52 protein-coding genes (1 of these 52 running past the window's edge) are annotated in these 54,596 nt (G+C 67.3%); 28 read left to right on the forward strand and 24 right to left on the reverse strand.

From position 1 onward, the window contains the following. Positions 1–526, reverse strand: the 5' portion of a protein-coding gene (locus OXS31_RS20455) for a glucose 1-dehydrogenase (RefSeq protein WP_169854515.1). The gene continues 221 nt to the left of window position 1, outside the view; only the first 526 of its 747 coding nucleotides appear in the window; its start codon is at positions 524–526; its stop codon lies beyond the left edge, outside the window. A 150-nt stretch (positions 527–676) separates the two neighbouring features. Here OXS31_RS20455 and OXS31_RS20460 point away from each other — a divergent pair, with 150 nt between their 5' ends. Continuing rightward, entirely contained in the window at positions 677–1,534 is an 858-nt protein-coding gene (locus OXS31_RS20460) for a LysR family transcriptional regulator (protein ID WP_027600971.1), read from the forward strand. A gap of 69 nt (positions 1,535–1,603) precedes the next feature. Here the strand turns inward: OXS31_RS20460 and bdcA are convergent, their stop codons facing one another. After that, positions 1,604–2,317 carry an SDR family oxidoreductase gene (gene bdcA / locus OXS31_RS20465; protein WP_077171485.1) on the reverse strand — a complete coding sequence of 238 codons (714 nt, stop codon included), beginning with the start codon at positions 2,315–2,317 and terminating at the stop codon, positions 1,604–1,606. Positions 2,318–2,389: 72 nt separating this feature from the next. Here bdcA and OXS31_RS20470 point away from each other — a divergent pair, with 72 nt between their 5' ends. After that, the gene (locus tag OXS31_RS20470) at positions 2,390–2,989 is read left to right on the forward strand and encodes a TetR/AcrR family transcriptional regulator (RefSeq protein WP_077171484.1); all 600 of its coding nucleotides are present in this window, start codon (positions 2,390–2,392) and stop codon (positions 2,987–2,989) included. A 15-nt stretch (positions 2,990–3,004) separates the two neighbouring features. Here the strand turns inward: OXS31_RS20470 and fdhE are convergent, their stop codons facing one another. The 4 genes from fdhE to fdnG are packed head-to-tail and all read right to left on the reverse strand — an operon-like array spanning position 3,005 to position 8,628. Next, positions 3,005–3,928: a formate dehydrogenase accessory protein FdhE gene (gene fdhE, locus OXS31_RS20475; RefSeq protein ID WP_267401594.1), complete on the reverse strand. Its 924-nt coding sequence runs from the start codon at positions 3,926–3,928 to the stop codon at positions 3,005–3,007. Continuing rightward, entirely contained in the window at positions 3,928–4,635 is a 708-nt protein-coding gene (locus OXS31_RS20480) for a formate dehydrogenase subunit gamma (protein ID WP_007160995.1), read from the reverse strand. The genes fdhE and OXS31_RS20480 overlap by 1 nt, the downstream gene beginning before the upstream one ends. Further along, complete coding sequence (gene fdxH / locus OXS31_RS20485) at positions 4,632–5,552, reverse strand: formate dehydrogenase subunit beta (RefSeq protein ID WP_007160996.1); 921 nt, start codon at positions 5,550–5,552, stop codon at positions 4,632–4,634. The genes OXS31_RS20480 and fdxH overlap by 4 nt, the downstream gene beginning before the upstream one ends. A 10-nt stretch (positions 5,553–5,562) precedes the next feature. Beyond that, positions 5,563–8,628 (reverse strand): formate dehydrogenase-N subunit alpha, encoded by a 3,066-nt coding sequence (gene fdnG / locus OXS31_RS20490; protein ID WP_267401679.1) that lies wholly within the window; start codon positions 8,626–8,628, stop codon positions 5,563–5,565. A gap of 264 nt (positions 8,629–8,892) precedes the next feature. Here fdnG and OXS31_RS20495 point away from each other — a divergent pair, with 264 nt between their 5' ends. Continuing rightward, a complete protein-coding gene (locus OXS31_RS20495) occupies positions 8,893–9,342 on the forward strand; it encodes a GyrI-like domain-containing protein (protein WP_027600015.1) in 450 nt (149 codons plus the stop codon). 103 nt (positions 9,343–9,445) lie between these two features. Continuing rightward, a complete protein-coding gene (locus tag OXS31_RS20500) occupies positions 9,446–10,348 on the forward strand; it encodes an NAD-dependent protein deacetylase (RefSeq protein ID WP_108582987.1) in 903 nt (300 codons plus the stop codon). Here OXS31_RS20500 and OXS31_RS20505 read toward each other — a convergent pair. Then, entirely contained in the window at positions 10,275–11,420 is a 1,146-nt protein-coding gene (locus tag OXS31_RS20505) for an acyltransferase (protein ID WP_267401609.1), read from the reverse strand. The genes OXS31_RS20500 and OXS31_RS20505 overlap by 74 nt on opposite strands. Positions 11,421–11,805: 385 nt before the next feature. Between OXS31_RS20505 and OXS31_RS20510 the strand changes: the two genes are divergently transcribed. Together OXS31_RS20510 and OXS31_RS20515 are read left to right on the forward strand one after the other, a co-directional pair. Next, entirely contained in the window at positions 11,806–12,408 is a 603-nt protein-coding gene (locus OXS31_RS20510; RefSeq protein WP_150339705.1) for a nucleotidyltransferase domain-containing protein, read from the forward strand. Then, positions 12,395–12,847 (forward strand): DNA-binding protein, encoded by a 453-nt coding sequence (locus tag OXS31_RS20515; protein ID WP_267401612.1) that lies wholly within the window; start codon positions 12,395–12,397, stop codon positions 12,845–12,847. The genes OXS31_RS20510 and OXS31_RS20515 overlap by 14 nt, the downstream gene beginning before the upstream one ends. A gap of 30 nt (positions 12,848–12,877) precedes the next feature. Here OXS31_RS20515 and OXS31_RS20520 read toward each other — a convergent pair whose 3' ends face one another. Then, on the reverse strand, positions 12,878–15,310 hold the full coding sequence (locus OXS31_RS20520) for a glucan 1,4-alpha-glucosidase (protein ID WP_267401614.1): 2,433 nt from the start codon (positions 15,308–15,310) through the stop codon (positions 12,878–12,880). Between the two features lie 101 nt (positions 15,311–15,411). Then, the gene (locus OXS31_RS20525; RefSeq protein WP_267401616.1) at positions 15,412–17,643 is read right to left on the reverse strand and encodes an FUSC family protein; all 2,232 of its coding nucleotides are present in this window, start codon (positions 17,641–17,643) and stop codon (positions 15,412–15,414) included. A 164-nt stretch (positions 17,644–17,807) separates the two neighbouring features. On the opposite strand from OXS31_RS20525, the gene OXS31_RS20530 reads away from it, so the two are divergent. Then, positions 17,808–18,740: a LysR family transcriptional regulator gene (locus OXS31_RS20530; RefSeq protein WP_042137618.1), complete on the forward strand. Its 933-nt coding sequence runs from the start codon at positions 17,808–17,810 to the stop codon at positions 18,738–18,740. Between the two features lie 139 nt (positions 18,741–18,879). Here the strand turns inward: OXS31_RS20530 and OXS31_RS20535 are convergent, their stop codons facing one another. The 5 genes from OXS31_RS20535 to OXS31_RS20555 form a co-directional block, all read right to left on the reverse strand. Beyond that, positions 18,880–19,413 carry a cytochrome b gene (locus OXS31_RS20535; protein ID WP_144948760.1) on the reverse strand — a complete coding sequence of 178 codons (534 nt, stop codon included), beginning with the start codon at positions 19,411–19,413 and terminating at the stop codon, positions 18,880–18,882. Positions 19,414–19,502: 89 nt separating this feature from the next. Next, entirely contained in the window at positions 19,503–20,771 is a 1,269-nt protein-coding gene (locus OXS31_RS20540) for an arsenic transporter (protein ID WP_267401622.1), read from the reverse strand. Positions 20,772–20,819: 48 nt separating this feature from the next. Then, positions 20,820–21,923, reverse strand: a complete 1,104-nt coding sequence (locus OXS31_RS20545; protein ID WP_267401624.1) for a metallophosphoesterase — start codon at positions 21,921–21,923, stop codon at positions 20,820–20,822. Between the two features lies 1 nt (position 21,924). Then, positions 21,925–23,229 (reverse strand): MFS transporter, encoded by a 1,305-nt coding sequence (locus tag OXS31_RS20550; RefSeq protein ID WP_267401626.1) that lies wholly within the window; start codon positions 23,227–23,229, stop codon positions 21,925–21,927. Positions 23,230–23,480: 251 nt separating this feature from the next. Further along, positions 23,481–24,434, reverse strand: coding sequence for a bestrophin family ion channel (locus OXS31_RS20555; RefSeq protein WP_144956658.1), 954 nt, complete (start codon positions 24,432–24,434; stop codon positions 23,481–23,483). A 430-nt stretch (positions 24,435–24,864) separates the two neighbouring features. Here OXS31_RS20555 and OXS31_RS20560 point away from each other — a divergent pair, with 430 nt between their 5' ends. The 3 genes from OXS31_RS20560 to OXS31_RS20570 are packed head-to-tail and all read left to right on the forward strand — an operon-like array spanning position 24,865 to position 28,318. Then, complete coding sequence (locus OXS31_RS20560; protein ID WP_267401632.1) at positions 24,865–27,720, forward strand: DUF748 domain-containing protein; 2,856 nt, start codon at positions 24,865–24,867, stop codon at positions 27,718–27,720. 17 nt (positions 27,721–27,737) lie between these two features. After that, a complete protein-coding gene (locus tag OXS31_RS20565; RefSeq protein ID WP_007161012.1) occupies positions 27,738–28,022 on the forward strand; it encodes a DUF2845 domain-containing protein in 285 nt (94 codons plus the stop codon). Beyond that, positions 28,019–28,318 carry a DUF2845 domain-containing protein gene (locus tag OXS31_RS20570; RefSeq protein WP_074585046.1) on the forward strand — a complete coding sequence of 100 codons (300 nt, stop codon included), beginning with the start codon at positions 28,019–28,021 and terminating at the stop codon, positions 28,316–28,318. The genes OXS31_RS20565 and OXS31_RS20570 overlap by 4 nt, the downstream gene beginning before the upstream one ends. A gap of 273 nt (positions 28,319–28,591) precedes the next feature. Here OXS31_RS20570 and OXS31_RS20575 read toward each other — a convergent pair whose 3' ends face one another. Further along, positions 28,592–29,374, reverse strand: coding sequence for an NAD(P)H-dependent oxidoreductase (locus OXS31_RS20575; protein WP_027600987.1), 783 nt, complete (start codon positions 29,372–29,374; stop codon positions 28,592–28,594). A gap of 86 nt (positions 29,375–29,460) precedes the next feature. Between OXS31_RS20575 and OXS31_RS20580 the strand changes: the two genes are divergently transcribed. Both OXS31_RS20580 and OXS31_RS20585 read left to right on the forward strand, forming a co-directional pair. Further along, positions 29,461–30,375, forward strand: a complete 915-nt coding sequence (locus OXS31_RS20580; RefSeq protein ID WP_027600001.1) for a LysR family transcriptional regulator — start codon at positions 29,461–29,463, stop codon at positions 30,373–30,375. A gap of 143 nt (positions 30,376–30,518) precedes the next feature. After that, on the forward strand, positions 30,519–31,220 hold the full coding sequence (locus OXS31_RS20585; RefSeq protein ID WP_027600000.1) for a glutathione S-transferase N-terminal domain-containing protein: 702 nt from the start codon (positions 30,519–30,521) through the stop codon (positions 31,218–31,220). A gap of 128 nt (positions 31,221–31,348) precedes the next feature. Here OXS31_RS20585 and OXS31_RS20590 read toward each other — a convergent pair whose 3' ends face one another. Next, positions 31,349–31,858: a nucleoside 2-deoxyribosyltransferase gene (locus tag OXS31_RS20590; RefSeq protein ID WP_042137559.1), complete on the reverse strand. Its 510-nt coding sequence runs from the start codon at positions 31,856–31,858 to the stop codon at positions 31,349–31,351. Between the two features lie 246 nt (positions 31,859–32,104). Between OXS31_RS20590 and OXS31_RS20595 the strand changes: the two genes are divergently transcribed. After that, positions 32,105–33,823, forward strand: a complete 1,719-nt coding sequence (locus tag OXS31_RS20595; RefSeq protein ID WP_267401641.1) for a GGDEF domain-containing protein — start codon at positions 32,105–32,107, stop codon at positions 33,821–33,823. Here the strand turns inward: OXS31_RS20595 and OXS31_RS20600 are convergent. The 3 genes from OXS31_RS20600 to OXS31_RS20610 all read right to left on the reverse strand — a co-directional run bounded on the left by OXS31_RS20600 (position 33,820) and on the right by OXS31_RS20610 (position 37,427). Beyond that, positions 33,820–35,265 carry a PLP-dependent aminotransferase family protein gene (locus OXS31_RS20600; protein ID WP_177411495.1) on the reverse strand — a complete coding sequence of 482 codons (1,446 nt, stop codon included), beginning with the start codon at positions 35,263–35,265 and terminating at the stop codon, positions 33,820–33,822. The two genes, OXS31_RS20595 and OXS31_RS20600, sit on opposite strands and share 4 nt — an antisense overlap. Before the next feature lie 362 nt (positions 35,266–35,627). Continuing rightward, positions 35,628–36,674 (reverse strand): metal-dependent hydrolase, encoded by a 1,047-nt coding sequence (locus OXS31_RS20605; RefSeq protein ID WP_267401643.1) that lies wholly within the window; start codon positions 36,672–36,674, stop codon positions 35,628–35,630. A 3-nt stretch (positions 36,675–36,677) separates the two neighbouring features. After that, positions 36,678–37,427, reverse strand: a complete 750-nt coding sequence (locus OXS31_RS20610) for an alpha/beta hydrolase (RefSeq protein WP_042137551.1) — start codon at positions 37,425–37,427, stop codon at positions 36,678–36,680. A 141-nt stretch (positions 37,428–37,568) separates the two neighbouring features. On the opposite strand from OXS31_RS20610, the gene OXS31_RS20615 reads away from it, so the two are divergent. From OXS31_RS20615 to OXS31_RS20635, 5 genes are all read left to right on the forward strand, one after another. After that, a complete protein-coding gene (locus OXS31_RS20615) occupies positions 37,569–38,273 on the forward strand; it encodes a glutathione S-transferase N-terminal domain-containing protein (RefSeq protein WP_027600995.1) in 705 nt (234 codons plus the stop codon). After that, entirely contained in the window at positions 38,273–38,836 is a 564-nt protein-coding gene (locus OXS31_RS20620) for a GNAT family N-acetyltransferase (protein WP_267401646.1), read from the forward strand. Before OXS31_RS20615 ends, OXS31_RS20620 begins: the two co-directional genes overlap by 1 nt. A gap of 32 nt (positions 38,837–38,868) precedes the next feature. Next, positions 38,869–39,354: a hypothetical protein gene (locus OXS31_RS20625; RefSeq protein WP_115945230.1), complete on the forward strand. Its 486-nt coding sequence runs from the start codon at positions 38,869–38,871 to the stop codon at positions 39,352–39,354. A gap of 78 nt (positions 39,355–39,432) precedes the next feature. Then, positions 39,433–40,131: a YafY family protein gene (locus OXS31_RS20630; protein WP_267401651.1), complete on the forward strand. Its 699-nt coding sequence runs from the start codon at positions 39,433–39,435 to the stop codon at positions 40,129–40,131. 65 nt (positions 40,132–40,196) lie between these two features. Next, the gene (locus OXS31_RS20635) at positions 40,197–40,568 is read left to right on the forward strand and encodes a VOC family protein (RefSeq protein WP_267401653.1); all 372 of its coding nucleotides are present in this window, start codon (positions 40,197–40,199) and stop codon (positions 40,566–40,568) included. Positions 40,569–40,684: 116 nt separating this feature from the next. On the opposite strand, the gene OXS31_RS20640 is transcribed toward OXS31_RS20635, so the two are convergent. Further along, on the reverse strand, positions 40,685–40,951 hold the full coding sequence (locus tag OXS31_RS20640) for a DksA/TraR family C4-type zinc finger protein (RefSeq protein ID WP_027599993.1): 267 nt from the start codon (positions 40,949–40,951) through the stop codon (positions 40,685–40,687). Here OXS31_RS20640 and OXS31_RS20645 point away from each other — a divergent pair. From OXS31_RS20645 to OXS31_RS20665, 5 genes are all read left to right on the forward strand, one after another. Beyond that, entirely contained in the window at positions 40,950–41,786 is an 837-nt protein-coding gene (locus tag OXS31_RS20645) for a CDP-diacylglycerol diphosphatase (protein WP_267401656.1), read from the forward strand. The two genes, OXS31_RS20640 and OXS31_RS20645, sit on opposite strands and share 2 nt — an antisense overlap. Positions 41,787–41,808: 22 nt before the next feature. Next, positions 41,809–42,021: a hypothetical protein gene (locus OXS31_RS20650; protein ID WP_007161022.1), complete on the forward strand. Its 213-nt coding sequence runs from the start codon at positions 41,809–41,811 to the stop codon at positions 42,019–42,021. A gap of 235 nt (positions 42,022–42,256) precedes the next feature. Further along, on the forward strand, positions 42,257–42,904 hold the full coding sequence (locus tag OXS31_RS20655; protein WP_027599991.1) for a TIGR04211 family SH3 domain-containing protein: 648 nt from the start codon (positions 42,257–42,259) through the stop codon (positions 42,902–42,904). Positions 42,905–43,019: 115 nt separating this feature from the next. After that, positions 43,020–43,607: an NUDIX domain-containing protein gene (locus OXS31_RS20660; protein WP_007161024.1), complete on the forward strand. Its 588-nt coding sequence runs from the start codon at positions 43,020–43,022 to the stop codon at positions 43,605–43,607. Positions 43,608–43,610: 3 nt separating this feature from the next. Further along, positions 43,611–44,483 (forward strand): oxygenase MpaB family protein, encoded by an 873-nt coding sequence (locus OXS31_RS20665; protein WP_267401661.1) that lies wholly within the window; start codon positions 43,611–43,613, stop codon positions 44,481–44,483. Between the two features lie 644 nt (positions 44,484–45,127). Here the strand turns inward: OXS31_RS20665 and dbpA are convergent. After that, on the reverse strand, positions 45,128–46,501 hold the full coding sequence (dbpA, locus tag OXS31_RS20670) for an ATP-dependent RNA helicase DbpA (RefSeq protein ID WP_007161026.1): 1,374 nt from the start codon (positions 46,499–46,501) through the stop codon (positions 45,128–45,130). A 127-nt stretch (positions 46,502–46,628) separates the two neighbouring features. Between dbpA and OXS31_RS20675 the strand changes: the two genes are divergently transcribed. Beyond that, on the forward strand, positions 46,629–47,261 hold the full coding sequence (locus OXS31_RS20675; RefSeq protein WP_027600998.1) for a glutathione S-transferase family protein: 633 nt from the start codon (positions 46,629–46,631) through the stop codon (positions 47,259–47,261). A 6-nt stretch (positions 47,262–47,267) separates the two neighbouring features. Here OXS31_RS20675 and OXS31_RS20680 read toward each other — a convergent pair whose 3' ends face one another. Continuing rightward, positions 47,268–48,368, reverse strand: a complete 1,101-nt coding sequence (locus OXS31_RS20680; protein WP_267401664.1) for a catalase family protein — start codon at positions 48,366–48,368, stop codon at positions 47,268–47,270. A gap of 177 nt (positions 48,369–48,545) precedes the next feature. On the opposite strand from OXS31_RS20680, the gene OXS31_RS20685 reads away from it, so the two are divergent. Further along, on the forward strand, positions 48,546–48,689 hold the full coding sequence (locus tag OXS31_RS20685) for a hypothetical protein (protein WP_007161029.1): 144 nt from the start codon (positions 48,546–48,548) through the stop codon (positions 48,687–48,689). A 121-nt stretch (positions 48,690–48,810) separates the two neighbouring features. Beyond that, positions 48,811–49,650, forward strand: a complete 840-nt coding sequence (locus OXS31_RS20690) for a DUF6502 family protein (protein WP_007161030.1) — start codon at positions 48,811–48,813, stop codon at positions 49,648–49,650. On the opposite strand, the gene OXS31_RS20695 is transcribed toward OXS31_RS20690, so the two are convergent. Beyond that, positions 49,647–50,093 (reverse strand): type IV pilin protein, encoded by a 447-nt coding sequence (locus OXS31_RS20695; RefSeq protein ID WP_267401671.1) that lies wholly within the window; start codon positions 50,091–50,093, stop codon positions 49,647–49,649. The two genes, OXS31_RS20690 and OXS31_RS20695, sit on opposite strands and share 4 nt — an antisense overlap. A gap of 908 nt (positions 50,094–51,001) precedes the next feature. Here OXS31_RS20695 and OXS31_RS20700 point away from each other — a divergent pair. Beyond that, on the forward strand, positions 51,002–51,685 hold the full coding sequence (locus tag OXS31_RS20700; protein ID WP_042137518.1) for a class I SAM-dependent methyltransferase: 684 nt from the start codon (positions 51,002–51,004) through the stop codon (positions 51,683–51,685). Between the two features lie 3 nt (positions 51,686–51,688). On the opposite strand, the gene OXS31_RS20705 is transcribed toward OXS31_RS20700, so the two are convergent. Then, the gene (locus tag OXS31_RS20705; RefSeq protein ID WP_267401675.1) at positions 51,689–52,669 is read right to left on the reverse strand and encodes a DUF6515 family protein; all 981 of its coding nucleotides are present in this window, start codon (positions 52,667–52,669) and stop codon (positions 51,689–51,691) included. Between the two features lie 293 nt (positions 52,670–52,962). Here OXS31_RS20705 and proP point away from each other — a divergent pair, with 293 nt between their 5' ends. Next, the gene (gene proP / locus OXS31_RS20710; RefSeq protein ID WP_267401677.1) at positions 52,963–54,414 is read left to right on the forward strand and encodes a glycine betaine/L-proline transporter ProP; all 1,452 of its coding nucleotides are present in this window, start codon (positions 52,963–52,965) and stop codon (positions 54,412–54,414) included. The last annotated feature ends 182 nt before the right edge of the window (positions 54,415–54,596 follow it).

Below are 54,596 nucleotides of genomic sequence, written 5' to 3' on the forward strand. Positions count from 1 at the left end.
CACGAGGGCCCAGCTCGCGGGCGAGCACACCCGTGATCGCATCGAGCGCACCCTTGGTGCCGCTGTAGACGGCGCTTTCCGCCGGCAGGACGCTGGTGACATTCGAGCTGACGTTGATGATGCTGCTGCCGGCGCCCAGGTAGGGGCTGGCGGCGCTTATCAGCTGCAAGGGCCCGAGCACATTGATGTCGAATTGCAGCCGATACAGGTCTGCCGTGGTGTCCTCGATCCTGGCGAATCGATAGACGCCGGCATTGTTCACCAGGATATCCAGGCGCCCGAAGTGTTCGCGGGCCGCCTCTACCAAGGCCTCCATATCGGCCCGCTGGCGGACGTCGGCGCGTAGCGCGATGGCCGTACCCCCTGCGGTCTCGATGTCCGCCAGGATGGCATCCGCCCCGTCCTTGCCGGACGCATAGCTGATGACGACCTTGGCGCCGTCCGCCGCCAGTCGCCGGGCAATACCCGCACCGATGCCTTTGGAGGCACCCGTTACAATCGCAACCCTATCTAGCAATCTGCTCATATCTGCTCACCTGCACAGCGCCAGTTCGTACATGCCTGGCTGAAGCCAACGGATCTACGTCGATGTGAGCTGTTATGGTCATCCCTACGATATTGTTTGGGGACTGCCTTTCCTGCATATTGAATGTTCATTTTTGTACGCAGGTACGCCATGGAATGGAGCGATGTACGGATCTTTCTGGCAGTCGCCCGGGGCGGTTCCTATGGCTCGGCCGCGCGAGCCTTGGGAATCAGCCACCCAACGGTAGGTCGACGGATCAAAACGCTCGAGGATGAAGCCGGACAGGCGCTGCTACGGCGCACCCGCGAGGGCCTGATCCTGACGAATTCGGGAGATGCCGTATTCGCCCTGGCCGAGTCCATGGAAGCCTCGGCCCTGGCGATGGAGCGGCGCCTGGCAGGTAATCACCAGCGCCTGGAGGGAATCCTGCGCATCTCTTCGGCGGACTGGTTCGCCGGCTATGTGCTGGCGCCGGTCCTGGCCGACCTGACCCGGCGGCACCCTGCCGTGGTACCCGAGGTCATTGCCAGTTATCGACTGCTGGATCTCTCCCGACGCGATGCGGACGTGGCCTTTCGCCTGGTGCCCTTCAGCGAACCGGATATCGTGCAGCGCCGTTTCCTGAGGATGCCCTACGGCCTCTATGGCTCCGCAGAGACGGCGCTAGCGGTGCAGGAGGATACGGCTGCGGTCGGGCTGATCCTCATGAACAGCGCGCAATCGCATTTTCCCGATGTCGCCTGGCTGCTCGAGCGGCTACCGGACTCGCCACGGGCCTTCACCAGTACCAGTCGAACCGTTCAGGCGCAGATGTGCCGGCGTGGCCTGGGGGTGGCCGTCCTGCCCCGCCCGCTCGGCGATGCGACCGCCGGACTGCAGCTCATCGAGCGCTTCGGCAGTCCTCCATCACGGGATATCTGGGTGGGCTATCACCAGGACCTGCGCCACATGGACAGGCTGCGGGCGTTGCTGGATATCGCCGAGGAGCTATTGGGACCGGCGCACTAGGCTGGCCTGCCGGATAGCCGGCCGTCGCCCCTATCGCCTGGGCCCTGGACGATAGGGGTACGCACTCGATCAGGCGCCGAAGGCGCCGTCGATGGTGTGCATGGCGCCGGTGACGAAGCCGGCCTCGGGGCCGGCCAGCCAGGCGACCATGCCGGCCACCTCGTCGGCGCTGCCGTGGCGCTTGATCGCCAGGAAGCTGTGCATCAGCTCCTTCATGGGGCCATCGGCCGGATTCATCTCGGTATCGATGGGACCCGGCTGCACCACGTTGACGGTGATGCCGCGCGGCCCGAAGTCCCGCGCCAGACCGCGGGCGAGACCCTGCAGGGCCGACTTGCTCATGGCATAGGCGGCCAGGCCGGGCAGTGGCATGCGATCGCCATTCACCGAGCCGATGACGAGGATCCGCCCACCCGCCGGCATCTGCCGCGCGGCTTCCACGGCCGCGTGATAGGGCGCCTGCACATTGATGCTGAACAGGCGATCGACGGCGTCCGGGTCCTGTTCCAGGGCATCGCCGAACAGCGCCACGCCGGAATTCACCACCAGCACGTCCAGCGGACCACAGGCGCGCACCCGGGCGATCACCGCGTCGCGGTCGGCGCTGTCGGTCAGCTCGGCGGTGCTACCGGTTTCCGCCGCCAGGGCCTGGGCGGCGTCCCTGGAACTGGCATAGGTGAAGGTCACCCGGGCGCCATCGGTGGCGAAGCGCCGCACGATGGCCGCGCCTATGCCGCGACTGCCGCCCAGCACCAAGACCTTTTTGCCTGCGAAATTGCTCATGAGTCAGCCTCCTGATTAATGTAGTGAGTGCTACAATAATCTTCTCCCGTCCGCTGTCAAAGTATTTTTGTAATGAGCACTACAAATAAAACCGCAACCCGTGGGCGGCCCCGCCGCTTCGATCCGGACGAGGCCATCGTCCAGGCCCAGCGCCTGTTCCATGAAAAGGGCTATGACGGGGTGAGCGTCGCCGACCTGACCCAGGCGCTCGGCATCAGGCCGCCGAGCTTCTATGCGGCCTTCGGCAGCAAGCTGGAGCTGTACCAGCGGGTGCTCGAACGCTACATCTCGACAGGCGCCGTGCTGCTGCACGAGATCCTGGACGGCGAACAGTCCCTGGCGGTAGCGCTCACCCGAGTGCTGGAAGAGGCAGCGCGCAGCTATGTAGCCGACCCCAGCTCGACCGGCTGCCTGGTGCTGGAGGGCACCCATTCCGACGATCCCCAGGCCCGTGCGGCAGCCGACCGACACCACCAGACGGCCCAGGCGCTTATCCGCACTCATATCGCCGGTCGCCAGCCGCAGCGTGCGCAGGAGCTGGCCGACTTCGTCATCACCACCATGGCCGGGCTCTCCGCCAGCGCGCGGCATGGGCAGAGCCTGGAGCGGTTGCTGGCCAGCGCGCGCCTGGCGGGCCTGGCGCTGACCCAGGCCCTTCATGCGGAGACGTGACGCGGCGCTGGCGCCTTATTCCCCGGCGATGAACAGCGGATTGAAGCCGCTGCGGGCATAGCGCCCTTCTTCGGCCAGCGCGAAGTCCAGCGGCAGGCTGGCGAGGTCGTCGGCCAGGGGCTCGGCGCCGAGGTTGAAGCTCTTGCTGACCAGTTTGAGGTAGCTGTCGCAGCTGTCGCAGGTCTCGGCCTGGGCGGCCAGGGGCGTCTTGCCAGCGGCGTCTTCCAGGGCCAGATAGCGCACCTGGGCGCTGGTGTTGCAGCAGCTGCACTTGCTGCGCTCCAGGTGCCACTCGGTGGCGCAGAGGCTGCAATGCAGGTAGCGCACGTTGTCGCGATCACGGTCGGCGTGGACGATGCTGGCCAGCGGCGGCGCCGCGCAGGTCGGGCACAGCACCCGGCTGGCGTCGCCATGGCGCTGGGGCGGTTGCGGCAGGCCCAGGGCCAGGCGCACCCAGGCCACCTGCAGGGCAGCGCCCACCAGCGGCAGCAGCCCCCGGACCTCTGGGGCGCCGGGCTCCTGAGCGAGCAACTGCTCGGCGAGCCGTTGACGCTCGGTCACCGGCAAGGCGGCCAGCTGTTCGAGCACTGGCCGCTGACGCGCGGCGATGCGCAGTTCCAGGTTGGCCAGCAGCGCCTGCAGATCGCCCTGCCAGTCCAGATCCCGCAGCAGAGCCTGCCCCTGCAGCGGCGGCATGCCGTGCTCCAGGGCCAGGCTGAAGGCATCCGGCGCCGGTTGCCAGCTGGGCTGGCGGTCCTGCAGGACCGCCTCCTGGGCCTGGACCAGCAGGGCCATGAAGCCGAGGAAGTCGCCCAGCTCGGGGCTGCGCTCGGCCAGTTCGCGCAGGCGGCGGGCGCGCCGGGCGAACAGCTGGCGATCGGGCAGGACCACCGGTGGCGGATTGAGGATGCCGGTGGGCGAGGTGCCGTACTGATGCATCAGGGGGTCCCCTTGTCGGGCATGCGGTGTTCATCCAGGGGGCGTTCGCCCCGCTCGCCGCCTTCGCGGCGTTCCTGCTCGACGATCTCGTCGTACCACAGCCTGTGATGGTGCTTGGCCCAGGCACGGCTGACGCGGCCCTGGGTCATGGCGCGGAAGGAGCCCTTCACCCAGATCGCCGAATAGACGTGGATGATCAGGGTGACGATGGCGACGAAGGCGACATAGGCGTGCACCAGGCTGGAAAAGCGCAGCCAGCCACGCGGCAGGATGTCGGCGAAATACGGGCGCCAGATGAAGAAGCCGCTGAGCAACAGCGCCGGCACCGACAGCAGCATCACCCAGTACACCAGCTTCTGCCCCGGGTTGTTGGCGCCGATGGGCGGCGCCAGCTCGTCGCGGTTGGCGAGGACGTCGCCGATGCGCCGCACCCAGGCGACGTCGTGGCGCTTGAACAGGTTGACCTTGAAGAAGCGCACCGCCATGACCACGAAGCCCAGGCTCATGGCCACCCCGATGAAGGGGTGCAGGATGCGCGTCATGGTCGGCCCGCCGAACAGCGCCGTGAGGTCGAAGAAGAACGGGTGGAAGAAGGCCAGGCCGCTCAGGGTCAGGCAGACGAAGGTGAAGGCGATGAACCAGTGGTTCAGCCGGCTGAAGGTGGTGTAACGCAGGATGCCGCGCTTGTTGTCCGACGGCGTGGTCATGGCCGATCCTCCTCGCGCGCGGCGTGGCGCTCTGCCTCGTCCGGGGATTCCTCGGGTTCTTCCTTGGGTCCCTTGGTCAGGTAGTGGGCGATGCCGGCGATGGCGGTGACGCCCAGCAGCGCCGACATGATCGGCTTGGTCACGCCCTTCCACAGGCTGACCATGGGGCTGATCTGCGGATCGGCCGGCAGGTGGGTATAGAGCTCCGGCTTGTCGGCATGCTGCAGCACGTACATCACATGGGTGCCGCCCACCCCGGCCGGATCGTAGAGGCCGGCGCCGGGAAAGCCACGGTCATGCAGCTGGCCGACGCGCATCTGGGCATGTTCGGTCATGTCCTCCTTGGTACCGAACATGATCGCTCCGGTCGGGCAGGACTTGACGCAGGCCGGCTCCAGGCCGTGGTAGACGCGGTCGGAGCAGAGGGTGCACTTGTAGGCCTTCTGGTCCTTCTTGGAGATGCGCGGCACGTCGAAGGGGCAGCCCGAGACGCAATAGCCGCAGCCGATACAGTGCTCGGAATTGAAGTCGACGATGCCGTTGGCGTACTGCACGATGGCCCCCGGCGCCGGGCAGGCCTTGAGGCAGCCCGGCTCGGCGCAGTGCATGCAGTTGTCCTTGCGGATCAGCCACTCCAGGTTGCCCTTCTCGTTGACGTATTCGTCGAATCTCATCACCTGGAAGGTCTCCGGGGTGAGGTCCGGCGGATTGTTGTAGGTACCGTTGCAATGCCCGACCTCGTCGCGCAGGTCGTTCCATTCCGAACAGGCCACCTGGCAGGCCTTGCAGCCGATGCAGCGCGACACGTCGATCAGCTTGGCCACCGCCTCCACCCCGCCGATGCGGGTGTGGGGCGACTCCTCGGAGGTGGCCGAGCGTGCGACGATGTTCTGGAAGTTGACTTGATCGCCTCTCATAGAACCTCCCTCAGACCTTTTCCACGTTCACCAGGAACGACTTGAATTCCGGTGTCTGGGTATTGGCGTCGCCCACGTAGGGGGTCAGGGTGTTGGTGAGGAATCCGGGGCGGGTGACGCCCTTGAAGCCCCAATGGATGGGGATGCCGATGTGGTGCACGGTGCGCCCCTCCACCTGCAGCCCGTGCATGCGCTTGGTCACCACCGCCACCGCCTTGATGTAGCCGCGCTTGGAGCTGACCTTGACCCAGTCGCCGGCCTTGATGCCGAGCTCGGTCGCCAGGTCCTCGCTGATCTCGACGAACTTCTCCGGCTGGGCGATGGCGTTGAGCCGCGCATGGGTGGTCCAGAAGTGGAAGTGCTCGGTCAGGCGGTAGGTGGTGGCCGCATAGGGGAATTCCTCGCGGGTACCCAGCCGCGCCCGATCGCCCGGGAAGATCCGCGCCGCCGGGTTGTTCCTGGCGCGCGGGTTGTCCGGGTGCAGCGGGTTGTGGTCCAGCGGCGACTCGAAGGGCTCGTAGTGCTCCGGGAAGGGCCCCTCGGCCAGCAGGCTGCCGCCAAAGAAATGCGCGACGCCCTCCTGGTTGAGGATGAAGGGCCCGGCCTTGGCCGAGGGTGGCGAGGTCCAGGGGAAGTCGGGGATGTCGGCGCCGGCCCAGCGTTCGCCGTTCCACCAGATCAGCCGCTTCTCCGGCGCCCAGGAGGTGCCATCCGGCCGGGCGCCGGCGCGGTTGTAGAGGATGCGGCGATTGAGCGGCCAGGACCAGGCCCAGCCCAGGGTCATGCCGATGTTGTAGGGATCGGCGTTGTCGCGCCGATCCATATTGTTGCCCTGGCGGTTGTAGGAGCCCGAATAGATCCAGCAGCCGCAGGTGGTGCTGCCGTCGTCGGCGAGGAAGCCGAAGTCGTCGAGCAGTTCGCCGCGCTTGTGGGAAATGGTCCCGTTCGGCCCGGGCAGGTCGGCCAGGGCGCGACCGTTGTATTCCTGGGCGATGTCCTCGGGATTGGGCTCCTCCGGATTGCTGTAGGGCCAGGTGAGATTGAGGATGGGATCGGGAAAGGCGCCGCCCTCGTCGCGATACATCTGCTGCAGGCGATGGAACAGCCCGGCGAGGATGGCCACGTCCGGTCGCGACTCGCCCGGCGGCGGCGCGGCGCGCCAGTGCCACTGCAGCCAGCGCGAGCTGTTGACGATGGCGCCGTTCTCCTCGGCGAAGCAGGTGGTGGGCAGGCGGAACACCTCGGTCTGGATCTGGCTCGGGTCCACGTCGTTGAGTTCGCCGTGGTTCTGCCAGAACTCGGCGGTCTCGATGGCCAGCGGATCCATCACCACCAGGTACTTGAGCTTGCTCAGCGCCTGGCTGACCTTGTTCTTGTCCGGGAAGGAGGCCAGCGGATTGAAGCCCTGGCAGAAATAGCCGGTGATCTCGCCGTGGTGCATGCGCTCGAAGGTGTGCAGGACGTCGTAGAGCGGCTCGCTGAGCTTGGGCAGCCAGTCGTAGCACCAGTCGTTGTCCTTGGTCGCCGCCTCGGAAAACCAGGCCTTCATCAGGCTGACGTGGAAGCGCTCGTAGTACTTCCAGTAGGAGACCTCGCCCTCGCGCAGGGGCTGCTTGGCCCGCCGCTTGATGTAGTCGCGGTATTCCTGTTCCTCGTGGGAGGCCAGGTAGAGATAGCCCGGCAGCTGGTTGGAGAGCAGGCCCAGGTCGGTCAGCCCCTGGATGTTGGAGTGGCCGCGCAGGGCGTTGACCCCACCGCCGAGCATGCCGATGTTGCCCAGCAGCAGCTGCACCATGGAGGCGGTACGGATGATCTGGGCGCCGACGGAGTGCTGGGTCCAGCCCAGGGCGTAGAGGATGCTCATGGTGCGCTCAGGGCGCGCCGTCTCGGCGATCATGTCCCAGGTGGTCTGGATCTGCTCACGCGGCATGCCGCAGACGCGCTCCACCAGCTCGATGGTGTAGCGGCTGTAGTGCGCCTTCATCAGCTGGTAGACGCAGCGCGGGTGCTGCAGGGTCGGGTCCTCCTTCACCATGCCGCGCTCGTCGAATTCGTAGCTCCAGCTGGATTTCTCGTAGGCGCGACGCTTGTCTTCGCCGAAGCCGGAGAAGAGGCCGTCGTGGAAGCCGAAGTCTTCCTTCACGATGAGGGCGACGTCGGTGTAGGCCCTTACGTACTCATGCTGGATCTGGTCCGTGGTGAGCAGGAAGTTGATCAGCCCGCCCAGGTAGACGATGTCGGTCCCGGTGCGGATATAGGCGTGGTAGTCCGCCACCGCCGAGGTCCGGGTGAAGCGCGGATCGATGGTGATCAGCTTGGCGTTGTTCTTTTCCTTGGCCTCCACCATCCAGCGAAAGCCCACCGGGTGCGCCTCGGCCGAGTTGCCGCCCATGGACAGGATGAGATTGGCATTGCGGATATCGACCCAGTGATTGGTCATGGCACCGCGGCCGAACGAAGGGGCAAGACCTGCCACCGTCGGTCCGTGTCACACGCGCGCCTGGTTGTCGATCGCCAGCATGCCGAGGCTGCGGATCACCTTCTGGGTGAGGTACGCGGTCTCGTTGGAACAGGCCGAGGCCGCCAGGAAGCCGGTGGTGATCCAGTGATTGACCAGATGGCCATCGGCGTCATAGGTGACGAAGTTCTTGTCCCTGTCCTCCTTCATGTAGCGGGCGATGCGGTCCAGCGCCTCGTTCCAGCTGATGCGCTTCCACTCGTTGCTGCCCGGCTCGCGCACCTCGGGGTGGGAGAGGCGCGATTCGCTCTTGATGAAGTCCAGCACCCCGGCGCCCTTGGGGCAGAGGGAACCGCGACTGACTGGATGATCCGGATCGCCTTCGACGTGGTAGATGTCGCTGACGGTGTTGATGCCGCCATCGCCGCGGCTGTAGAGCAGCATGCCGCAACCCACCGAGCAGTAGGTGCAGGTGTTGCGCGTCACCTTGGCGGCAGCGAGCTTGTAGTAGCGGATGGACGCCAGTGCCGGTTCCGGGGCGAAGCCGAGCATGGCCATGCTCGAGGTGGCGACCCCCGCCGTACTGAGTTTGAGGAAGTTGCGGCGCGATACCTTGATCGACATTTCTTGGGTAACTCCAGGCACATCACGGTAGGACTTCGTCCTGAGCCGGGCCTGGCAGTTCGAGCGAAGCGTCGTCTTTTTTCGTCGAAAAATCATTCAAAATCAGTGTTTTAGCGAAGCGGCAAGAGGACCTGGCAGGGTCTGCGGCAGGGCCTGGCGGCGGCTGCGACCTTTCGTCCGATGGCCGCCCCGGCTGACCGCCGCGCGCCGCTGGAGTAAGGTGACGGCCTTCATCGCATCTTCGAGAGAGTCTGTCCCATGTCGCTGGAAATCGTCGACCATCCCGCCCTGGAAGTGACCGGTCTGCTGTTCGAGCCTGGCCAGGGCGAAGACATCGCCGCCCTCTGGCGGCGCTTCGCCGACCGCGCCGGGGAGATCACCGGGCGCGAAGGCGACGCCGAATGGTATGGCCTGAGCTGGCGCCAGGCCGGCACCATGCACTACCTGGCCGCGGTGGCCACCACCCCAGGCGCCCCCCTGCCCGCCGGCATGGTGCGCCAGGAACTGCCGGAAGGCCGCTACGCCCGCTACGTGCACCTGGGCACCGCGCCCAGCGTGGCCAAGAGCCTCGGCCGGCTGTTCGCCGAACTGCTGCCGGCGCGCGGCCTGCAACCCCGTCCCGGCGCCTGCTTCGAGCACTACACCGAAGCCTTCACCGGAGTGGATGCCCAGGATTCGCAGATCTATATCTACGTGCCGGTTTTCTGAAGGCCACTCGCCGCAGCGCGGACAGGACGTTCGTCAGCTGCGGCTTGCCTCCCGGCATAACCCTTTCCAAGCTGGGGATATCGCCCGCAACCCCAGGTGCACGATGTCCCTGCCCGAGCTCCAGTCCTTTATCGCCCGGCACGAGCGGATCTTTCTGCTCACCGGTGCCGGTTGCAGCACCGATTCCGGCATTCCCGACTACCGCGACCGCGACGGCGCCTGGAAGCGCCCGCAACCGGTCACCCTGCAGGCCTTCGTTGGCGACGAATTGTTGCGCCGCCGCTACTGGGCACGCAGCCTGATCGGCTGGCCGCGCTTCTGCCAGGCGCGGCCCAACGCCACCCACCAGGCCCTGGCGGCCCTGGAGCGGCGCGGCCAGGTGGAGATGCTGCTGACCCAGAACGTCGATCGGCTGCACCAGGCCGCCGGCAGCGAGGCGGTGATCGACCTGCACGGGCGCCTCGACCAGATCCGCTGCCTGGGTTGCGAGCTGCGCCTGCCGCGCCAGGAATTCCAGCAGTGGCTGGGCGAACTCAATGGCGACTGGCTGCAGCTGGACGCGGCTACCGCGCCGGATGGCGATGCCGATCTGGAAGGCGTGGACTTCATGAGTTTTCGCGTGCCCGACTGCCCGCGCTGCGGCGCCCTGCTCAAGCCGGACGTGGTGTTCTTTGGCGAACACGTGCCCGGTGCGCGGGTGGAGCGTGCCTTCGCCCACCTGGGCCGCGCCGATGCGCTGCTGGTGGTGGGCTCGTCGCTGATGGTCTATTCCGGCTTTCGCTTCGCCCAGGCCGCGGCTCGCGCCGGCCTGCCCATCGCCGCCCTGGGCTATGGCCGCACCCGCGCGGACGACCTGCTCGCGCTCAAGGTGGAAGCCTCCTGCGCCCAGGCACTGGCCTTTCTGCTGGAGTATCCCGGGGCGGCGCCGGCGCTTACGCCGGCACTTGCCGAGGCCGTGGCGCCCGGCCCAGGTGCATCAGCGGACGCTCGATCCAGCGGTAGCTGAGCATCGACAGCAGGCAGGCGAGCACCAGCACCGGTGGCAGCAGGGCCATGAAGCCGACCGTACCCAGGACCTCGACCGACCCCAGGTTGAGCAGGGTGAAGAGGCCGTAGAGCAGCAGGCCATGGGTGAGATAGAGGCTGTAGCTGATCTCGCCCAGCACCTTGAGGCCGCGACTGCGCAGGAGGCCGAAGAGGTCGTTGCCGGCGGCCATGGCGGCGAAGGGCAAGGCCAGCGCCAGCATCTGCTTGAGGTTGTAGTCCGGCTGGGTCATGGCATAGGCCACCAGCGCCAGCGACAGCGCGGCCACCAGGGGCGTGCGCAAACGTGCCAGCAACGCCGGCCGATGGACCTTGACGAACACCGGCAGGAATCCCAGCAGGAACAGTAGGCCGAAGCGCGCGCCCAGCACGTGGTAGTGATAGCCGGCGGCGACCAGGCCGCCCACCAGCAGCACCGAGACCAGCAACGGCAGGCCGAAGCCACGACGATTGAACAGCGCGGCGATGAGCGGAAGGGCCAGGTAGAACAGCGCCTCGTAGCGCAGCGTCCAGTGGGCGCCGGCGGTCATCCAGCCGCTCTCCTCCAGGCCGTTGAGACTGAAGCCGGAAAACAGCTCCCAGCTGAGCAGCTCGAGCATGAAGCGCTGGCCGTCGGCGATGACGAAGTGGGTGCGGATCAGGGTGAAGAGCACCACCACGGCCACCACGCAGAGATACAGCGGCATCACCCGCAGCACCCGCGAACGGAGCAGCTCGCCCCAGTCCGGCGTGCGGCGATAGACCTTTCCGAAGAACAGGTAGCCGGTGATCATGAAGAACAGCGAGACCGGTACCACGCCCATGTTGTAGAGCAGGTCGCTGTCGGGTTCGCGCCACTGGCCCTCGGCCTTGAGGTGATAGGTCAGCACGAAATGCAGGCAGACCACGGCGGTGGCGAGGATGCCGCGCAGGGCATCCAGCGGCGAGGAGCGCGCCAGGGTCTCCTCGGTGAGCAGCGGGCTGCGGCGCAGGGCGAAGGCCAGCAGCACTAGGGTGCCCAGGTAGAGGGCGATGGGGAGAGCGACGTCAGTCATATCCGTGACCTTCTTGACAGGAACCGGCAAAGACCCGCCCCCAGACCACCGGAGCGGTCGCCGGAGCGAGCGAGAGAAAAGCGCGACAGCCGGGCACGCTACCGCGCGGTACGCGACCGTGGGCAGGAGGGCCGGAGCGAAGAGGGAAAGCAGGGAGCGGAAGGATCCGCCCGTCTCAGGAAAGCCCGAGAACGCCCATCAGACAAGTCTTGTTACAGGCGTTCCCTGAGCGATCAAAGGTAAAACAGGCTCTGGCACTGGCTATAGCAGAGATCTACCGCTTGTCGGTTAGGCATCCAACTGATCGTTTGAGGCATGGTAGTACTGGATTATTGCTGCCTTTTGGGCTTCAATTGCAGCCTAAAAGGCAGCAATAAGGTGTTCGATGTCACTCGCGTCCGTCCTTTTTCCCGACTATCGCCGCAAGGTCTTGGCGCTGCTGCTGCTCCATCCGGATAGTAGCTATCACCAGCGTGAAATCGCGCGATTGACCGAGACCCAGTCCGGTACCCTCAGCCGCGAACTCGTCAAGTTGGTCTCGGCGGGTCTGGCCGTGAAAACGCGCGTGGGTAATCAGCAGCACTACCGTGCCAATCGGGACTGCCCGATCTTCGAAGAGCTGGCGAGCATTCTGCGCAAGACCAGTGGCCTTACCGACATCCTGGCCGAGGCATTGGGCCCTGTTGCAGACCGGATAGAAGCAGCTTTCGTCTTCGGCTCGATGGCCAGCGGCAAGGCGAACGGTGGAAGCGATATAGACCTCATGATCCTGGGCACCGTGACCTTCGGTGAAGTAGTGGCGGCCCTTTACCCCTGCCAGGAAAGGCTTGGCCGCGAGATCAATCCCAAGGTATACCGGCAAGAGGAATGGCAGAAGCTGTTGGCGGAAGGGGGAGCCTTCGTTACGGATCTGCTAGAAAAGCCCAAGCTGTTCGTCATAGGCGACGCTGGCGAACTGTCACAAGGATGGACAGATGACCCTGGATAATTTGATTGGCAAAAGTCTCGAAGCGATTACGCCGGATTCGGCAGGTATCCGGCGCCTGCTGGAGGCAGCGCAGCGTAGCCTGGAGGACGCCCGCCTGCCGACGCTGAGCAGTGAAAGCCGCTTCGACCTGGCCTACAAGGCGATCATGCAGGGCGCCAATGCAGCGCTTCAGGCCAATGGCTATCGCACCCTGACCAGTCGCCCTGGCCATCATCAGACCATGATCCAGTCCTTGCCCCGGACCATAGGTCTCGCTACGCCAACGATACTGGTACTGGACACCCTGCGCAAGCAACGCAATGTCATCGACTACTCGGGCGACTTGGTCAGCGACTCGATGGCCGAAGAGGCATTACGGCAGGCTGAAACCCTGCTCCAGCAGATCGTACTATGGCTGGAGCAACAACGACCCGACCTGCTGCCGCGTCGCGAGCCCTGACGGCGCTCGCGACGCGGCAGCATTCCTTACTCAGGGCGCCAGTGCCCGCGCCACCACCGGGTAGTGATCCCACACCTGGCCGTCCGCCATGGAGCGCAGTAGCTTGACGTATTCGGCGTGGGACCAGGCCAGCGGCGTCGCCGAATCGGTGCCCTGCCCCTTGGTGTAGCCGTGGCGCCGGTTGTCGCCCACGCCGTCCCAGACCTGCTCGGGCAGCATCAGGCCGGCGTTGGCGAACAGCTCCAGGCCACGGACGTAGGTGTCGCGCAGCTTGCCGAGCGCCGCCGCATCCGGCTTGCCCTGCAGGACCAGGCGCGCCAGCTCGTAGTGCCCGCGCTCACCGGTGAAGATCGGCCAGACCCGGCCGCGCAGTCCGGAGTTGGGCACCGGCTGCTCGGTGGCCGGGAAGTTGATGCCGGAGCTTTCGCTCTCGCCATAGCCGTCGTTGCCGTAGCGGCGCCAGCCGGGGAAGGTGCCCTGCACTCCCGGGTACTGGAAGCTGTACTTGACCCGCAGATTCTCCGGCAGGCCCTCGTCGTCCAGCACCGCCAGGCTCTTCTGCACCAGGGGATCGCCGGCCGGTCGCACGCCGTAGCGCACCAGTTCGAGGAAACCGGCGTCCAGCACCTGGTCTTCCGGCAAGCCCGGGCGGCTGTTGTTGTCCACCAGCTTGCCCTTGTCGTTGGGATCCTCGTTCTGGGTGATGCGCAGGTAGTAGTGGCCGGCGCCCAGGCTGCCCTGGGTGGTGGCCATGGTCTTTTCCACCTGGCTCGAATAGCGCCGCGCGGTGTCGCGGTAGCGGCTGGCATTGGCCTCGTCGCCGGCGTGGCGCGCCAGTTCGCTCGCCGTGGCGAGACCGGCGATCACCGCCGCGGTGGTGGACGGCGAATAGCCCCACTGCTCTTCCCAGCGCTCCTGCTGGGTCTGCGGCGGCTTGACCTGCCAGGTGTTCCAGCCCAGGTTGACCTGGCTGTCGCGGGCGAGGAAATCCGCCGCGGGCCGGAGCATGTCGCGATACCAGCGATCGATCTCGGCATCGCCCAGCAGGCCGCCTTGCCAGAGGCGGTAGCCAAGCATGATCGGCATGGCGGTCTGGTCCAGTTGCACGCCCACCCATTCGATGGTGCCGTCGACGTGGGTCTTCTGCAGGAACCAGCCGGTGGCCCCCGGCGCGCGGACCTCGTCGCCCTGCTTCTGCTGGTGGATGAAGGCCGAGCTGTCGGCCGGCTTGTGGGCGGTGTTGGCGTCCACCTGCACCTGCTTGAGGTAGCTGAAGGCGACCTTGGGCGTCTGCCGATCGCCCAGCGCCAGCAGCGCCATGGCGCACTGGTAGAAGTCCCGCGGCCAGACCGCCTTGTAGCCGGTGGTGCCCTTGGCCGCCGGCACCGTTTCGCCCCAGGGATTGGACAGCGAGGCGATCAGGGCGCCGGCGTGGGTCTTGTCTTCCTGGGCCTTGAGCACCAGGGCGCTGGCGTTGACCAGCTTGCCGCCGTCGCCGGCCTGGGCCTGCAGGCGCGGCAGTTGATCGAGGCTGGCCAGGTAGTCCTGCCAGCCGATGGCGTCGCCCTCGCCGTTGTAGTGGGCCAGCACCTTTTGGTAGCCGCGGGCCAGGGTGGCATCGGCCGCCGCCTCGGCCTGGCGCGGATTGGCGCCAAAGCCCACCACCACGTCCAGGGTGGTCTCGGCGCCCTTGAGCGGCAGCTTGGCCAGCATGGCGACGTTGCCGGCCTGGTCACCGGTGCTGCTGTAGAGCTGGGTCAGCTTGCCGTTGCGGCGCAGGTCGTCGAGGCCGTCGGAGCTGCCGACGAAACCCACGGTGGGCGTCTGCAGGGGCTGGCTGGCCTTGACCACCAGGGCGTGCTCGCCTTCGCTGGCGTAGAGCACCGCGCCCTTCACCGCCGCGCGATCATGGCTGCCGCTGTTGGCCAGCGCCGGATCGACATAGAGATAGGGCTGGATGCGCGGATCCTGGCTGCGAAAGATGACGCGCATGACCAGGGTGTCCTGGTCCGGGTCAGTGAAAACGTGCTTCTCGATCTCGTAGCGGCCCTGGCGGTCGCGATTGACGATTCGGTAGGCCAGGGAAGTCGGCCGGCCGGCGCTATCGGTGGCCAGGTATTCGATGCGGCTGTCGGTGTCGTCGCGCTCCAGGTGGGTGAAGTCGGGGCCGCGGATCACCAGTTGCATCTCGCGCAGCTGCGCCTCGTGGATGAGGCCCTGCATGGTCTCGGTGACCACGCCCTGGGCCAGGGAGAACCAGACCCGCGAGACGCGTCCGGTACTGGCCTGGTCATTGTAGGCGCCATCGCGATAGGCCTCGTAGCTGGTGCCGATGCCGGTCTTGCCGGAATAGGACCAGAAGGGTGCGGCGCCGGGGGCGCCCGGGGCTTCCAGGGCAGACGCCAGGGGCGTCAGGAGAAAACTGGCGGAACAGAGCAGCGGACGGACGAAGCGGACGGGCATGGGCAGGCGGGCCTTGTTCTGGTTGTGCCGAAAGTCGCATGGCAGAGGGCCTGCTGGCCCTCCCCGTCCGTAAGCCTAGTCGGATTTTGGCCGGCTGCTGGCTAGCCTTCGTCGCGCGCCGGTGGCCGGGCCTGCGGCAGGTACCCGGCCAGAGGCGAATCCGGCGCCAGCAGCGAGGTGCGGATGACGTGCAGGTAGCTGGCGATGCGCCGCAGCGGCGACCGGTCGAAGTCGCCGGGATTGGGCTCCAGGTGGCGCTGGGCCTGGTGCGCCAGCAGGATGGCCTGGTCCACGGCGCCCAGGGCGCGGGCCAGGTTGGCGGCATCGGGCTGGCGAGCCAGCCGCACCAGTGCCCGACCCAGGGCGCGGATCGCCAGGCGCCAGGCGCGCTGTTCGCGATACCAGGGCAAGGGCGGCAGCGCGGCCTGTTCCAGGCGCAACTCGATGATGGCGTGGCCCAGTTCCAGGCTGAGAAAGGTCCAGCGCAGCAGCTGCCGCTGCACCAGCGGCTGGCCCACGGTGAGCACCTGCACCTGGTTGAGCAGATCGCGCAGGCCGGAATCGAAGCGGCCACTCAGGCCGGCCAGGGGCGCGCCTATGGCGTGGACCAGGCGCTCGCGCAGGGCAGCCTCCAGCCGCCGCCAGACCCAGGGCTGGCTGGGCGGCAGCAGCACGCTGACGGCCACCACCGCCACGCCGCAGGCCACGAGGTAGGCCAGGTAGGTGTTGCAGAAGAGGTCGGCGTCGTAGCGCGGCAGATTGCCCGGCAGGGCCGCCGAGCAGAACCAGACCATCAACCCGGTGCCATAGCCGGCCAGGCGTGGCCGGGTGATCAGCCAGGCGCCGGCGGCGAATACCGGCGCCAGCACCAGCAGCAACAGCGCGAAGCCGTCGATCCAGGGCAGCACCTGGAAGTGCAGCAGCCCGCCGGCCAGGGCCCCGACCAGGGTGCCACCGGCCAGTTGCAGGCAATAGCGGCGCGGATCGGCCGAGGTGGAGGCCAGCGCCGAGATCAGCGCCGCCGCCAGGGTGCAGGCCGCGCCGCTCGGCCAGGCGGTCTCGATCCAGAACAGCCCTACGCCCAGCACCACCAGGGCGCTGCGCACCCCGGCCATCCAGGCCACCGCGCGACTGGCCAGCGGCGTGAAGGTCTCGCGCGTCTTGGGCGCGGTGCTGATCGGCAGGTCCAGCTCCAGCTGGGTATTCAGCAGCAGGTGCAGGTCCTCGGCGAAGCGATAGAGCAATTCGGCGGCGGTATCGTAGTCGAGCCGGTCGACCTCGGCCGCAGGCGCCGTGCGAGCCAGTTGCTGACGACCGGCGCGGATCGCCGCCATCAAGGTTTCGCGCTCCGCGGCCAGGCGCTCGTTGAGCCGGCGCAGATCCCGCTCTTCCGGTAGTCGGCCCAGGCTCGGCGCCAGGGCGACGGCGATCAGTTCCAGGGCGGGCGCCAGGGCCTGACGCACCGCCGGCGGCCGCTCGGTCAGGCGCGCCAGCAACTGGTAAAGGGCATGAAAGCGGGTGTTGAGCAGCATGAGCCGATTGCCCAGGGCCGCCAGGCGCCCGCTGCGCCGCCGCAGATAGGGCTCTTCGAAGACGCTGGCGCTGCGCAGGCTCTCGAAGCCCACGGAATCGGCGGCGAAGCGAGCGCTGAGCGCGGCGAAGCGTTCGGCCTCGAGGCGGCCGAGCAGGCCGTCATGGGCCATGGCGAGGAAGTCACGCAGGCGCTGCGCCAGGGTGCGGCGCAGCACGCCGCGGGTGGTCTGCGGCAGGATCGCCACGCCCACCACCCCGGCGCAGCAGATGCCCAGGGCGATCTCCAACAGACGCCATACCGCCTGCAAGAAGGCGCCCTGGGGCTCGGCCACCGCCGGCAGCCCGACCAGGCAGGCGGTATAGCCGGCCAGCAGAAAGGCATAGCTGCGAAAGTCGCGATAGCGCGCCGCCCCGCGGGTGCAATAGCCGATCCACAGCACCAGGGCGCCGAGCAGCAGGACCCGCTCCTGGGCGAACAGGGCGATGGCGGCCACGGTGAAGCTCAGGCCGGCCAGGCTGCCGAGGATGCGATAGAAACTCTTGGCCAGCACCTGGCCGCTCTGCGGCTGCAGGACGATGAAGACGGTGACCAGCACGGTGCTCGGTTGCGGCAGTTCCAGGCGATAGGCCAGCCATAGGGCCAGGGCCGCGGCCAGCAGCGCCTTGGCGATGAAGGCCCAGGTCTGGCCATCGGTACGCGCCCATTCGCGGCCGGCGCGGCGCCAGGCATTCAGACTGGGCCAGCGTTGGCGCGGAACGGAGCGGGAGGGCCGCAGGGGCAACGGCGAAGCGAGGGGCATGCTGGGCAACGACGGGATCGACGGGAGGGGGCGAGACGCGGCGCCTCGGCGGCCATTCTAGGAAGCCGGGTCCACCCCGATTAAGCCGGGTGCGACAGCAAAGAGCGTTAACCAACGGGCGGGTAATGGCCCACAATGGCCCTTTCCACCGCCCTGCCCCGTCCATGGATCATCTCTTCAATCTGCGCGCCTTCGCCTGTGTGGCCCAGACCGGCAGCTTCACCGCCGCCGCGCGCCAGCTGGAACTCACCACCGCCTATGTGTCGCGGGCGGTCAGCCAGCTGGAGCAGCACCTGCAGACCCGGCTGCTGCACCGCACCACCCGCCAGTTGCGCCTGACCGAGGCCGGCGAACGCTACCTGGTGCGCTGCCAGCGCATCCTCGCCGACCTCGACGAAGCCGACGCCGAGGCTCGTCACGCCCTGGCCGTACCGCGCGGCCGGCTGCGCATCCACACCATGACCGGCCTCGGCCAGCACTACCTGATCCAGAGTCTGGCCAGCTATGGCGAGCGCTATCCCGAGGTCGACCTGGATCTGCAACTGACCAACACCTTCACCGACATCCTCAAGGAAGGCTACGACCTGTCGCTGATCCTCGCCGACGGCCTGCCGGACTCGGCCTTCCATTCGGCGCGCCTGGGCAGCACCCACAGCGTGCTCTGCGCGGCGCCTGCCTACCTGGAACGCCAGGGCCGACCGACCACCCCGGCGGAGCTGACCGGGCACCGCTGCTTGCGGCTGGTCAATCGCGCCATGGCGCCGGATCGCTGGTTGCTGGAAGGGCCCGAGGGCCTGGCCGAGGTGGCGGTGGATCGACCGCCCTTCCAGGTCAACACCGCCGACGCCCTGGCCGAGGCCGTGGCCAGCGGCCTGGGTATCGGTGCCCTGCCGCTGTACGCCGCGGTCGAGGGTCTGACCAGTGGCCGCCTGCAACGGGTGCTGCCCGGGCACCGGCTCTATGCCCTGGACATCCATGCGCTCTATCCCTCGCGGCGCTTTCTCGACGCCAAGATCCGCACCCTGGTGGACCACCTGCGCGAGACCCTGCCGGCGCTGCTGGAGCGTGACCGGCAGCGGGTGGAAGGCGGCGCCTAGGTTCTGTACGAAAAGTCGCCGAACGAAGGTCAGGCGAGGCGAAAAACGCTAAGGAAGCGGAATTTACGTGTGGTAAATGAGCATTCCGAAGCGGTTTTCAACGACGCATCACCGAGTGCAGGCAGTTTTCGTACAGAACCTAGAGGCGTTGCTCGGGCAGCATCCGCTCCAGCGTCCCGTCCCGGCGGATCGCCACGTGCCAGACCACCGCCGCCACGTGCAGCAGCACCAGGCCATAGACGGCGAACTGACCGGCCACATGGATGCGATTGGCGAGGATGCCGAGGGCTTCATGGCGGGGAAAACCCGGCAGGGAAAACAACCCGAACACCGGCACCGGCTGCCCCTGGCCGGCCATCAGGTAGCCGGTCACCGGCATCAGCAGCAGCACGGCATAGAGCAGGCCGTGATTGAGACCGGCGAGCAGCCGCAGCAGGCGCCCGTCGCGGGGATTGGCCGGCGGCGCCGGATGCCGCCAGCGCCAGGTCAGGCGGATCAGCACCAGCAGGAACACCGAGATCCCGGTGGATTCGTGCAGCAGGTACCAGAGCGTACGCACCGGACCGGGCGGAAAGTTTTCCGCCACCCAGACGAAGGGCAAGAGCAGGCACAGCAGGGCGACGGTCAGCCAGTGCAGCGCCTGGGCGAAGCCGGTGTAGCGGGCGATGGCCATGGGCGATGCTCCGTAGCGGACGAACCCCGATATTGCCCCAGGCGCAGCGGCAGCGCCGCTACGCCTGGAGACCGTCCGTCAGAGCTGGCTCAAAGATGGATAAGCGCAGCCAGCGCCAGCAGCAGCGCCGGGATCATCACCACGGCGCCCAGCTTGAGGAATTGCCAGAAGCTCACCGACAGCCCTTCGCGGCGCAGCGCGGCCAGCCATAGCAGGGTCGCCAGGGAACCGGTGATGGACAGGTTGGGGCCGAGGTCGATGCCGATCAGCACGGCACCGGCGATCTTTTCCGAGACATGGGCGGCCTGCACCGCCGCCCCGGCCAGTAGCCCGGCCGGCAGGTTGTTGACCAGGTTGCTGCCAAAGGCCACCAGCAACCCGGCGCCCCAGGCGGCGCGCTCCGGGGTCGCCTGGGCAGCGGCCTGCAGCTGATTGGCCAGCGCCTGCAGCACCCCGGTGGTCTCCAGGGCCTCCACCAGCACGAACAGTCCGGCCACCAGCGGCAGCACGCCCCAGGAGATGTGCTTGAGCAACTCCAGGCCGCCGCCGCGCTTGCAGGCCACCACCACCAGGAAGGTGGCGAAGCCGGCCAGGAAGGTCGGCAGACCCAGCTCCAGATCCAGCGCCGAGGCGCCGAGCAGCACCAGGATGGTCAGGATCAGGCCGCAGCCGGCGATGCGTCCGGTGGTGGGCAGCGCGTCCATTGCGCCCCCCTCGGACAGCCGCTCGGCGCGCAGGACCTTGGCCTGGGTCGCCCAGAGGGTAAGGAAGGTCGCGGCGATGGCCAGGATCGACGGCACCGTGAACAGCGCCAGCCAGCGGCTCAGCTCGGGCATGTGCTCGGCGAAGACCACCAGGTTGGCCGGGTTGGAGATCGGCAGCACGAAACTCGCCGCGTTGGCAATGAAGGCGCAGGAAAACAGATAGGGCAGCGGATTCTTCACCTTCGCCGCGCGGGTGGCGTAGTAGACCGCCGGGGTCAGCACCACGGCGCAGGCGTCGTTGGAAAGAAACACCGTGACCAGGATACCGACGCCATAGACCAGCGCGAACAGCCGCAGCGCCGAGCCCTTCGCCGCGCGCACCGCGTGGCCGGCGACCCAGTCGAACAGCCCTTCCTTGCGGGCGATCTCGGCCAGCAGCATCATGCCGATAAGGAACAGATAGACGTCGGTGCCCTTGGCGACGCCGTGCCAGACGCCGTCCAGCGGCAACAGGCCGAACAGCGCCAGCAGCACGGCACCGGCCACGGCGAACAGCGCCTCCGGCAGACCGAAGGGCCGCGAGACCACCCCAAGGGTGGCCAGGGCGGCGATGACCCACGTCAGGACGTGGGGAGTGGTGACGATGGACCCCATGAAAGCGCTGTTCCTTCTAGTCGAGTCGCGAGGTCGGCGCTGCCGACCTCACCATTTGCGGCCATTGCGATTGGGTCCCAATTGGGTCCCCAGCACGCCCTTGGCCTGCCATTCACCCAGTTGGGTGCGATCCGAACCCCAGTCGGCCGGCGCCGCCAGCGGCCGGTGACCGCCGTCCAGCTCGAGCCGGTCGATATCTTCGCCGCCGCGGGAATCCCTGACCCGCACCTGCAACCGCCGCGTCCCTTCCGGCACTGGCCGATCACCCTGGTAGCGACCCTTGCCCAACGGCTGCAGCGGCCACCAGGGGCCGTCGTCGCACTGCCATTCGCAGGCGGTGAGGTCGGCGTCGCCCAGCACCAGCACCCGGCACTCGTGACCCTCGGCCACGCCAGCGCCATTCAGGCGGGGATCGCCAGGCGCGGTGATCTGCACCCAGGGCCAGGTGTCGGGCAATTCGCGAAAGCGCCAGCTCACCGCCGGACCGTCCAGGGTGACCAGCGCGAATCCTACACCGCCTTCCTCGATCTGGCCGGTGGATCTGCAGGCGGCATAGAGCACGCCGCCGTCGTGGGCCAGTTCGTTGTAGTGGGTATGGCCGATCTCCACCAGGCGCACCGGGCCCTCGTGCAGCAGCCGCGCCACCCGCTCGGCCTCGCCGGGCCCCTGCAGGTCCGCCGGATAGCTGTGCATGAAGACCACGCAACGCTGCTCCAGCCGGGTCGCCTCGTGCAACTCCTGCTCCAGCCACTGCAGCTGCTCGCGGCCAAGGCGGAAATCCGGCCCGCCAGTGCCCGGTCCGCACATGTCGAGGAACAGGCAACGCACCCCGCCCACCTCCCTGGAATAAGGCAGTTGCGGCACCTGCAACTCGGCGTAGAAGGGGCCGAGATCGCCGCCCTCCATGTCGTGATCGCCGGTGATCACCGTTACCGGCAGCGGAAAGTCGTCCAGCAGCCGCTTGAGCAGCCGGTACTGCTCCGCGGTGCCGTTGTCGGCGTTGTCCCCGGGCAGATAGACGAAATCCAGTTCGGTGCACCCGCGCAGGCGCTGCAGGAGGGTCTGCAGGTCCCGGGCGTTGTCGGCCTCGGCGGTGGTCAGGTGCAGATCGCCGATATGGGCGAAGGCGAGAAAATCATCCTGGCGTGCCATCTCAGCCTCCCACTACAGTACCGGTGGAACGCGCCGCGTCTCCGGCAACGTGCTCGTCGCGGGTCTCCGGCATCAGCAGCAGATAGAGCACGAAGCCCACCGCGGCGATGGCGGCCAGGGTGGTGAAGGCCGCCGCATAGCCGAAGCGGACGATGATGATCCCGGCGATGGTGGCGCTGATCGCCGCACCCAGCCCCTGGGCGGTGGCGATGGCGCCCTGGCTGACGTTGAAGCGTCCGCTGCCGCGGGTCAGGTCGGCGACGATCACCGGCATCAGGGCGCCATAGATCCCGGCGCCGATGCCATCGAGCAGCTGCACCGCCACCAGGTAGTAGGGGCTGTCGGAAAAGGTGTAGAGCACACCGCGGATCGCCAGCACGGCGAAGGCGAAGAGAAAGATCGGCTTGCGCCCGAAGACATCCGCCTTGCGCCCCACCAGGATGGCCACCGGCACCATCACGCACTGGGCGGCGACGATGCAGACGGCCACCAGCGAGGTGGCGCTGTCCTTGCCGACGATATGGGTCAGCTGCTGGCCGACCGAGGTCAGCATGGCGGCATTGGCCAGGTGGAAGATGGCGGCCAGCAGCGCCAGCAGTTGCAGCTTGCGATTGGCCAGCAGTGCCTGCCAGGCCGACACCGGCTTGGCATCGCGGGCGCCGTTTTCCTCGCCCAGCCCCTGGGCCAGGTCATCGTCGATCTCGTCCTGGGGTACGCGAACGATGGCGACGATGGAGGCCGCGGCCAGCAACGCCATCAGCCAGAACACCACGGTGGGACCGAAGAAATAGGCCAGGCCACCGGCCAGGGCCGCCGAGACGGCGTTGCCGGCGTGGTTGAAGCCCTCGTTGCGGCCGATGTGCTTGGTGAAGGCCTTGGGGCCGACGATGCCCAGGGTGATGGCCGCCAGTGCCGGGGCGAAGATGGCCGCCGCGGCGTGGGCCAGCGACTGGGTGGCCGCCACCACGTAGAAGTTGGAGACGAAGGGCAGCAGCACGCTGCAGAGGGTCACCACCAGGGCGGCGACGCCGACCATGAGGCGCTTGTGGCGGGTGCGGTCGATCAGGGCGCCGGCCGGGGTCTGGGCGATCAGCCCGGCGATGCCGGCCAGGGTCATGATGAAACCGGCGGTGGCCTCGTTCCAGCCCTCCCCCGGACCGCGCACGGCGATCAGGTAGATGGCGAGGTAGGGCCCCAGGCCGTCGCGGACGTCGGCCAGGGTGAAGTTCAGGGCATCCAGGGCATGGCGCGCGCGGCGCGAGGGTTCGGCGCTGGCCCCGGCGGTCGGGAGACGGGTTTCGGACATGAGCGGGCATCCGTAGCGAGATATAGGTCGCGGGACGCAGGTCCCACGGCACCTCTCGCCCCGGCCCGCCAGCGACCCATGGCAAGCGCCGCTGGGCCCCAGCCAACCACCGCTGCCAGGGGAGATTGCAAAATGTGACCGGAACGAAGCGGCGCTAGTGCCGTGCCCTCACGAAAGAAATGCCTCTGGCGCGGGACTTTCCGCACGTTTTCCGTCCCACCTGCCCCGCTCTCCCCGGCTGACGCCGCCGGTCAGGCCACCCGTCGGCTCGGTGCGGCCTCGACCTCGGGCTGGGCCAGGGCCACCGCACTGCCCTCTTCGCTGCGCGGGCGCAGCATCGACAGCAGGTTGGCCTCGATGGTGGCGCACAGCTTGTCCATGGTGATCTGGTGCTGGCTGTCGGCGAAGGGCGCCTGCAGATCGCTACCGATGCGCTCCAGGGCCAGCAGCATGAAGCCGACCACGGTGGACACCAGCGGAGTGAACCAGCCGAGGGTAGAGACCAGGCCCAGCGGCATGGCGATGCAGAACAGGAAGCTGAACAGCTGCGGAAAGCAGACGTAGGGATAGGGCAAGGGGGTGTTGGCGATACGCTCCATGCCGCCCTGCCAGTTGGACATGTCCACCAGGGTCTCTTCCAGCCGCGCCAGGCGGATGCTGTCCAGCCGGCCCTGGCGGTATTCGCTGGCGATCAGCTCGGCGGTGCCGGCAAGGATGTCATTGGCGAAGTTGAGGCTGCCTTCGGCCAGCGCCAGTTCATGACGGGCCAGATAGGGCGCAGCCGCCTGGGCCGGATCCTGGCGCTTGAGCTGGGCGCGCAGGGCATGCAGATAGCCCATGTGCCGACGCAGGAGCACCGCCTTGACCCGGTTCTGCGCCTTGCCCTGGTCGTCGATCAGGGTCAGCACCTGGCGGCCGAAGCTGCGCGAGCTGTTGACCATGGCGCCCCACAGGGTACGGGCCTCCCACCAGCGGGCATAGGCGCTGCTGTTGCGAAAGCTGATCAGCACCACCAGCGCCGAGCACAGCAGGGTCAGGGGCGTAAGCGGCAGGTCGAAGCGATCGTCGACGAACAGCATGGCGTCCACCGTCACCGCCACATCCCACAGCAGCAGACCGAACAGCGACCAGCCGACATAGCTGAAGGTGGTGCGCAGGAACTGGATCTTCTTCTGGATGGAATGGAGCTGGATCGGACTGGACATCTGCTACTCCCGGCGACGCGGATTCTCGATTCGCGGTTGCCCTGACCGTCCTGTCGTCACGCCGCGAGCCGTCGAGCCCGTCACCGTTTCCCCTCCCTGAGAATGCAACCTGTTCGCGAGACTAGTCGGCGGTCCTTAAGTCAAACTTAATCTGGAGCGACGGGCGGATCATGGCAAAGTGCCGTGTTAGAGCCTTCGGCAAAGGCCCCGACGCCTCTACCAGAAGCCTTCCCATCCACCTGACCACTGATCGGTCGTACGTCCGCTCCACTCGTCCGGGTTGGCGAAAATGTGAGCGATCCTGCAACCGCTCCTGTAGTCGTGTCCCTGATGGCTCGCATAGCCAGCAGCGCTTTTGGGACGGCCAGCGCCCTCGTTGCCGGGGGCGCCATGCCATAATCCGGGCACCTTCGCCGTCCTAGATGCCTGCATGTCCAGAATTGTGAAAGCGAGCCTCGTGCTGCTCGTGCTCTTGGCCCTCTACAGTCTGCTCGGATTCCTGGTCGGACCGCGCCTCGCCCTGCACTACCTCAACCAGACGCTGACCGAGCGCCTCACCCAGCCGGCCAGTCTGCAGGCGCTGAGGTTCAATCCCTTCACCCTGCAGCTGCACGCCGAAAAGCTGCTGATCGGCCCGACTGAGCATCCTGTAATCGCCGCCGAAGGCTTCTCGGCCGACCTGCAGTGGGACAGCCTCTGGCGGCGCACCCTGCACCTGACCGAGGTGCGCCTCGACCAGCCCCAGGTCGATCTGCGCATCGCCAAGGGCGGCCAGGTCAATCTGGCCCAGCTCTGGCGCAGCGAGCCCGCTACCCCCGTCACGCCGACGCCGGCCGCCACGGAGCCCGGCCAACCCTTCCCGGTACACATCGAGCGCATCGCCCTGGTCGGGGGCCGCCTGCATTTCCTCGACGCCCAGGGCGCCCAGCCGGTGGAAGCCACCTTCACCCCCCTGGATGCCACCCTGCAGGAGTTCCGCACCCGCAGCGGCGACACCCCCGGCCAGCTGGCACTGACCGCCACCACCGCCCAGGGCGGCCAGCTCACCTGGAAGGGCAGCCTGGATCTCTTGCCGCTGCGCAGCGAAGGTGAACTGACCCTCAGGGGCGTCAGCCTCGCGCCCTGGTGGCCCTATGTGCGCAACCAGTTGCCCCTGGCGCTTGGCAAGGGCCGCCTGGAAGCCAGCGCCCACTACCGCCTGGACCTGAGCAAGACGCTGCAACTGCAACTCAGCCAGGGCCGCCTGGCGCTGGACGACGTCGCCGTGCAGGCGGTGAACGCCGAACCCAAGGCCAGCTTCAAGCGCCTGGCCGCCGAGGGCATCGCCCTGGATCTGCAGCAGCGCGAGGTCAGCATCGCCCGCCTGCGCGGCAATGGCCTGGATGCCTGGGGCAATCGCGAGCAGGACGGCACGCTCGACTGGCAGAAGCTGTTCCCCGCCAGCGACGCCCCGAGCAGCGGCGGCCCGGGCTGGCGCGTGCGCCTCGACGACGCCCAGCTCAGCGACAACCAGCTGCACCTGGTGGACCGCGTGCCCCAGGAGCCGGCCAGTCTCTACTTCAGCGGCCTGGACCTGGCCGTGAAAGGCTTCGACAGCGCCGGCAGCAAGCCCTTCGACCTGGCGCTCAAGACTACCCTGGGTGATCGCGGGCGCATCACCGCCGATGGCCAGCTGGCGCTGACACCGCTGCAGGGCAGCTTCGACATCGGCATCGACGAACTCAACCTGCGCCAGGCCCAGCCCTATCTCAGCCCCTATGTGCGCCTGGAGATCCGCAGCGGCCAGTTGGCCAGCCGGCTCAAGGTGGCCCTGGCCCCGGGCGAACCCCTGGGCCTCACCGTCAGCGGCGCGGCCCAGGTCACCCAGGTGCATGTGCTCGACACCCTGCACCAGCAGGACTTCATGCGCTGGCAGCGGCTGGACGTGCAGGGCATCGCCTTCGAACTGGGCAAGCGGCTGGTGATCGACAGGATCGACCTGGAAAAGCCCTATGGCACCCTGGTGATCAACGAGGACCTCAGCAACAACTTCAGCGCCCTGCTGGTCCCCCAGCCGAAAACCGAGTCGAAGGACAGCTCGCCACCGCTGCAGATCCGCATCGGCGGGGTGAGCATCAGGGACGGCAGCGCCGACTTCGCCGACAACAGCCTCAAGCCCGGCTTCGCCACCAACATCCAGTCCCTGGAAGGCGGCATCGGCACCCTGGACACCGCCGCCTCCAAGCCGGCCGACATCCACCTCGCCGGCAAGGTCGATCGCTTCGCCCCAGTGGAGATCAAGGGCCGCCTCGATCCCCTCGATCCCCTGCAGCAGCTGGACGTGACCGCCTATTTCCGCCAGGTCGAACTCACCACCCTGTCGCCCTATACCGGCAAGTTCGCCGGCTACGCGGTGCGCAAGGGGCGCCTCGACCTGGATCTGCAATACCGCATCGACGACGGCAAACTGCAGGCGCAGAACCACGTGGTGCTCGACCAGCTGGAACTGGGCGAGCGGGTGGACAGCAAGGACGCCGTGGACCTGCCGGTGCGCCTGGCGGTGGCCCTGCTCAAGGACAGCCACGGTCGCATCGACCTGCGCCTGCCGGTGGCGGGCAATCTCGCCGACCCCAACTTCAGCGTCATGCCGGTGGTCTGGCAGACCCTGCGCAATGTGCTCAGCCGCGCCGTCCAGGCGCCCTTCCGCATGCTGGCGGGACTGGTCGGCGGGCACGAGGCGGATCTCAGCGCCATCGACTTCGCCCCCGGCAGCACCAGCCTCTCGGCCCAGGCCCGCGGCGAGCTGGACAAGCTGGCCGCGGCCCTGCGCCAGCGGCCGCAGCTGACGGTGGAGGTCAAGGGGCATGCCGGCGCCGCCAGCGACGGGCGCGCCCTGGCCGCCAACCAGCTGGAAAAGGACTTCCAGACCCAGTACTTCAACCTGCTGCAGCGCCGCGGCGACAAGGTCCCGGCCGATCCCAGCCAGTTGCAGGTGCCCGCCGACATGCGCGCGCCCCTGCTGGAAGGCCTGTACCGCCTGCGACTGCAGGCGCAACCGCCGCAGGAATGGGATAGTCTTGACGATGCCACCCGCACGGCGCGCCTGCGCCAGGCGGTGCTCGAAGCCTGGAGCGGCAACGACGGCCTCCTGCGCAGCCTGGCCCAGCAGCGCGCGGGCGCCATCAAGACCTACCTGGTGGACACGGCGAAACTGGACGCCCAGCGGGTCTACCTGCTGGACGTCAGCACTCAAGCCCAATCCGGCGAATCGCCCACGGCCGCGCAGTTGCAGCTCGGGGTGCTCTGACCGGTCAGGAGACCCTCATGCGTTGCCTGCTCGCCGCCTTCACCCTGCTGGTCGCCACCGGCGCCGCCGCCGATTCCATGAGGTGCGGCAACGCCCTGGTCAGCCGGGGTGATCGCGCCTTCGAAGTGCTGCAGAAATGCGGCGAACCCGCCCATCGCGACCTGGTGGGCTACGAACTGGGCCGCAACGAACGCCGCGAGGCGGTGATCGAAGAATGGGTGTACGGCCCGAAGAACGGCGCCAACTACATCCTCACCTTCGAAGCCAATCGCCTCTCTCGCATCGAGTTCCAGCGCCAATGAGTCCACGCCCCCTGCTGTTGCTGCTCCTGCTCGCCACCGGCACCAGCCAGGCCGCGTCGCTGCGCTGCGGCAGCGCCCTGGTCTCCACCGGCTCCACCACCCACGAGGTCCGCGGCAAGTGCGGCGATCCGCTGAGCGTCACGCCGCTGGGCGAACGCCAGGTCACCGATGGCTACGGCTATCGCCAGGTGGAATTCGTCGAGGAATGGGCCTACGGCCCCTGGAACGGCATGCTGTACTTCCTCACCTTCCGCGGCGGCCGTCTGGATCAGGTGGACAGCAAGAGAGCCAACTGAGGCTTGCCTTGTGAGATTCGCGTGGACGAGGCTGCGCCGTCGTCCACCCTACAGCTCGTAGCGTGGAAAACCGCGTAGCGTTTTCCACTGTCTCGACCAGGCCAACTTCGCTGCAGTCCATGCACTGCATGTAACCGCCCCCTCTCCCCTTGGGAGAGGGCTGGGGTGAGGGAAGCATCGTAGGTTGGTTTGAGCGCCAGCGAAGCCCGACACCACCCAAGGCCCAGCCCCGCCGTTGAGCCCCGAGCCACGGAAACCAGGCCGCGCCAACCCTCACTCCTCCCGCAGATGAACCCCCAACCCCGTCCGCCCCGGCGCCAGGTCAGGCTTCAGGGTCAGCGCCGGAATCTCGTAGTCCCCGCCATTCTGCCGCCGGAACGCCAGGGGTGTGTCCGTGGCCAGCCCATCCAGCCGTGCCCCATAGGCCTGGCACAGCCGCTCGAAGGCGACCGCGTCGACCTTGCTCGTGCGATAGACCGGAAACGGCGGCAGCACGCTGAAACCGGGATAGAAGAGGATGCCGTGCTGGATGGGAAAGAGGATGTCATCCAGGCCCCCGTTGATCCCACGCGCGCTGTAGTGTGATTCCCAGCCGCCACAGGTCACCACCAGCATGGCGCGCTTGCCGGCCAGGGTGCCTTCGCCGTAGCGATCGCCCCAGTGGCTATCGCTGTGCTCGCCCACCCCATAGGCGAAGCCACAGGCATAGACCCGCTCCACCCAGCCCTTGAGGATGGCCGGCAGGGAAAACCACCACAGCGGAAATTGCAGGATTAGCACATCGGCCCATAGCAGCTTGGCCTGCTCGGCGGCGATATCCGCCGGTTGTCCACCACTGGCATAGGCGCGCTGGGAATCGAGGACCGCATCGAAACGCTCGCCGGATGCCAGGTGCGGGGCGTCCGCGGCATCCAGGGTGGCCTTCCAACCCATGGCATAGAGATCGGAGACCTGGACCTCATGGCCGGCCGCCTGCAGATGGGCCACGGCGAAGTCGCGCAGCGCGCCGTTGAGCGACCGGGGTTCGGGATGGGCGTAGACCAGCAGGACCTTCATGGTGATCATCTCGTGAGAAAGAGGTGCCTAGACTAGAAGCGGTCGCGCTATGCTGAAAATGAATTGCCGAAACAGCAGCCATTGCCATGCACAATAGCTTAAGGCGCCTCGATCTCAATCTGCTGGTCACCCTCGACGCCTTGCTCGCCGAACTCAACGTGACCCGCGCCGCACGCCGGCTCAACCTGGCGCAGCCCACCGTCAGCCTGCAACTCGGCCGACTGCGCCAGGTGCTCGACGATCCCCTGCTCTTGCCGGGTCCCCGCGGCATGCGCCCCACGGCGCGTGCCGAGTCCCTGCGCGAGCCGTTGCGCCAGGCACTGGCCGCGCTGGAAGACGCCCTGGCACCGGCCGCCCCCTTCGAACCGGCCCGCGCCGAGCGAACCTGGCGCATCGCCGCCAGCGACCATAGTGCAACCACCCTGCTCACCCCGCTGCTGGCTGACCTGCGTCAGCAGGCGCCCGGTATCCGCCTGGCGCTGCTGGACAAGAAGCCAGCGTTGCTCGCCGAACAGCTGGAGGGGGATCACCTGGACCTGGCACTGGATGTGGCCGATACCGCCGCAGCGGGTCTGCGCCAGCGCCTGCTGTTCACCGAACACTATCTGCTGGCGGGCCGGCGCGGCCATCCGGCCCTGCAGCAACCTGTGTCCCTGGACACCTTCTGCCAACTGGATCAGGCGCTGGTCTCGCCGAGCGGCGGCGGCTTCGCCAGCGTCACCGATCGGTTGCTGGCGGAACAGGGCCGCGCGCGGCGGGTGGTGCTGTCGGTGCCCCACTTCGCCACCCTGGCCAGTGTCCTGCTGGTCAGCGATCTGGTGGCCCTGCTGCCCGCCCAGATCGCCCTGAATCATCCCGGCCTGCAGGTCCAGCCGTCACCCCTGGCCATCCCGGGCTTCGACATGCTGCTGCTCTGGCCCGAACGCCTGCACCGCGATCCCGCCCATGCCTGGCTGCGCGAACGGATCGTCGCCAGCCTCGTGAGCCAAACGCCGGCCTGACCAATCGACTCTTTGCATGGAGGGCATACAGCGAGTTGGCTGTTGCTCCCCCGCCCTGGCCCGGCATTCTTGGTCACCTCAGACGAACGCGGCACGACCGCCCGCAGTCGCATGTTGCGTCACTGTCCCTTCCGGAGCCCGCCATGGCCAAGCTACGCCTCTTCACCTCGCCGTCCGCCTTCCCCAACCCGCAACGGCTGCGGCTGTTCATCCATGAAAAGGGCATCGCCGATCAGTTCGAGGAGGTCATCCTGAAGATGGCGCCCGAAGGCGAGCAACGCCAGTGGCAGCACCTCAAGCGCAATCCCTGGGGCGAGACCCCGACCCTGGAACTGGCCGAAGGCGGCTACCTGGCCGAGAGCGCGGCCATCGCCCGCTATCTGGACAATAGCCATCCCGGGCGCAAGGTCATGGGCGAAACGCCGCTGGAGCAGGGCCAGGACGCCATGTGGAACGACCGCATCTTCGTCCATGTGCTCTATCGCATCGTGACCATGTTCCATGTGCAGCACGAAGGCCTCGGCCACAAGCTGGAGCTGACCCACAATCCGCAATGGGGCGAGCATTGCCGCAAGGAAGCCCTGATGCACGCCGCGCTGGTGGATCGGCACTTGGCCGACGGGCGCGAGTGGCTGCTGGGCGGCGCAGCGCCGACCTTCGCCGACATCACCCTGTGCACCGCCATCGCCTTTTCCAAGTTCCCCACCAACCAGACGCCGCTGGACGAGCGCTTCGAGCACCTGGCGGCCTTCTGGGCGCGCTGGCAGCAGCGCGACAGCTTCCGTGCGGCCTATGCCGATGGCCACAGCGGACTGGACGAACTGGCGGCCCTGGCGCACGGCTGACTCCGCTGCAACCGCGCTCCTCCCCGGCTCTAGGCCCCATAGCGTGGAAAACGGCGCAGCCTTTTCCACTGTCCTGACCGCCAACCAGCCCTCTTCCCTCTGGGAGAAGGCTGCACGCCCCCGCCCCGCTAGCCCAGCCGCTCGCGCAATACCGCCAGGGCCTCCTCCGGGCCCCCGACGACGATGCTGGCCGGCACCGCCAGCATCAGATTGAGCGGCAGGCCGAACTCCTCCAGCGTCCAGCCATCACGGTCCAGCAGCCCCTTGCCCACCCACTCGGGATGGCGGGCGCGAATCCGCTCGGCCAGGCTGCCCGCTTCCGGCACATGGCCGACCACCGGCTTGCCCAGGGCGACGGCGTAGCCCACCTCGAAACAGGTGCCGCTGTCGGGCTCGGCGCCGCGAAAGAAGTCCAGGCTGGCCAGGACGCCATCGGCCTGCCTGATCAGCGCCAGATTCGCCCGATAGATCCAGGCGGCCTGCGCCCCCGGCTCGGTCAGCTCCGGGGGAATGGCATTGTCCAGTGGAAACAGGCCCGTGCAGCCGTGACGGGCGCACAGTGCCTTGAGCGCCTCGCCTTGGGCGACGGCGTCGGGACGAAAGACCTCGGGGCCGGCAAGATAGATACGGGGTGGCATGGCAGGACCTCGCGAAAAGCGCCAGTGTAGAGGGTGGGTACTACCTCGTCTGCCTGACAAGGTTTCGTGATCGCCATGCCACTCGTGCTCCCGGCACGACCGTTTACGCAATAACCAATCCGCCCGCCCCCGCTTGTATACGTTTTGAAAGCTAGACCTTTTAAGATCGGCGCACCTTGAGAGCCTGACTCCCCCGCTGTCCGGAATCGGCTCGCCTCCTGGGCATGCTCGCTTCGGTGTCGCCTGATGTCTGGCCGTTTTCTGCTGACCGTTCACCTCAATCGACTGATCAATGCCTTGCTGGTGGTGACCTCGCTCGCCACTGCCTGCGGCATGGCCCTGCTCGTGCGGCAGGCCCATGAGAATTCGACAGGCATGCGTCTGACCCGGGATCAGTTGCCGGTCTACGCAGAGGCGCTGCGGTTGGTGGAAGCCGTCTCCGCCGAGCGTGGCCCGACCAATGCCCTGCTCGGCGGTCGTGGTGGCGATAGCCGTGAGCTGGCGCGCGCCCGAGCCCTGAGCGATCAGCGCTTCGCTCGTCTGCAGGACCTGCTGCAGGACTGCCAGCAATGCAGCGTGACCGCCGAGCAGGCAGCAAACGGCTATCAGGCGCTGCTGCAGGCCCGCGCCCGGGTCGACCAGCGCCTCTGGGCCACGCCCGACGATCCCGCGCCCCAGGACATCGCCAGCCTGGTCCAGGGCATGTTCCGCGCCCTCGACAGCAACTTCATCACCGCCGATCTCACCCTGCACGACCTCATCCAGCGCAGCCCGGCCGTGGCCATCTACCTGGTCAATGCCAAGCTGGCCGCGCGCCTGCGCGACACCGCCGGACGCCTGGGCTCGCTGCTGACCCCCGCGCTGCAGGCGCAGCGCCTGCCCAGCGGCGCGGAACAGGTCCAGTTGCTGCAGACCCAGGGCCGCATCAACCAGCTGATGGACCTCCTGCGCAGCAATCTCAATCTGGCCCCCGGTCGCCCCGAACGCGATCGTTTCGTGCAGGTGCAGGAGCGCTACCTGGGCGAAGGCCTGGACTGGTACCACCAGACCCTCGCCGCCCTGGCGACCGGCACGGCGCCCAGTGCGGCCAGCTTCGCCCGGGGCTATGTCCCGACCATGGTCAGCATCCTGGAGTTGCGCGACGAAGCCCTGAGCCTGGCCCGCGAGGAAGCCGACGCCCTGGCCCGCGAGGCCCAGCTGCGGCTGCTGCTGACCATCGCCGCAGCGGTGGGCATCCTGCTGGCGCTGGGCACCGGCCTGCTGCTGCTCAAGCAGCGCCTGCTGACGCCGCTGCTGGCCAATACCCAGCGGCTGCTCAGCCTCAGCCGGCGCGCCCGACCGCTGGGGACGGTGGCCGAAGACGATCCGCGCACCCTGTTCGCCGCCTTCGCCCAGCTGGAGGACGAACTGCTGCAGGCCGACCGGCTGCGCGAGGAGCGCGACGCCCTGATCGCCGAACTGGGCATCCGCGCGGAAACCGACTACCTCACCGGCCTGGCCAATCGCCGCGCCTTCGAACGCGAACTGGCGCAGGGGGTGACCAGCACGCCCGGGCAGTTGGCGGCGATCGCCTTCGATGTCGATCACTTCAAGCGCATCAACGACACCTACGGCCATGCCGCCGGCGATCTGCTGCTGCAACAACTGGCGCAGCGCTGCCGCGAACTCTTGCGCCCTGGCGATCGCATCGCCCGGATCGGTGGCGAGGAATTCGCCGTGCTCGCCGACGTGGCCCAACCGGCCGACGCCCTGGCACTGGCCGAGCGCCTGCGCCAGGGCATCGCCGCGACGCCCTTCGCCGTCGGCCCGACCGAGGCGCTGCCGGTCACCGCCAGCTTTGGCGTGGCGGTGACGCCGCGCCTGGCGGAAGGCGTCCCGGTCCGCTTGCTGGCGCAAGCCGATGCCGCCCTCTACCGGGCCAAGCATCGCGGGCGCAATTGCAGCGAGATCGCCGAACTCGGCTAAGCCAGCGTCGCCAGCGACCGCGGCAGCGCCTCGTCGAGCAGTCGGCAGGCGGCTTCGCCCACGCGCCGTACGCCCTCCTCGATCCCTGGACGCTGGGCCTGGGCATAGTTCAGGCGCAGACAGTTACGGTACTTGCCCGAAGCGGAAAAGATGCTGCCGCAGGCGATCTGCACGCTCTGGGCGAGCAACTCGCGATTGAGTCGATGGCTGTCGCAGGCCTCGGGCAACTCGACCCATAGCAGGAAGCTGCCCTGAGGCTGGCTGACCCGGGTACCGGCGGGAAAGTAGCGCTGCACCCAGGCGCTCATCAGGTCGCGATTGCGCTGGTACTGGGCGCGCATGCGCCGGACGTGCACGGTGTAGTGACCGGCGGCGATGAATTCGGCGATGGCCAGTTGCGGCTGGGGCGCGGTGCAGCCGGTGCCTATGTACTTGAGGTGCAGGATGCGCTCGGCATAGCGCCCGGGCGCCACCCAGCCGACCCTCAGACCCGGCGCCAGGGTCTTGGAAAAGGAACTGCAGAGCACCACCCGGTCGTCTTCGTCGAAGGCCTTGAGCGCCCGGCCCCGGGGATAGCTGTAGAGCAGGTCGCCGTAGACATCGTCCTCGATCACCGCCAGGTCATGCTTGCGCGCCAACGCCACCAGCTGGCGCTTGTTCGCCTCGGGCATGCAGTAGCCCAGGGGGTTGTTGCAGCTGGGGGTGAGCTGGATGGCCCGCACCGGCCACTGCTCCAGGGCCAGCTCCAGCGCCGGCAGGCTGATGCCGGTGCGCGGATCGGTAGGTATCTCCAGCGCCTTGAGCCCCTGGCCCTTGAGGGTCTGCATCACCCCGTGAAAGGTCGGCGAATCCACCGCGACGATGTCGCCCTCCTGGCAGGTGGCGCGCAGGGCGATGGCCAGCGCCTCGTGGGCGCCACTGGTGATGACGATGTCATCGGCGGTGAGCACGCAGCCGGCGTCCAGCTGCAGCCGCGCCACCTGTTCGCGCAGCGCCGCCACGCCCTGGATGCTGTCGTAGGACAGCCCAGCATTGCCCGGCCGCCGCGCCAGGCGTGCCATGCCGGCGAGCAAGGGGGCCAGGGTCGGCGCCTCGGTATCCGGCAGGCCGCGGCCGAGTTGCACCCGCACCGAATCCGGGGTGGAGGTCATCAGCTCCCGCACCGGTTCCCAGCCGGACACCTCCACCGGCCAGCGCGCCGGCCGGGTCACCCGCGGCAATTCGATGGCGCGTCGCTCCAAGCGGACGAAATAGCCGGACTTGGGCCGGGGCTCCACTAGGCCGCGGTCTTCCAGCAGCCGATAGGCCTGCTGCACCGTGGCCAGACTGACCCCGTGCTCCTGGGCCAGGGCGCGCACCGACGGCAGGCGTTCGCCCGGTCGGTAGAGGCCCTGCTCGATACGGCGGCCGAGGGCATCGGCCAACAGCTGATAGCGATTCATGCCCGGACTATAGCGGCGCAGACAGGCATCGCGCGCCATACAGATGGCCACGCCGTGCACCATACAGCTGAGCGCTGTAAGGCAGCTGTATGGCGGACAACCCATCGGCCTGGATCTGCCCCTGAAGCGGCTGGCGGCGGAGCATGGAGACAGCCCAGGAGAGACGCCATGCCCAGAGACCCCAGCCTTCACGACCAGACGCGCGCCAGCGGTTGCTGGCTGCTGTTCCAGCGCCAGCTGACCACCCGCCGCGTCCTGCCGGAGCTTACCGACCGGGAACTGGCCGATGTCGGCCTGGACCGCCATACCGCCCTGCGCGAGGCCCGGCGCCCCTGGTGGCGACTGCTGCTGGAGGCCTGGCGTCAGTCCGGCAGGCGCGACAGTCGCGCGGCCCAGTCCGCCACTGGCGATGGCAGCTCCGGATGCCAGAGTCTGCGCCAGACCACCGCCAGCTGCTCGCGGCCCCCTCGCTCGCGCGGCCACAACGACGGCTCGGCGACCAGTCGCCAACCGCTCGCCTCCCGCTGAGCCAGGACGAAACGAAAGGTGTGGTAGCCGGTGGCCCCCAGGCGCAGATCGGTCACCACCAGGTCGTTGCCCAGGCGGTCGTAGCGCAGCCAGTCATCGGTGAACCAGCGCAGTCGCTGCTCGGCCGACGAATCGGCGAGGATCGGCGCCAGTTCGCCACCCCGAGGCAGGGGGATCAAGGCGGGTGGGCGATCGTCGAACAGCCCCACCCAGGTCTCCCGGTAGCGCTCGGGTCCGTCATCCACCATGACCCGCCAGAGCAGGCTGGTGAACGGCAGCGGCGCGCTGAACAGGCGGGCATCCGCCTGCCCCTGGGCCGCCAGTACCTGGCGCACCTGGCGCTCGGCGGCGTACTTGGCCACCAGGGTCCAGCCCAGATAGACGGTGGACAACGCCAGCGCCGCCACGGCCAGCCGCGGCGAGCGTCCGCGCGGGCCGATCAGCAGCCCGGCCAGCACCGCCACCAGCAGCGGCAAGGTATAGAGCGGATCGATGATGAAGACGCTGGACCAGGCCACCGGGGTCGTCGGCAGCGGCCAGAACAACTGGGTCCCATAGGTGGTGAAGGCATCCAGCAAGGGATGGGTGACCAGCACCAGCCAGAGCGTCAGGAACAGGCGTCCCTGGCTGTAACCGGGATCGCGCCAGCGACCGCAGATCCCCGTCAGCAACAGCGCCAGTCCGGTCAGCACGAACAGCGAATGGCTAAAGCCGCGGTGATAGGTCATTTCCTTGACCGCATCGCCGTAGTCGATGACCACATCGAGATCCGGCAGGGTGGCCAGGGCGGCGCCATAGAGGATGGCGCGCCGCCCCTGCCAGCGACCCAGGAGTGCGGTCTGGACGGTGGCGCCGAGCACGGCCTGGGTCAGCGAATCCACCGGTCAGAGCTCCCGGGCGAAGTCGAGCATCAGTCGCGCCAGGGCCTGGGGCGTCTGCAGCGGCATCAGGTGGCCGGCGCCGGGAATGACCTCCAGGCGGCTGTTGGGAAAGGCCGCCAGGGTGGTGCGGCGCTGCTCGTCCGGCCCCGGCACCTGCTGGTCGTCGGCGCCGCAGACCAGCAGCACCGGATAGTCCAGGGTGTCGATCCGCTCGCTCCAGTCCTCGCGACTGCCGTGATCGACCCAGGCGCGCCAGGCCTGCAGATTCAGCCGCTGGGCATCGGCGATCACCACCTCGCGGATGGCATCGGGCAGGCGGTGGGCGCTGGATTCGTCGACGAAGGCCTCGGCTTCCGCCCGGCTCTTGCCATAGGCGCGCTGGGCATCGCGATCCGCCTCGCTCATGGGCTGCGGTCCGGGCGGCGAAGGCGCCACCAGGATCAGCCCGACCAGATAGTCCGGTCGCCGCGCCGCCAGCACCACGGCCACCTTGCCGGTCATCGAATGGCCGACCAGGATGCAACGCGTAAGACCCAGGGCGCGGATGCTGGCATCCACCTGATCGGCCATCTCGGCCACGCTGTAGCCCTCGACTTCGGCGGCGTCGCCAAAGCCCGGCGTATTGAGCGCCACGCAGCGGTGTTCGCCATCCAGGTAGGGGGCGGTGGGAAACCAGGTGCGGTGCGAGCCACCGAGAAAGTGCATGAGCACGAAGGTGGGCGAACCGCTGCCCTGCTGGCTGTGGGGAAGCATGGGAAATCCTCGGTGCGGGGCTGAAGGCACTCCTCAGATGGAGAGGTGGGCATCGCGCTAAGTTCCGCTTCGCTCGAGGCCCGGCAACCCGGGCCGCGCCGGCCGGTCTCACCAGAACCGCCCCCTTGCCAGGAGTCCACCATGGCCGATCTGTCGCGCTTTCCCATCACCCACCGCTGGCCGGCTCGGCATCCCGAGCGCCTGCAACTCTATTCGCTGCCCACGCCCAACGGCGTCAAGGTCGCCATCCTGCTGGAAGAACTCGGCCTGCCCTACGAGGTGCATCGCATCGATTTCGGCAAGGACGACCAGCACACCGCGGAATTCCTCTCCCTGAGCCCCAACAACAAGATCCCCGCCCTCCTCGACCCCGACGGCCCTGGCGGCGAACCCCTGGGGCTGTTCGAATCCGGCGCCATCCTGCTCTATCTCGCGGAAAAGACCGGGCGCCTGCTGCCGGAGGATCCGGCGCGGCGCTACCAGGCCATCCAGTGGCTGATGTTCCAGATGGGCGGCATCGGCCCCATGTTCGGCCAGCTCGGCTTCTTCACCAAATTCGCCGGCAAGGACATCGAGGACCCCCGTCCCCGCGAGCGTTATGTAGCCGAAGCCCGGCGCCTGCTCGGCGTGCTGGATGGCCAGCTCAAGGGCCGCGCCTGGATCCTGGGCGAGGACTACAGCCTCGTCGACATCGCCACCTTCCCCTGGATCCGCGCCCTGCTGGAGGTATACCAGGTGGCCGACCTGGTCGGCTTTCAGGACTTCCCCGAAGTGCGTCGCGCCCTCGACGCCTTCCTCGCCCGCCCGGCGGTGCAACGCGGCCTGCAGATCCCGGCAGCGCCCTGATGCCGGGCGACGTCGAGCTGGGGCTGCGCCAGTGGCGAGCGGAGGATGGCCCCGCCTTCGCCAGGCTGAATGCCGATCCCGAGGTGATGCGCCACTTTCCCGCCTGCCTGGACCGGGCGGCCAGCGATGCGCTGCTCGAACGGTGCCGCCAGGGCATTGCCGAGCGCGGCTGGGGATTCTGGGCGTTGGAGCGTCGTACCGACGGCGTCCTGCTCGGCTTGCTCGGCATCAGCCCGGTGGCACCCGATCTTCCTTGTACGTCTGCGGTCGAGATCGGCTGGCGGCTGGATCGCCCCTATTGGGGCAAGGGCTACGCCAGCCGCGGTGCCCAGTTGGCTCTGGCCCACGCCTTCCACACTCTCGGACTCGACGAAGTGGTCGCCTTTACCGCGGCAGCCAATCAGCCATCATTGGCCGTGATGCACCGGCTGGCGATGGCCGACGTCGGTCATTTCGAACATCCGCACCTGCCACCAGGCCATCCGCTACGGCTGCATCGGCTGTTTCGGCTGTTTCGGCTGAGCCAGGCGCAATGGACGGCCGCGCGCACCGCAGCTGAGTAGACTGTCCCCTTCTGCAAGGTAAAGCGGCGCCGATGACTGCAAGTCCGGATTCACAAGATGCGACCCTGATAGTCGAGAGCCCGCACTGGCGCCTGGGCTATCGACGGGACTCTCGGTATCCCGGTCTGCTGATCCTGAGCACTCAACAGGCCGTGAGCGACTTCAGCGAACTCGATGCGGCCAGCCTGGCCGAACTGGGTCAGCAACTGGGCTTCGCTGAGAAACTTCTGCAGCACTGTTATGCACCGCACAGGGTAGTGTTCTACAAGCTGGGCTTTTCCGCAGGCTTTTCCCTGCACATGCACATCGCGCCGATCTCGCACGCATTGTTGAGCGAAATCGCAGCCCACCCCAATTACAGCGGCGATCCGGATGGCAACGATGCCATCCTCTATCTGAGTCGCGAATATGGCGAGCGAGACCTCGGGCCAGAGGAACAACAGGCGCAAAGGATTGAGATCGCACGCCTCAGAGATATGGCTGGCGAGCTTTTGCGTCAGCCCAGTAACTTTCCATAGCCGACCTGCCGTATCAAGGAGCCTAAACGCGCCTGGCCACGGCTAGAGCATCACCTGCTCCCGGATTAAACTGCGCGGATGTCAAGCTCAGAACGGCTGTTCGATCTGCTCCAGGCCTTGCGCAGGCACCGCCGCGCCGTGAGTGGCCGCGCCTTGGCTGCGGAAACGGGGGTCAGCCTCAGGACCCTTTACCGTGATATCGCCAGCCTGCAGGCGCTGGGTGCGGCCATCGAGGGTGAACCGGGCGTTGGCTATCTCCTCAAGCCAGGTTTTCTGCTGCCACCGCTGATGTTCACGCCCGAAGAACTGGAAGCCCTGGTGCTCGGCTCGCGCTGGGTGGCCGAACGCACCGATGGCAGCCTTGCCGCGGCGGCCGGCAATGCCCTGGCGCGCATCTCCGCGGTCCTGCCAAGCGAGCTGCAAAACGAATTGGCCATGACCACCCTGCTCATCGGCCCGAGTCGGGAAACCCCGCAGAACCAGATCGATCCGGCAATCCTGCGCCAGGCGATACGCCAGGAAACCAAGCTCACCCTGGTCTACCGCGACGCCGCCGACAACGAGTCTCGGCGTACCCTCTGGCCTTTCGCGCTGGCCTACTTCGATGCCGCCCGTGTCTTGCTAGCCTGGTGTGAGTTGCGCGAGGACTTCCGCAGCTTTCGCGCCGACCGCATCCTTGCGGTCGAGCCTAGCGAAGAGCGCTATCCCCAGCGCCGCCAGGCCTTGCTGAGGGACTGGCGACAGCAGATGAATCGTCAGCGCAATAATCCAGGCTGACTACTGACAGAAACTGGCAGTAGGGGCTCCTAGACTGGTCGGCATCACCACAAAGGAGATGCACCATGCACTACAGCACCAGCCTGATGTTTTACGTTGCCGATGTCCCTACTAGCCGGGAGTTCTATGCCGGATTGCTCGACCTCGCCCCGGTCGAGGACGGTCCCGGCTTCGCCCTCTTCGTCCTGCCCTCCGGTCTCGCCCTGGGCCTGTGGGCACAAGAGGCAGTGGTTCCGCCGGTAAGCGCGGGCAGTGCGACGGGTGAATTGGGCTTCAAGGTGGCCAGCATGGCAGCGGTGGACGAGCTGCATGATCTTTGGCGCGCTCGGGGCGCCCAGGAGGCCTGGCCGCCGACCGACCTGCCATTCGGCCGCAGCTTCGTCGTGCTCGATCCGGACGGTAACCGGCTGCGCGGCTACGCGGTGCATCCCGACTGATCGATGGACTGCTGCTGGGGAAGGGCCCGCATGGTACAAACCGTTCTTGGCCCTGGGCTGGAAAGACTCAAGGCTCCTGTACGGGTCACCACACCATGCCGCTGCCCCATCCACCCCTAGCGCAACTGACTGTCCTTGCTCGCCCGCCGGTTGTAGCCGCCGGCGCGCTGGTCTTCGGCGTCCTGCTCGGATTGGCAGCGGATGCACAGGCGCACGCCCGGTACCACCTGGCGGCGTGCTTCGGGGATGGCGTCGCCGCATTCCTCGCAATGGGTGAGGCTCGCGCCCCGATGCAGACGGCTGCGGGCGCGCTGCACCGCATCGTCCACCGTGCTGTCGATCTGTTCCTGAACCGCGCCGTCTCCGGCCCAACCATTGGCCATGACTGATCTCCCAGTGCGTTGCCCTGATAGCCATTGGAAGCGCCGCGCGCGCAGTTGTTCGCTGCCGAGCCGCATCCGCTCGTCGTGGCGGCGCCTGTTGCCGCTGCTGATGCTGAGCCTGGCGCTGACGGGCTGTGCCAGCCGCGACCTGCTGCGCCAGGTCACGACCGGGCTCTGCGTGCCCAATGCCCGGCTCACCGGTCTGGCGGCACCCTGTCGCCAGGTGGTGGAGGATCCCGGCTTCGCCATGCTGCGCGCGCCGGGTGAGCGACAGCATTTCATCCTGGTACCGCTGCGGCCCCTGCGCGGGCTGGAAAGTCCGGCGCTGTGGCAGCCCGGCCAACCCAACTGGTTCGGTCTGGCCTGGCGCCAGCGCTGGTACCTGAGCGCCTGGGGCCGGGCGCCGGTGGCGGACGAGCGGATCGCCCTGGCCCTCAATGCCCCCAGCGGGCGTAGCCAGGATCAGCTGCATGTGCACCTGGCCTGTCTGCGGCCCGAAGTACGCGCGCAGCTCCTGCCGCTGGCGCCCGCTCTGGACGAACACTGGCGCGCGCTGCCAAAGGCGCTGGCGGGCAGTCTTTATCAGGCGCGGCGGCTAAGCGAAACCCAGTTGCTGGCCGTGGATTTCTTCCAGGCCCTGGCCAACCGGCCGCCCTATCCGCTGCCGGATCCACGGCTGTCACTGGCGGTGGTGGCCTTGCCGAGCCGGGACGCCAGCCGCCAGTTCCTGTTGCTGGCCGGTCGCGCGGGCAGCCAGCCGGGCGACCAGGGTTCGGCGGAACGATTGCTGGCGGCGGACTGCCAGGGAACGACCGCGGCCCCGGCGACTCAATAGCGCCAGCGCGCCAGGAGGCCCCATGCCGCAGGAATTCCAAGACCTCTTCGACTTCATCGATCAGCTGCTCGCCTGGTCCGACTTCTATCTCAAGTCCGGCCTGTTGCTTTGCGGGGTGGGCATGGTGGCCGGCGCGATCGCCTGGAAACGCTGGTGGGGCAAGGCGCTGGCCTTTGGCTGCGCCGGCCTGGGCGCGCTCGCGGCCCTGAGTCTGGATCTGCTCCATCGGCTCTGAACCGCCGCTGCAAGATCCTGAACGGCTTTGCCGCTTTTACCGCCTACCCCATGGCGGCAAGATGACACTGGCCGTCGCTTTCCGCCGCCAAAGCTTGAACTGCTTCACCGTCTCGAACAGAGGGCGCTACGGGTTGGCGGATAGATCGCGGCGGCTTGCTAGGGTACTGCCCCACAATAATCCGGCTTGCTCATCACGGCCTTCATCTTTTCAGCTCATGCATACAGACCCGATCATGCCCATGTCCCCAACTCGCCTGCTCTCCCGCCTACCGCATCTCGGCCTCTGCCTGGCTGCCTCCCTCGCTTCCCTGGCCGGCACCGCCGTGGCCCAGGAAGGCACTGCCCGCTGGGTCAGCGACAGCCTGACCACCTATGTCCGCAGTGGTCCCACCGATGGCTATCGCATCGTCGGCACCCTCAAGTCCGGGCAGAAGGTCGAGCTGATCAGCACCCAGGGCGACTACAGCCAGGTGCGCGGTGAAGGCGGCAGCACCGTCTGGATTCCCAATGCCGATCTGCAGGCCAAGCCCGGCCAGGCCGAGCGCCTGCCGCAGCTGGAACAGCAGGTGGCCGAATTGAGCGGCCAGCTCAAGACCATCGACGACAGCTGGAAGAATCGCGTCCAGGGCATGCAGGAGACCCTGGATTCGCGCAAGAAGCAGATCGACGAACTGGAGAGCCGCCGCAAGGACCTCGACGCCCAGCTCACCCAGGCCCAGTCCGAACTGCGCAGCACCCAGGCCAAGCTCGGCAACGAGAACAAGCAGGCGCTGATGCAGTACATGGTCTACGGCGGCAGCATCGCCGGCGCCGGCCTGCTGGCCGGCCTGATCCTGCCGTCCATGACGCGGGGTCGCAAGAAGAACGACCGCTGGTTCTAGACGTCGGCGGTCTGCCGTCCTCACGACAGGGTGGAACCCGGGGTCACGGGGCATGCCTCAGAAAGGCAGCGCTTCTGCTACCGTGGCCCGACGCCTCCTGTCCAGACGAGCCCCCATGCCCGACACCTCCCGCATTCGCATCCAGCAGGTCGAGACCCTTTCCCAGGACTGGGGCCTGCTGAAGAAGACCACCTTCGACTACCTGCGCCGCGACGGCAGCTGGCAACGCCAGACCCGCGAGACCTACGACCGCGGCAACGGCGCCACCATCCTGCTGTACGACCGCGAGCGGCGCACCGTGCTGCTGATCCGCCAGTTCCGCCTGCCGACCCTGGGCAACGGTCTGGACGACGGCCTGCTGGTGGAGACCCCCGCTGGCCTGCTCGACGCGGCCGCCCCCGAAGCGCGCATCAAGGCCGAGGTCGAGGAAGAGACCGGCTACCGCCTGGACAATGTCCAGCACCTGTTCGACGCCTTCATGAGTCCCGGTTCGGTGACCGAGCTGCTGCACTTCTTCGCCGGTGAATACCGCGCCGACCAGCGCATCGCCGACGGTGGCGGACTGCACGAGGAAGGCGAGGACATCGAGCTGCTGGAACTGCCCTTCGACGAGGCCCTGGCCATGGCCCGCGACGGCCGGCTGCTGGATGGCAAGACCATCATGCTGCTGCAGTACGCGGCGCTCTATCTGCTGCCGCGCTAGTCCATGGAGCGGATCCGCAGCCGTATCGAGCAGCAGGTGATGAGCCTTACCGGACTGGCCCTGGGCGAGGTCGACTACGAGCAACCACCGGGTGACCCTGGGTTGTTCGGGCCTGGCAGCCTGCCCTGGCGGGTGCACAGCGACTTCACCTGCATGCTGATCGGTGGCATCGCCGCCCTGCTGATGCAGACCCTGCACCCGCTGGCTCTGGCCGGGGTCTGGGACCATTCGAAATTTCGCGAAGACATGCTCGGCCGCCTGAGACGCACCGGTCAGTTCATCGCCGCCACCACCTTTGGCAGCTGCGGCGATGCCGAGCGACTGATCGCCCGGGTCAGGGCCATCCACCGGCATATCCGGGGCCAGGCCGCCGACGGCCGCCCCTACAGCGCCGAAGACCCGGCGCTGCTGACCTGGGTCCATGTGGCCGAGGTCAGTCACTTCCTGGCGGCCTATCTGCGCTATTTCGATCCCCGGCTGCCGGGGGCCGAACAGGATCGCTACTACGCCGAAATCGCCCTGGTCGCCGAACGCTTGGGCGCGACCGACGTGCCCCGCTCCCGAGCGGAGATAGCCGCCTACTACCAGGCGATCCGCCCGCAGCTGGTGTGCGACGAACGCAGCCGCGAGGTCTGCCGGGTATTGCTGCAGGCGCCCGCGCCCAGCGCCCTGGCCAAGCCCTTCGGCGCCCTGATGATGCAGGCCGGCATCGACCTCTTGCCCGACTGGGCCAGTGCGGAGCTGGGTTTCCACCAGAGTGCGCTGCAACGGCAGCTGATTCGCACGGGAATAGGCTCCACCGCCCCGGTGCTGCGCTGGGCCGTGCGCAACGGCTCCTCGCATCGCGCCAGACGGCGGATGGGGATCGAGGACTGAGGCAGGTGGGGTCGGGACGACTCCATCGTCGAAGCCCAACAGCCCGAGGTACACCTAGGCATTCGGACAACCCCCTCTCCCCATGGGAGAGGGTCGGGGTGAGGGCGCCCCTCGCGACGAAGCCCCAGTGGAAAAGGCTGCGCCGTTTTCCACGCTACGGCGCTGCTTGGATAGACCCCTCTCCCCCTGGGAGAGGGCTGGGGTGAGGGCGCCCCTCGCGACGAAGCCCCAGTGGAAAAGGCTGCGCCGTTTTCCACGCTACGGCGCTGCTTGGATAGCCCCCTCTCCCCCTGGGAGAGGGTTGGGGTGAGGGCGCGCCTCGCGACGAAGTCCCGGTGGAAAAGGCTGCGCCGTTTTCCACGCTACGGCGCTGCTTGGATAGCCCCCTCTCCCCCTGGGAGAGGGTTGGGGTGAGGGCGCGCCTCGCGGCAAAGCCCCAGTGGAAAAGGCTGCGCCGTTTTCCACGCTACGGCGCTACCACACACCTGAGACAGGCCTATCGCTGATCGCGGCCAGGCCAGTGCGCCGTAGCGACTGCTCCTACAGATCGGTTTGATACCTGTAGGAGCGGCCCATGGCCGCGATAAAGCCAATACCGTCAGGCGCGGGTCGTCAGAGCCACAATGCCCGTAGTCAAATCTGCCCTACAGCATCCGCACCTTGATCGACCGCCCCTTGATCTTGCCCTCGCTCAACCGCTGCAACGCCTGGCGGGCAATATCGCGCTCCACGGCGACATAGGCCTGGTTGTCGAACAGGGTGATCTTGCCGATCTTGGCGCCGGGCAGGCCGGCGTCGCCGGTCAGGGCGCCGAGGATGTCGCCGGGGCGCAGCTTGTCCTTCTTGCCGGCCGCCAGGGCCAGGGTGTGCATGGCCGGTACCAGCGGCTCCGGGGTGTCGCGTAGGGCGCCAAGAGGCTGCCAGTCCAGCGGCGAGCCCTGCTGCACCTCGATGGCCTGGGCGCGACTGGCTTCGGCCGGCGCCACCAAGGACAGCGCCAGGCCTTGCTCACCCGCCCGACCGCTGCGACCGATGCGGTGCACGTGCACCGCCGGATCGCGGGACAGCTCCACGTTGATCACGGCCTCCAGGCCGGCGACGTCGATGCCGCGGGCCGCCACGTCGGTGGCCACCAGCACGCAGAGACTGCGGTTGGCGAACATCGCCAGCACCTGGTCGCGCTCGCGCTGCTCCAGATCGCCATGCAGGGCGGCTGCGGAGATGCGCTGGGCATGCAGCGCCTCGACCACCTCCTGGCACTGCTGGCGGGTCTGGCAGAAGGCCACGGCGCTGGCCGGGCGATGATGCCGGAGCAGGCGCACCACGGCGGCCAGACGATCCTGGGCGGCGATCTCGTAGAAGCGCTGGCGGATCTGCGTCTCGCTGTGCTGACTCTCGACGCTGATGCGCAGCGGCGCGCGCAGGTAGTCCTGGGCCAGACGCTCGATGCCTTCCGGATAGGTCGCCGAGAACAGCAGCGTCTGCCGCCGTGCCGGCGTCTGGCTGAGGATGTCGGCGATGGCGTCGATGAAGCCCATGTCGAGCATGCGATCGGCTTCGTCGAGCACCGCGACGTTGAGGCCGTCCAGCACCAGGGTGCCCTTGCGCAGGTGCTCCTGCACCCGCCCCGGGGTGCCGACGATCACCTGGGCGCCATGCTCCAGGGAAGCGATCTGCGGCCCCAGCGGCATGCCGCCACAGAGGGTCAGGATCTTCATGTTGGGCGTGGTGCGCGCCAGGCGACGCAGTTCGCGGGCCACCTGGTCCGCCAGTTCGCGGGTCGGACAGAGCACCAGCGCCTGACAGCCGAAATAGCGCGGATTGAGTCCCGTCAGCAAGCCGATGCCAAAGGCGGCCGTCTTGCCCGAACCGGTCTTGGCCTGGGCGATGAGGTCCTGGCCCTTGAGAATGATGGGCAGGCTGGCCGCCTGGATGGGCGTCATGCTCAGGTAGCCGAGTTCGGCCAGATTGGCCTGCATGGCCTCGGCCAGCGGCAGGGAATCGAAGGATGAGGGCACGGGAGTCCTGTGAAACGGCTGGTAAAGGTTTACCAGTTTAGCAGAAGGGTACCGGCTCTCCTGCGAATGGACGCTGGATGAGGGCCTACCTATGCTAAGGGGTACGACAACTCAAGGAAGCTTCACCATGTTCGACCGGCCTGTGCTCTATACCCACCCCATGTCGCGCGGACGCATCGTGCGCTGGCTGCTGGAGGAGCTCGGACAACCCTACGAGGTGCAACGGGTCGACTACGGGCCGGCGATGAAATCCCCGGCCTATCGCGCCATCAACCCCATGGGCAAGGTGCCGGCGCTGCGCCATGGCGCCGCCGTGGTGACCGAGACCGCCGCCATCTGCGCCTATCTCGCCGACGCCTTTCCCGCTGCGGGGCTCGCCCCACCGCTGAGCGATCCGGCGCGCGGTGCCTACTACCGCTGGCTGTTCTTCGCTGCCGGTCCGCTGGAGGCGGCCACCACCAACCAGGCGCTGGGCGTCGTCCTGCCCGAAGACCCGCAAAAGCGCGGCGCGGTGGGCTATGGCAGTCTGGCCGAGGTGCTCGACACCCTCGACGCCGCCCTGGCCCCCGGTGAATACCTGGTGGACGACCGCTTCACCGCCGCCGACGTCTATGTCGGTGCCCATCTCGCCTGGGGCATGGCCTTCGGCACCATCGAGAAGCGCCCCCACTTCGAGCGCTATGTCGCCGGGCTGGTGTCCCGCCCAGCGGCGGTACGCGCTCGCGAACTCGACGACGCCGAGCTCGCCACGCTCAACTGAGCCGCGTTACAGCTCCACCGGTCCGCGCGGATGGTGCAACGGGCAGCCGTTGCGCTCGCTGCGAAACTGCGACGACATCTCGTAGGCCGGTTGCCGCGATCTCATGATGCCGCCCAGCGGGCGGTGCGCAGCCAGACCATGCCAGGGGCTGAACACCATGCCATCGTCCACTTCGCGCGAGCGCGCCTCGTTCCAGGCCGGCTGCGGCTGCACCTCCAGGCGCGCCACGGTCACATAGGGACTGAGGTCTTCCGGCCAGACCACCGAGGCGTCCTCGATAGGTGTCCGCTCGATATCGACGCCCAGCTGCACGCGGATCTCCCAGACGCCGCCGTGCCGGGCGAAATGGGCATTGACCGCCTCGCGCAGGCCGTCGGGCTTGCCGTTGACCTCGACCGGCGCGTCGGTCAGAGCGGTCAGCTCGGGCGCCACCGGAACCACGCTGAGCTTGGCGAAATAGGGGCCGTAGAGAAAGGGCACCATGGTGTAGAAGGTTTCGCCGAGCGGATGGGTCTCCGGGTGGCCACCCAGGCTCTTCAGCGTCGGACTTTCGCCGCCAAAGGCTTCCACCACCTTCTCGGTGCCGCGCAGCACCGCTGACGCCACCTTCTTCAGGCCCTCACCGCGGTCGGTGGTCTTGGCCAGCAGCTTGAGCGTCTTGAGAAAGGTCTTGGGATCCGGCGCGGTAAAGGCCGGGGCGTTCTGCATGACGAAATCCTGGGTCACCTGGCCTTCGCTGCCGGGCAGGCGCTCGCCCGGCACGTCGATCAGCTTGAGCGCCAGCCCCCGCGGGGTGGAGACGCTGTCGGCCAGGATGTCGCCCGGATTGGTCGAAAATCTCAGCACCGCGGCATAGTTGCCCGGCACGGCGAAGGCGCCCTGGGCATAGGCCGGCGGCAGGCCCTCCAGCACCCGCACCTGGCCGGTGAGCAGACCGTGACTCTTGGCGTGCACGCTGCGAATGGCATGACCGCCATTGGCGTAGGTGGTCTCGGTGATGTCTCTCATGGCCGCGACCATCTCGCGAACGGTTTCGGCTTCATCATCCGGCACCTGTTCGAAGGCGGGTTGGAACGGCAGCGGATGGACAGCGGTGGGCGTGGTCATCACGGGACTCCTTGGGCGCCGTCGTTCGGATGAGACAGTCAGGCGTTGGACCGCTATCGCGCTAACGAAGTTCGCCCTTTGGCCATCTGACCGACACGAGGTCGCTGTCGACAGCCGCTCGGGAACGGCCCCGCCCAGAGGGGTTCGATATCTCCACACCCACCCCGGAGAGCCACCATGAGCGACGCCGACCAGAAGACCTACGACAACCCCAGCAACACCCCGCCGCCCGAAGAGCTGCCCTATGCGGACATGGAACCCGAGGAGTTTCCGGACGATCCGGACGTGGCCGGTGCGACCGAATCGGGCACTCCTGGCTAGCCACGGCCCTGCCCCGCGGACGACAGCCTGAGTGGCGTCCGCGACACTTTGTGACCGGCCGGTTTGACGGGCGCTTAAGGCGCCGCGAAGATGGGCAGGCGTCTGCCGTGTCGAGTCCCCCATGCTTTCCACCAAGGTACCCTTGCTCCTGCGTAGCCTGATCGGTCGGCTGGTGCGTATCGCCATCGCCTCCGGCGTGACCTACCAGACCTTCGATCGCCTGCTGCGCCAGACCTACTTCGAGGTCGCCCAGGATTTCGAACCGCTGCGCGACAAGCCCAATTCCGACAGCCGCATCTCGGTGCTGACCGGCCTGCCGCGCCGCGAGGTCCGAGCCCTGCGCGAGGCCAGCCCGGAACGTACGCCCTGCACGCCCAGCCTGGAATGGCAGGTGCTCAGCGCCTGGACCTCACGACTGGATCTGCTCGATGCCGAGGGCAATCTGCGCCCCCTCCCCCGCACTCAGCGCCGTGGCGGCGAACAGAGCTTCGACGCCCTGGTCGCCAGCGTCGGCAGCGACGTGCGCGCCCGCACCGTGCTGGATGAATGGCTGCGCAAGGGTTACGCCCGCCTCGACGAGGAAGACCGGGTGGTGCTCACCCCCCGCTCGCTGCTGCGCGGCACCGAGAGCCAGGAAGGCGCAGGGCGGCTGCTGGCCCATTTCACCGGCGACCTGCTGGCCGGCTTCGAGCGCCTCTACCTGCAGGACCGCGCCGCGCCGGACTTCACCTTTCACGTGGTCTACGGCCACAACCTGACCGAGGATTCCACGCTCAGCCTCTATCGCACCGCCTACGACGAATCCATGCACCTGCTCAACCGCCTCAACCGCCTGGTGGTCGAACACGAAGCCCGCGACGCCGGCAAGGCCGACGCCACCCAGCGGGTCACCCTGGGCTTCGGCGGCTATCGCGTGGAACAGGACAGGGATGCCGGCCTGGTACAGGGACGGGAGGATTAGCGCCAGCAGTCAGTGGGATCACCCCTCGATACCTTTTTGACGCCTTGAGCGTTAAGTATCAGATTGCCACAGGAATCTTTTTCCTGACTGCCCTTGGGCAGTGCGGTCAGCACATAGGGACCATCACTGCTATAGCCAGCACTACCAGCAGCGCTGGTTAAAATCGTCAGTTCGTAGTACCCGCTGCTGGAGAACACTCTGTCACTGCCGGGGTCGGTCTTTGTATTGACAATGTTTAGGTCTTTTACCTTCGCCGGATAGGCATTGTTCTGCGCATAGAAGCGCTCCATCCGTGCCGCCGCCTCGTTGAGCAGTGCCTGCCCCTCGCTGCGGTTGGAGCGCAGCACAGAGGTCTGATAAGTCGGATAGGCAATGGCTGCCAGGATGCCAACAATCGCCACGACGACCATCAGTTCGATCAGGGTAAAGCCTCGTGCTCGCATCGCTACCTCAGAGATCGGGAATCTGATTGAAGAAGGTACGCCAGGTCTGACGTGCGGGTGTTATGCCTGACACCCATACTCAAACTGCCAGGCCACGTTGCTGCGCTTTAGGCAAACGCTTTGCCTAGCAGCATGCTGGGCCTCACGCTCGATTGGACCACTACCACACACCAGATTCTCAGCTTGCGCAAAGCTCGGCGACCGGCAGCCAAGCCAACACAAAAAGCCGTAGGAATAAGGACCTAGCCTTTCGTGCCCATAGCCTAACGATAGGTAATGGCGTTCGAATCGCAAGGATTCTTGTTGGAGAGAAACCTGCACGCCGACAAGCCCGATCTTGAGACCTGCTGAGACTCAAGGACATGGATGAGTCGGTGTGGGGATGCAGCACGGACAATCCGTACGAACGCCATCCGCCCTCTTTGCCCCACACGCTTGATTCTTCCACGCCTGCAATATCCTCTGCGATTTGCTTCTCTCGTCCTTACCTGACCCTATCCCATCACCAAGGTCTTACTACTACGCCACAGAAGCGTAAAACGGCCTCACTTTCAGCCCACAACTGATTTGATTGAACGAACAAACAATAAACTGATATTTAAATTGAAAGAACGAACAATCAAAAACAATTAGAACTACCAACTTCTCATTCAAGCCAGATAACCCCCGACACAACTAGCCAAACACCGTGCGATTGTTCTAAAACAGTAAAGATCCTATCTGGAGCAGCCGTCACGCCTGGCTTGCAGCCCCTGGATACAAAAGCGAAAGAGCCACTTCCAATCCGCACAACGAAATAGCGAAGCGCCTGCTTCCATCGACAGGCCGCAACTTTTCACCCTCGCACGCCGCGCCGAGTTGGCGCCGTAACGCCTCTGCTTTCATCTACCGACAATGACAAGGCCGCTATGCACGACTCGAAGAAAATCGATTATTCGCTGAATACCGCCGACACGTCCGCACCGCACTCCGCGCTGGACAATGCCGCCATCATTTCCGCCTACCGGCGCTGGGCCAATGTCTATGATCGGGTGTTCGGCGGCGTTTCCGCCCCCGGTCGCAAGCGTGCGGTGGCGGCGGTCAACGCCCTGGCGGGTACCCGGGTGCTGGAAGTGGGCGTCGGGACGGGGCTGGCCCTGCCCCACTATGGCGCCGACAAGCGCGTCACCGGGATCGATCTCTCGCCCGACATGCTGGCCAAGGCCCGGGAGCGGGTCATTCGCGACGACATCACCACGGTGGATGCCCTGCTCGAAGCCAATGCCGAGGAAACCGGCCTGCCCACCGGCTCCTTCGATATCGCCGTAGCCATGTTCGTGGCCTCCGTGGTGCCCAATCCGCGCAAGCTGATGCAGGAGATGCGCCGGGTGGTGAAGCCGGGAGGTCACCTCTTGCTGGTCAATCACTTCCAGGCCGAGAGCGGCCTGCGGCTGCTGGCGGAAAAGGCCTTGGCACCGGCCTCGCGCAAGCTCGGCTGGCATCCGGACTTCGCCATGGACTCCATCCTCTCCCGCGAAGACCTGCGCCGCGCCCGTCGCAGCAGCGTGCCGCCCTGCGGGCTGTTCACCCTGGTGCAGCTGACCAACGACTGATCGCTACTCCACGCGATAGCCACGCCCCGCCAGGCAGGCCGCCAGCGCCTGGCGGAAGCGCGGGGTGAGGTAGGGATCGCCGACCGCGCCGGGTCGTTCGGGATCGAAGCCCGACTCCCCGGCGGCGTAGCGCCGGCAGTCGTAGCGATCCGTGGCGTAGCGCTGCGGCGACTGCCCCCGCAGGGGATAGGCGGTGACGTCATAGGCGTCGTAGTCCGTTCCGGCAGGCGCTGCCGTCGTGGCCGGCACGGCCGCCACGGTGGGATCGGCGACGGTGACGAAGCCGCCGCCCGGATCGGTGCGGTAATAGCTGCCCGCGGCGAAGTAATAGGTAGTGCCGCCCATCCACAGGGTCTCGGCGAAGGCCGGCAGGACACTGACCCGTACCCCGGTCGGTGGCAGGGTCACCACATAGCGCGGCCCCTGGGGGCGATACCAGTAGCCATCGGCATAGTAGTACTGGCTGTCGCGGTACCAGACGCGGGTGAAGCCAGCCGGCACGCCCGGCACCTCGAAGCCCGGACGCCACTGGGGATTGGTGCCCCAGCCCGGACGCGGACCGGCCCACTGAGGATCCCGCTCCGGACGCGGTGGCGGCGGCGGCGGGTAGTTCCGCCCCGGTTGATCGGGCGCCGGCATCATATATCCCGGGCGCGGCAAGGGAACGGGGCGATCCTGCCAGGCCGGCTGATAGCCCGGCCGCGGTGGCGGGGGGTCGTTGCGCTCCCAGCGCTCCAGCGCCGGACCATTGCCGCGCCCAGGACCGTCGCCACGCCCGGGCGGCCCCCCATTCCAGTCACCCTGGCCACCGCCCTGCCAGCGCCCGGCGTTGCCGGCGGGAGCGATCGGCGGCGGCTGGGCCCCCGGTGGCGGGGTCACGTAGCCGCCGCCGAGGCGATAGTTGTTATCGGCCCAGGCGGGCGCGGCGTTCCATAGGGAAACGCCGGAAAGGACGAGCGCACACAGCACGGCAGGCGATTTCATCGCACGGCTCCACGAGGGGATGACCCAGAGTACCCCAAGGCTTGGACCCTGCCCCAGCCTGGCCGTTAGCCGCGCGCCCCTCTGCCATCGAACGGCCGCCACAGACTGCCGAGGGCAAGCCGGGAAACGCGGAGGCCGCAAGGGCGGAGCGGACGCCCGGGCCTGGAATCTCCCAGGGCCGCGCAGGCATTCCCGGGTCGCTCCCTGGAGGCGGCGGGGAAGTTTCTGCCCCTCTGTCATCGCACTTCTAGCGGTCCGCTCGGGTCTATGGCCCCACGCAAGGAGGAAAACACATGTCGAAACACCATCATCACGTTGGCTGGTTCAAGCGCCGCCATGAGGTAAAACCGGACGACCTCACCATCGTCGACAATTCTCTGGTCAAGCGTGCCGTCGGCGCCGCCGCCCTCGGCAACGCCATGGAATGGTTCGACTTCGGCGTCTACGGCTACCTGGCCGTGACCCTGGGCAAGGTCTTCTTTCCCGATGGCGATGCCGCCGCCCAGCTGATCGCCACCTTCGCCACCTTTACCGTGGCCTTCCTGGTCCGCCCGATCGGCGGCATGGTCTTTGGCCCCCTGGGCGACAAGTACGGTCGCCAGAAGGTGCTGGCCCTGACCATGATCATGATGGCCCTGGGCACCTTCAGCATCGGCCTGATTCCCAGCTACGAAAGCATCGGCATCTGGGCACCGGCCCTGCTGTTGCTGGCGCGCGTGGTACAGGGCTTCTCCACCGGGGGCGAATACGGCGGCGCGGCGACCTTCATCGCCGAATACGCCACCGACAAGACCCGAGGACGCATGGGCAGCTGGCTGGAATTCGGCACCCTGGCCGGCTATATCGCCGGCGCGGGAACGGTCACGGCGCTCACCGCGGCCCTGACCCAGGAACAGCTGCTCGACTGGGGTTGGCGGGTTCCCTTCTTCATCGCCGGCCCGCTCGGCCTGCTCGGCCTCTATATGCGCCTCAAGCTGGAAGAGACCCCGGCGTTCAAGGCCCACACCGAAGCCAACGAAGGCAAGGCGGCGGACGGTCCGGCGCACAGCCTGCGCGAGCTGTTCACCCTGCATCGCGTCGCCCTGCTCAAGTGCATCGGCCTGGTGCTGGTGTTCAACGTCACCGACTACATGCTGCTGACCTACATGCCCAGCTACCTGGCCGTGACCATGGGCTACGCCGAGACCAAGGGGCTGCTGCTGATCCTCATCGTCATGGTGGTGATGATGCCGCTCAACATTCTCGGCGGCTTCTTCAGCGACCGCCTGGGCCGCAAGCCGATGATCATCGGCGCCTGTCTGGCGATCCTGGTCCTGGCGATTCCCTGCCTCAAGCTGATCGGCAGCGGCCACGACTGGCTGATCTTCCTCGGCCTGATGCTGCTGGGCGTGGCCCTGGCCTGCTTTACCAGCACCATGCCGTCCACCCTGCCGGCGCTGTTCTACACCCCGATCCGCTACAGCGCCCTGTCCATCGCCTTCAACATCTCGGTGTCGCTGTTCGGGGGCACCACCCCGCTGGTCACTGCCTGGCTGGTGGAAAAGACCGGCGACCCCCTGGTGCCGGCCTACTACCTGATGGCGGCGGCCCTGATCGGCATCCTGACCATGCTCACCGTGCGCGAAACCGCCGGCAAACCCCTGCGCGGCTCGCCCCCCTCGGTGGCCAGCGAAGAGGAAGCCAAGGAATACCTCGCCAGCGACGCACCCCTGACCGTGGACAAGCAGCCGCCCGGGCAGGCGTAAGCCTGAAGGTCTGCTCGCGGCCATGGCGGTCCGCCGAGGCGGCCGCTCCTACAAGCCTGGACTTTTGTAGGAGCGGCCCATGGCCGCGATCGAATAGCCTCCAAAGCAGCGGCCGCCATGGCCGCGATGCTCTTCCCACGGTCAGGGGTGCGTCGCTGGCGAGGTATTCCTTGGCTTCCTCT

It is taken from the genome of Pseudomonas sp. GM_Psu_1, assembly GCF_026544185.1.
In the GTDB taxonomy this organism is placed as follows: Bacteria; Pseudomonadota; Gammaproteobacteria; order Pseudomonadales; family Pseudomonadaceae; genus Chryseomonas; species Chryseomonas oryzihabitans.

Excerpts from the sequence above, each read along its gene's own strand:
- OXS31_RS20500 (WP_108582987.1), top strand. The coding sequence starts at position 9,446 with ATGTCCCTGCCCGAGCTCCAGTCCTTTATCGCCCGGCACGAGCGGATC.
- OXS31_RS20610 (WP_042137551.1), bottom strand. The coding sequence starts at position 37,427 with ATGCTTCCCCACAGCCAGCAGGGCAGCGGTTCGCCCACCTTCGTGCTC.
- OXS31_RS20620 (WP_267401646.1), top strand. The coding sequence starts at position 38,273 with ATGCCGGGCGACGTCGAGCTGGGGCTGCGCCAGTGGCGAGCGGAGGAT.
- OXS31_RS20645 (WP_267401656.1), top strand. The coding sequence starts at position 40,950 with ATGACTGATCTCCCAGTGCGTTGCCCTGATAGCCATTGGAAGCGCCGC.
- OXS31_RS20615 (WP_027600995.1), top strand. The coding sequence starts at position 37,569 with ATGGCCGATCTGTCGCGCTTTCCCATCACCCACCGCTGGCCGGCTCGG.
- OXS31_RS20530 (WP_042137618.1), top strand. The coding sequence starts at position 17,808 with ATGGATCATCTCTTCAATCTGCGCGCCTTCGCCTGTGTGGCCCAGACC.
- fdhE (WP_267401594.1), bottom strand. The coding sequence starts at position 3,928 with ATGCATCAGTACGGCACCTCGCCCACCGGCATCCTCAATCCGCCACCG.
- OXS31_RS20515 (WP_267401612.1), top strand. The coding sequence starts at position 12,395 with ATGACCCTGGATAATTTGATTGGCAAAAGTCTCGAAGCGATTACGCCG.
- OXS31_RS20595 (WP_267401641.1), top strand. The coding sequence starts at position 32,105 with ATGTCTGGCCGTTTTCTGCTGACCGTTCACCTCAATCGACTGATCAAT.
- OXS31_RS20625 (WP_115945230.1), top strand. The coding sequence starts at position 38,869 with ATGACTGCAAGTCCGGATTCACAAGATGCGACCCTGATAGTCGAGAGC.
- OXS31_RS20510 (WP_150339705.1), top strand. The coding sequence starts at position 11,806 with ATGTCACTCGCGTCCGTCCTTTTTCCCGACTATCGCCGCAAGGTCTTG.
- OXS31_RS20660 (WP_007161024.1), top strand. The coding sequence starts at position 43,020 with ATGCCCGACACCTCCCGCATTCGCATCCAGCAGGTCGAGACCCTTTCC.
- OXS31_RS20705 (WP_267401675.1), bottom strand. The coding sequence starts at position 52,669 with ATGAAATCGCCTGCCGTGCTGTGTGCGCTCGTCCTTTCCGGCGTTTCC.
- OXS31_RS20565 (WP_007161012.1), top strand. The coding sequence starts at position 27,738 with ATGCGTTGCCTGCTCGCCGCCTTCACCCTGCTGGTCGCCACCGGCGCC.
- OXS31_RS20470 (WP_077171484.1), top strand. The coding sequence starts at position 2,390 with ATGAGCACTACAAATAAAACCGCAACCCGTGGGCGGCCCCGCCGCTTC.
- OXS31_RS20550 (WP_267401626.1), bottom strand. The coding sequence starts at position 23,229 with ATGTCCGAAACCCGTCTCCCGACCGCCGGGGCCAGCGCCGAACCCTCG.
- OXS31_RS20685 (WP_007161029.1), top strand. The coding sequence starts at position 48,546 with ATGAGCGACGCCGACCAGAAGACCTACGACAACCCCAGCAACACCCCG.
- OXS31_RS20480 (WP_007160995.1), bottom strand. The coding sequence starts at position 4,635 with ATGACCACGCCGTCGGACAACAAGCGCGGCATCCTGCGTTACACCACC.
- OXS31_RS20590 (WP_042137559.1), bottom strand. The coding sequence starts at position 31,858 with ATGCCACCCCGTATCTATCTTGCCGGCCCCGAGGTCTTTCGTCCCGAC.
- OXS31_RS20575 (WP_027600987.1), bottom strand. The coding sequence starts at position 29,374 with ATGAAGGTCCTGCTGGTCTACGCCCATCCCGAACCCCGGTCGCTCAAC.
- OXS31_RS20570 (WP_074585046.1), top strand. The coding sequence starts at position 28,019 with ATGAGTCCACGCCCCCTGCTGTTGCTGCTCCTGCTCGCCACCGGCACC.
- OXS31_RS20525 (WP_267401616.1), bottom strand. The coding sequence starts at position 17,643 with ATGCCCCTCGCTTCGCCGTTGCCCCTGCGGCCCTCCCGCTCCGTTCCG.
- OXS31_RS20655 (WP_027599991.1), top strand. The coding sequence starts at position 42,257 with ATGCCCATGTCCCCAACTCGCCTGCTCTCCCGCCTACCGCATCTCGGC.
- OXS31_RS20680 (WP_267401664.1), bottom strand. The coding sequence starts at position 48,368 with ATGACCACGCCCACCGCTGTCCATCCGCTGCCGTTCCAACCCGCCTTC.
- OXS31_RS20600 (WP_177411495.1), bottom strand. The coding sequence starts at position 35,265 with ATGAATCGCTATCAGCTGTTGGCCGATGCCCTCGGCCGCCGTATCGAG.
- OXS31_RS20585 (WP_027600000.1), top strand. The coding sequence starts at position 30,519 with ATGGCCAAGCTACGCCTCTTCACCTCGCCGTCCGCCTTCCCCAACCCG.
- OXS31_RS20495 (WP_027600015.1), top strand. The coding sequence starts at position 8,893 with ATGTCGCTGGAAATCGTCGACCATCCCGCCCTGGAAGTGACCGGTCTG.
- OXS31_RS20640 (WP_027599993.1), bottom strand. The coding sequence starts at position 40,951 with ATGGCCAATGGTTGGGCCGGAGACGGCGCGGTTCAGGAACAGATCGAC.
- OXS31_RS20630 (WP_267401651.1), top strand. The coding sequence starts at position 39,433 with ATGTCAAGCTCAGAACGGCTGTTCGATCTGCTCCAGGCCTTGCGCAGG.
- OXS31_RS20690 (WP_007161030.1), top strand. The coding sequence starts at position 48,811 with ATGCTTTCCACCAAGGTACCCTTGCTCCTGCGTAGCCTGATCGGTCGG.
- OXS31_RS20665 (WP_267401661.1), top strand. The coding sequence starts at position 43,611 with ATGGAGCGGATCCGCAGCCGTATCGAGCAGCAGGTGATGAGCCTTACC.
- OXS31_RS20635 (WP_267401653.1), top strand. The coding sequence starts at position 40,197 with ATGCACTACAGCACCAGCCTGATGTTTTACGTTGCCGATGTCCCTACT.
- OXS31_RS20675 (WP_027600998.1), top strand. The coding sequence starts at position 46,629 with ATGTTCGACCGGCCTGTGCTCTATACCCACCCCATGTCGCGCGGACGC.
- OXS31_RS20535 (WP_144948760.1), bottom strand. The coding sequence starts at position 19,413 with ATGGCCATCGCCCGCTACACCGGCTTCGCCCAGGCGCTGCACTGGCTG.
- OXS31_RS20650 (WP_007161022.1), top strand. The coding sequence starts at position 41,809 with ATGCCGCAGGAATTCCAAGACCTCTTCGACTTCATCGATCAGCTGCTC.
- OXS31_RS20555 (WP_144956658.1), bottom strand. The coding sequence starts at position 24,434 with ATGTCCAGTCCGATCCAGCTCCATTCCATCCAGAAGAAGATCCAGTTC.
- OXS31_RS20505 (WP_267401609.1), bottom strand. The coding sequence starts at position 11,420 with ATGACTGACGTCGCTCTCCCCATCGCCCTCTACCTGGGCACCCTAGTG.
- OXS31_RS20460 (WP_027600971.1), top strand. The coding sequence starts at position 677 with ATGGAATGGAGCGATGTACGGATCTTTCTGGCAGTCGCCCGGGGCGGT.
- bdcA (WP_077171485.1), bottom strand. The coding sequence starts at position 2,317 with ATGAGCAATTTCGCAGGCAAAAAGGTCTTGGTGCTGGGCGGCAGTCGC.
- OXS31_RS20580 (WP_027600001.1), top strand. The coding sequence starts at position 29,461 with ATGCACAATAGCTTAAGGCGCCTCGATCTCAATCTGCTGGTCACCCTC.
- OXS31_RS20540 (WP_267401622.1), bottom strand. The coding sequence starts at position 20,771 with ATGGGGTCCATCGTCACCACTCCCCACGTCCTGACGTGGGTCATCGCC.
- OXS31_RS20545 (WP_267401624.1), bottom strand. The coding sequence starts at position 21,923 with ATGGCACGCCAGGATGATTTTCTCGCCTTCGCCCATATCGGCGATCTG.
- OXS31_RS20520 (WP_267401614.1), bottom strand. The coding sequence starts at position 15,310 with ATGCCCGTCCGCTTCGTCCGTCCGCTGCTCTGTTCCGCCAGTTTTCTC.
- OXS31_RS20560 (WP_267401632.1), top strand. The coding sequence starts at position 24,865 with ATGTCCAGAATTGTGAAAGCGAGCCTCGTGCTGCTCGTGCTCTTGGCC.
- OXS31_RS20700 (WP_042137518.1), top strand. The coding sequence starts at position 51,002 with ATGCACGACTCGAAGAAAATCGATTATTCGCTGAATACCGCCGACACG.
- OXS31_RS20695 (WP_267401671.1), bottom strand. The coding sequence starts at position 50,093 with ATGCGAGCACGAGGCTTTACCCTGATCGAACTGATGGTCGTCGTGGCG.
- fdxH (WP_007160996.1), bottom strand. The coding sequence starts at position 5,552 with ATGAGAGGCGATCAAGTCAACTTCCAGAACATCGTCGCACGCTCGGCC.
- proP (WP_267401677.1), top strand. The coding sequence starts at position 52,963 with ATGTCGAAACACCATCATCACGTTGGCTGGTTCAAGCGCCGCCATGAG.